This is a genomic window from Burkholderia sp. COPS (genome assembly GCF_019425585.1).
Classification (GTDB): domain Bacteria; phylum Pseudomonadota; class Gammaproteobacteria; order Burkholderiales; family Burkholderiaceae; genus Burkholderia; species Burkholderia cepacia.
This window is the reverse complement of record NZ_WIXR01000012.1, coordinates 56303-113973: the sequence shown is the minus strand read 5'-3', so window position 1 is coordinate 113973 and position 57671 is coordinate 56303. Positions and strand designations below refer to the sequence as shown.

General features: G+C 63.5%; 53 protein-coding genes and 1 riboswitch (1 of these 54 cut by a window edge). Of the genes, 19 read left to right on the top strand and 34 right to left on the bottom strand.

Features of this window, described 5'->3' with window-relative positions; translation table 11 throughout:
* The first annotated feature begins 355 nt into the window (after positions 1-355).
* Positions 356-889: a methylated-DNA--[protein]-cysteine S-methyltransferase gene (locus FOZ70_RS10020; RefSeq protein WP_219705744.1), complete on the top strand. Its 534-nt coding sequence runs from the start codon at positions 356-358 to the stop codon at positions 887-889.
* Between the two features lie 19 nt (positions 890-908).
* On the opposite strand, the gene FOZ70_RS10015 is transcribed toward FOZ70_RS10020, so the two are convergent.
* Entirely contained in the window at positions 909-1727 is an 819-nt protein-coding gene (locus tag FOZ70_RS10015) for a helix-turn-helix transcriptional regulator (RefSeq protein ID WP_021160047.1), read from the bottom strand.
* Between the two features lie 77 nt (positions 1728-1804).
* Here FOZ70_RS10015 and panB point away from each other — a divergent pair, with 77 nt between their 5' ends.
* Positions 1805-2662, top strand: coding sequence for a 3-methyl-2-oxobutanoate hydroxymethyltransferase (panB, locus tag FOZ70_RS10010; RefSeq protein ID WP_059654107.1), 858 nt, complete (start codon positions 1805-1807; stop codon positions 2660-2662).
* Positions 2663-2709: 47 nt separating this feature from the next.
* On the opposite strand, the gene FOZ70_RS10005 is transcribed toward panB, so the two are convergent.
* Entirely contained in the window at positions 2710-3201 is a 492-nt protein-coding gene (locus FOZ70_RS10005) for an Lrp/AsnC family transcriptional regulator (RefSeq protein ID WP_021160045.1), read from the bottom strand.
* Positions 3202-3357: 156 nt separating this feature from the next.
* Between FOZ70_RS10005 and glmS the strand changes: the two genes are divergently transcribed.
* Together glmS and FOZ70_RS09995 are read left to right on the top strand one after the other, a co-directional pair.
* The gene (gene glmS / locus FOZ70_RS10000; protein ID WP_219705742.1) at positions 3358-5187 is read left to right on the top strand and encodes a glutamine--fructose-6-phosphate transaminase (isomerizing); all 1830 of its coding nucleotides are present in this window, start codon (positions 3358-3360) and stop codon (positions 5185-5187) included.
* A 232-nt stretch (positions 5188-5419) separates the two neighbouring features.
* Positions 5420-5626 (top strand): BPSL0761 family protein, encoded by a 207-nt coding sequence (locus FOZ70_RS09995; RefSeq protein WP_346656398.1) that lies wholly within the window; start codon positions 5420-5422, stop codon positions 5624-5626.
* Between the two features lie 94 nt (positions 5627-5720).
* On the opposite strand, the gene FOZ70_RS09990 is transcribed toward FOZ70_RS09995, so the two are convergent.
* From FOZ70_RS09990 to FOZ70_RS09970, 5 genes are all read right to left on the bottom strand, one after another.
* A complete protein-coding gene (locus tag FOZ70_RS09990) occupies positions 5721-10040 on the bottom strand; it encodes a hypothetical protein (protein ID WP_219705740.1) in 4320 nt (1439 codons plus the stop codon).
* A 113-nt stretch (positions 10041-10153) separates the two neighbouring features.
* Positions 10154-10996, bottom strand: a complete 843-nt coding sequence (locus FOZ70_RS09985) for a DUF4238 domain-containing protein (RefSeq protein WP_219705738.1) — start codon at positions 10994-10996, stop codon at positions 10154-10156.
* A gap of 259 nt (positions 10997-11255) precedes the next feature.
* Entirely contained in the window at positions 11256-11912 is a 657-nt protein-coding gene (locus FOZ70_RS09980; RefSeq protein ID WP_219705736.1) for a hypothetical protein, read from the bottom strand.
* A gap of 186 nt (positions 11913-12098) precedes the next feature.
* Positions 12099-12656: a hypothetical protein gene (locus FOZ70_RS09975; protein ID WP_219705734.1), complete on the bottom strand. Its 558-nt coding sequence runs from the start codon at positions 12654-12656 to the stop codon at positions 12099-12101.
* A 73-nt stretch (positions 12657-12729) separates the two neighbouring features.
* Positions 12730-13857 (bottom strand): hypothetical protein, encoded by a 1128-nt coding sequence (locus tag FOZ70_RS09970; protein WP_219705732.1) that lies wholly within the window; start codon positions 13855-13857, stop codon positions 12730-12732.
* Positions 13858-14074: 217 nt separating this feature from the next.
* Here FOZ70_RS09970 and FOZ70_RS09965 point away from each other — a divergent pair, with 217 nt between their 5' ends.
* A complete protein-coding gene (locus FOZ70_RS09965) occupies positions 14075-14254 on the top strand; it encodes an acetoacetate decarboxylase family protein (RefSeq protein ID WP_219705730.1) in 180 nt (59 codons plus the stop codon).
* Positions 14255-14843: 589 nt separating this feature from the next.
* Here FOZ70_RS09965 and FOZ70_RS09960 read toward each other — a convergent pair.
* The 5 genes from FOZ70_RS09960 to FOZ70_RS09940 form a co-directional block, all read right to left on the bottom strand.
* The gene (locus FOZ70_RS09960; protein WP_148668956.1) at positions 14844-15182 is read right to left on the bottom strand and encodes a hypothetical protein; all 339 of its coding nucleotides are present in this window, start codon (positions 15180-15182) and stop codon (positions 14844-14846) included.
* Between the two features lie 42 nt (positions 15183-15224).
* Positions 15225-15328, bottom strand: a riboswitch (SAM-I-IV-variant riboswitch).
* 198 nt (positions 15329-15526) lie between these two features.
* Positions 15527-17017 carry a hypothetical protein gene (locus tag FOZ70_RS38025; protein ID WP_021160037.1) on the bottom strand — a complete coding sequence of 497 codons (1491 nt, stop codon included), beginning with the start codon at positions 17015-17017 and terminating at the stop codon, positions 15527-15529.
* Positions 17014-18036 (bottom strand): hypothetical protein, encoded by a 1023-nt coding sequence (locus FOZ70_RS09950; protein WP_219705728.1) that lies wholly within the window; start codon positions 18034-18036, stop codon positions 17014-17016. Before FOZ70_RS09950 ends, FOZ70_RS38025 begins: the two co-directional genes overlap by 4 nt.
* A 276-nt stretch (positions 18037-18312) precedes the next feature.
* Positions 18313-19158: a hypothetical protein gene (locus FOZ70_RS09945; protein WP_258025587.1), complete on the bottom strand. Its 846-nt coding sequence runs from the start codon at positions 19156-19158 to the stop codon at positions 18313-18315.
* A gap of 182 nt (positions 19159-19340) precedes the next feature.
* A complete protein-coding gene (locus FOZ70_RS09940) occupies positions 19341-20156 on the bottom strand; it encodes a helix-turn-helix domain-containing protein (protein ID WP_021160034.1) in 816 nt (271 codons plus the stop codon).
* Positions 20157-20279: 123 nt separating this feature from the next.
* Here FOZ70_RS09940 and FOZ70_RS09935 point away from each other — a divergent pair, with 123 nt between their 5' ends.
* A complete protein-coding gene (locus FOZ70_RS09935; protein ID WP_059654144.1) occupies positions 20280-20939 on the top strand; it encodes a glutathione S-transferase family protein in 660 nt (219 codons plus the stop codon).
* Positions 20940-20984: 45 nt separating this feature from the next.
* Here FOZ70_RS09935 and FOZ70_RS09930 read toward each other — a convergent pair whose 3' ends face one another.
* The 10 genes from FOZ70_RS09930 to FOZ70_RS09885 all read right to left on the bottom strand — a co-directional run bounded on the left by FOZ70_RS09930 (position 20985) and on the right by FOZ70_RS09885 (position 29686).
* Positions 20985-22073, bottom strand: coding sequence for a porin (locus tag FOZ70_RS09930; protein WP_059488826.1), 1089 nt, complete (start codon positions 22071-22073; stop codon positions 20985-20987).
* A gap of 195 nt (positions 22074-22268) precedes the next feature.
* Complete coding sequence (locus FOZ70_RS09925; protein ID WP_021160031.1) at positions 22269-22604, bottom strand: Rieske 2Fe-2S domain-containing protein; 336 nt, start codon at positions 22602-22604, stop codon at positions 22269-22271.
* A 3-nt stretch (positions 22605-22607) separates the two neighbouring features.
* The gene (locus FOZ70_RS09920; RefSeq protein WP_021160030.1) at positions 22608-22919 is read right to left on the bottom strand and encodes a YciI family protein; all 312 of its coding nucleotides are present in this window, start codon (positions 22917-22919) and stop codon (positions 22608-22610) included.
* Positions 22920-22924: 5 nt separating this feature from the next.
* On the bottom strand, positions 22925-23062 hold the full coding sequence (locus tag FOZ70_RS09915) for a hypothetical protein (protein WP_219705726.1): 138 nt from the start codon (positions 23060-23062) through the stop codon (positions 22925-22927).
* 27 nt (positions 23063-23089) lie between these two features.
* On the bottom strand, positions 23090-24157 hold the full coding sequence (locus FOZ70_RS09910) for a maleylacetate reductase (protein WP_219705724.1): 1068 nt from the start codon (positions 24155-24157) through the stop codon (positions 23090-23092).
* A gap of 8 nt (positions 24158-24165) precedes the next feature.
* The gene (locus FOZ70_RS09905) at positions 24166-25632 is read right to left on the bottom strand and encodes an aldehyde dehydrogenase family protein (RefSeq protein WP_021160028.1); all 1467 of its coding nucleotides are present in this window, start codon (positions 25630-25632) and stop codon (positions 24166-24168) included.
* A 44-nt stretch (positions 25633-25676) separates the two neighbouring features.
* Positions 25677-26696: a hydroxyquinol 1,2-dioxygenase gene (locus FOZ70_RS09900; protein ID WP_219705722.1), complete on the bottom strand. Its 1020-nt coding sequence runs from the start codon at positions 26694-26696 to the stop codon at positions 25677-25679.
* 38 nt (positions 26697-26734) lie between these two features.
* Entirely contained in the window at positions 26735-27229 is a 495-nt protein-coding gene (locus FOZ70_RS09895; RefSeq protein WP_059488817.1) for a hypothetical protein, read from the bottom strand.
* Positions 27230-27344: 115 nt separating this feature from the next.
* Complete coding sequence (locus FOZ70_RS09890; RefSeq protein WP_021160025.1) at positions 27345-28274, bottom strand: LysR family transcriptional regulator; 930 nt, start codon at positions 28272-28274, stop codon at positions 27345-27347.
* Between the two features lie 158 nt (positions 28275-28432).
* The gene (locus FOZ70_RS09885; RefSeq protein WP_219705720.1) at positions 28433-29686 is read right to left on the bottom strand and encodes an MFS transporter; all 1254 of its coding nucleotides are present in this window, start codon (positions 29684-29686) and stop codon (positions 28433-28435) included.
* Positions 29687-30627: 941 nt separating this feature from the next.
* Here FOZ70_RS09885 and FOZ70_RS09880 point away from each other — a divergent pair.
* The 7 genes from FOZ70_RS09880 to FOZ70_RS09850 all read left to right on the top strand — a co-directional run bounded on the left by FOZ70_RS09880 (position 30628) and on the right by FOZ70_RS09850 (position 41210).
* On the top strand, positions 30628-33396 hold the full coding sequence (locus tag FOZ70_RS09880; RefSeq protein ID WP_219705850.1) for a type VI secretion system Vgr family protein: 2769 nt from the start codon (positions 30628-30630) through the stop codon (positions 33394-33396).
* A gap of 4 nt (positions 33397-33400) precedes the next feature.
* On the top strand, positions 33401-35713 hold the full coding sequence (locus FOZ70_RS09875; RefSeq protein WP_219705719.1) for a hypothetical protein: 2313 nt from the start codon (positions 33401-33403) through the stop codon (positions 35711-35713).
* Positions 35710-37191, top strand: a complete 1482-nt coding sequence (locus tag FOZ70_RS09870; protein WP_196487228.1) for a virulence factor — start codon at positions 35710-35712, stop codon at positions 37189-37191. Before FOZ70_RS09875 ends, FOZ70_RS09870 begins: the two co-directional genes overlap by 4 nt.
* A 136-nt stretch (positions 37192-37327) precedes the next feature.
* The gene (locus FOZ70_RS09865) at positions 37328-38809 is read left to right on the top strand and encodes a virulence factor (protein WP_258025586.1); all 1482 of its coding nucleotides are present in this window, start codon (positions 37328-37330) and stop codon (positions 38807-38809) included.
* Positions 38810-38879: 70 nt separating this feature from the next.
* Positions 38880-39137, top strand: a complete 258-nt coding sequence (locus FOZ70_RS09860; protein WP_081062874.1) for a PAAR domain-containing protein — start codon at positions 38880-38882, stop codon at positions 39135-39137.
* 18 nt (positions 39138-39155) lie between these two features.
* A complete protein-coding gene (locus tag FOZ70_RS09855; protein ID WP_048024517.1) occupies positions 39156-39461 on the top strand; it encodes a TrfB-related DNA-binding protein in 306 nt (101 codons plus the stop codon).
* 270 nt (positions 39462-39731) lie between these two features.
* Positions 39732-41210: an aminotransferase class V-fold PLP-dependent enzyme gene (locus FOZ70_RS09850; RefSeq protein ID WP_219705717.1), complete on the top strand. Its 1479-nt coding sequence runs from the start codon at positions 39732-39734 to the stop codon at positions 41208-41210.
* Positions 41211-41307: 97 nt separating this feature from the next.
* Here FOZ70_RS09850 and FOZ70_RS09845 read toward each other — a convergent pair whose 3' ends face one another.
* Positions 41308-42099 (bottom strand): helix-turn-helix transcriptional regulator, encoded by a 792-nt coding sequence (locus tag FOZ70_RS09845; RefSeq protein WP_059488804.1) that lies wholly within the window; start codon positions 42097-42099, stop codon positions 41308-41310.
* Positions 42100-42208: 109 nt separating this feature from the next.
* Between FOZ70_RS09845 and FOZ70_RS09840 the strand changes: the two genes are divergently transcribed.
* Both FOZ70_RS09840 and FOZ70_RS09835 read left to right on the top strand, forming a co-directional pair.
* Positions 42209-43288 carry a zinc-binding alcohol dehydrogenase family protein gene (locus FOZ70_RS09840; protein ID WP_219705715.1) on the top strand — a complete coding sequence of 360 codons (1080 nt, stop codon included), beginning with the start codon at positions 42209-42211 and terminating at the stop codon, positions 43286-43288.
* A gap of 138 nt (positions 43289-43426) precedes the next feature.
* A complete protein-coding gene (locus tag FOZ70_RS09835; RefSeq protein ID WP_219705713.1) occupies positions 43427-43846 on the top strand; it encodes a hypothetical protein in 420 nt (139 codons plus the stop codon).
* 17 nt (positions 43847-43863) lie between these two features.
* Here FOZ70_RS09835 and FOZ70_RS09830 read toward each other — a convergent pair whose 3' ends face one another.
* Positions 43864-44964, bottom strand: coding sequence for a DJ-1/PfpI family protein (locus FOZ70_RS09830; RefSeq protein WP_219705711.1), 1101 nt, complete (start codon positions 44962-44964; stop codon positions 43864-43866).
* 88 nt (positions 44965-45052) lie between these two features.
* Here FOZ70_RS09830 and FOZ70_RS09825 point away from each other — a divergent pair, with 88 nt between their 5' ends.
* Complete coding sequence (locus FOZ70_RS09825) at positions 45053-46063, top strand: helix-turn-helix domain-containing protein (protein ID WP_021160012.1); 1011 nt, start codon at positions 45053-45055, stop codon at positions 46061-46063.
* Positions 45952-46299, top strand: coding sequence for a helix-turn-helix domain-containing protein (locus tag FOZ70_RS38525; protein WP_346656397.1), 348 nt, complete (start codon positions 45952-45954; stop codon positions 46297-46299). The genes FOZ70_RS09825 and FOZ70_RS38525 overlap by 112 nt, the downstream gene beginning before the upstream one ends.
* Positions 46300-46364: 65 nt before the next feature.
* On the opposite strand, the gene FOZ70_RS09815 is transcribed toward FOZ70_RS38525, so the two are convergent.
* The 10 genes from FOZ70_RS09815 to FOZ70_RS09770 all read right to left on the bottom strand — a co-directional run bounded on the left by FOZ70_RS09815 (position 46365) and on the right by FOZ70_RS09770 (position 56708).
* Entirely contained in the window at positions 46365-46796 is a 432-nt protein-coding gene (locus FOZ70_RS09815) for a hypothetical protein (protein ID WP_048024532.1), read from the bottom strand.
* A gap of 43 nt (positions 46797-46839) precedes the next feature.
* A complete protein-coding gene (locus FOZ70_RS09810) occupies positions 46840-48687 on the bottom strand; it encodes a peptidase S10 (protein ID WP_219705709.1) in 1848 nt (615 codons plus the stop codon).
* 732 nt (positions 48688-49419) lie between these two features.
* A complete protein-coding gene (locus FOZ70_RS09805) occupies positions 49420-51234 on the bottom strand; it encodes an ExeM/NucH family extracellular endonuclease (RefSeq protein ID WP_219705707.1) in 1815 nt (604 codons plus the stop codon).
* Positions 51235-51449: 215 nt separating this feature from the next.
* Complete coding sequence (locus FOZ70_RS09800) at positions 51450-52391, bottom strand: CopD family protein (protein ID WP_219705705.1); 942 nt, start codon at positions 52389-52391, stop codon at positions 51450-51452.
* Positions 52388-52768, bottom strand: a complete 381-nt coding sequence (gene copC / locus FOZ70_RS09795; RefSeq protein ID WP_219705703.1) for a copper homeostasis periplasmic binding protein CopC — start codon at positions 52766-52768, stop codon at positions 52388-52390. Before copC ends, FOZ70_RS09800 begins: the two co-directional genes overlap by 4 nt.
* A 14-nt stretch (positions 52769-52782) precedes the next feature.
* Positions 52783-53130 (bottom strand): copper-binding protein, encoded by a 348-nt coding sequence (locus tag FOZ70_RS09790; protein WP_060160184.1) that lies wholly within the window; start codon positions 53128-53130, stop codon positions 52783-52785.
* A gap of 68 nt (positions 53131-53198) precedes the next feature.
* Positions 53199-54494: a copper oxidase gene (locus FOZ70_RS09785; RefSeq protein WP_219705701.1), complete on the bottom strand. Its 1296-nt coding sequence runs from the start codon at positions 54492-54494 to the stop codon at positions 53199-53201.
* A 1-nt stretch (position 54495) separates the two neighbouring features.
* On the bottom strand, positions 54496-55986 hold the full coding sequence (locus FOZ70_RS09780; protein ID WP_219705699.1) for a TolC family protein: 1491 nt from the start codon (positions 55984-55986) through the stop codon (positions 54496-54498).
* Positions 55983-56261 carry a hypothetical protein gene (locus FOZ70_RS09775; RefSeq protein WP_104765714.1) on the bottom strand — a complete coding sequence of 93 codons (279 nt, stop codon included), beginning with the start codon at positions 56259-56261 and terminating at the stop codon, positions 55983-55985. Before FOZ70_RS09775 ends, FOZ70_RS09780 begins: the two co-directional genes overlap by 4 nt.
* A 90-nt stretch (positions 56262-56351) precedes the next feature.
* A complete protein-coding gene (locus FOZ70_RS09770; RefSeq protein WP_219705697.1) occupies positions 56352-56708 on the bottom strand; it encodes a hypothetical protein in 357 nt (118 codons plus the stop codon).
* A 266-nt stretch (positions 56709-56974) separates the two neighbouring features.
* Between FOZ70_RS09770 and FOZ70_RS09765 the strand changes: the two genes are divergently transcribed.
* A complete protein-coding gene (locus tag FOZ70_RS09765) occupies positions 56975-57646 on the top strand; it encodes a heavy metal response regulator transcription factor (protein WP_027789830.1) in 672 nt (223 codons plus the stop codon).
* Positions 57643-57671: the 5' portion of a heavy metal sensor histidine kinase gene (locus tag FOZ70_RS09760; protein ID WP_060305861.1), read on the top strand. The gene runs 1384 nt beyond the window's last position; 29 of the gene's 1413 nt are visible here — the first part of the coding sequence; it begins with the start codon at positions 57643-57645; its stop codon lies beyond the right edge, outside the window. Before FOZ70_RS09765 ends, FOZ70_RS09760 begins: the two co-directional genes overlap by 4 nt.

The following is a 57671-nucleotide window of genomic DNA, read 5'->3' as shown; positions in this document are numbered from 1 at the left end:
GCTGTCGCGCACGGCCGAATCCGCCGATCAATCTGGAAAACGTTTTTCAAAGGATAGGTCGTCAGCCGGCGCCCTGTCAGTCGGGGATTTCGATGAGTCATCTCAAATTGGTCGCGGCAAAAGAGACGACTGTTTTGCAATGTGGCATTAACCGTTTTTCCGGGATTTTCCCGCCACCAGGGCGAGCGCACGGTCACGGATGCACATGTCCGAATCCGGCCAGGATCGGGGCCGGGATGGTTTACAGTCGCCCCATGCGCGTCGATTCCCCTCGCCTGCCGCGACGCATGCGGCGCGCCGGGCGCCGTGGTGCGCGTATGCCGCTCGTGCGGCCCCTTCACGGAGAAATGTTGCGTTGACTCCTGCTCACCTGATTCCGAGCCCGCTGGGCGACATCGCGGTACGTATCGAGCACGATGCGCTGACGGGCCTCTACTTCGTCGGCCAGAAATACTTCCCGCCGGTTGCGATCGTGACCGAAGCGGACGCGCTCGCGACGCCACCGATCGCGCGCAAGGTCGCGGAAGAAATCGCCGAGTACTTCACCGGCACGCGCGAAACGTTCTCGGTGCCGATTCAACTGCGCGGCACCGCGTTTCAGCGACGTGTATGGAAGGAACTGCTCGCGATTCCGTTCGGCGAACTCGTGACGTACGGCGACATCACCGAGCGCGTCGGGTTGCCGATGAGCGGCGCGCGCGCCGTGGGCGGTGCAGTCGGCCGGAACCCCGTATCGATCATGGTGCCGTGCCATCGCGTGGTCGGCGCATCGGGCAGCCTGACCGGTTATGCGGGCGGCATCGACCGCAAGCGTGCGCTGCTGTCGCTCGAAGGCGCGGGGTTCGAGCGCGGCACCGGCCGTCCGGCGCAGCAGACGCTCGCGTTCTGAGCGAGGGCGGGCCGCCGCGTCACGCGCTCAGCACGGGCCGGCGCGCTTCACGCTTCGCATACGCGCCGGGCGTCACGCGGAATTTCGCCTGGAACAGCGCGATGAACGACGACGTCGAGTCGTAGCCCAGTTGCGCGGCCACCGCGCCGATCGGCTCGCCCGCCTCGAGCAGCGGCAGCGACGCCAGCAGCCGCACCGCCTGCCGCCATTCGGTGAACGACAGCCCCGTGTCCTGCCGGAACAGCCGCGACAGCGTCCGTCGCGTCGCACCGACCTGATGCCCCCATTCGTCGAGATTGCGCGTATCGCCCGGATACGCATGCAACGCACGCGCGATTTTCAGCAGACGCGGATCGCGCGGCAGCGGCACCGTCAGCGGCGCCGCCCGCATCCGTGCGATCCGGTCGGCGATCAGGCAGACGAGCGCACCGTCCGGCCCCGTCTCGTCGTAGTTCACCGGCAATTCGGCCGTGGCGATCACCAGCTCGCGCAGCAGCGGCGTCATGCAGAGGATCGCGCAATCGTCGTGCACGTCGTCGCGCGCGATCGCCGCATCGAGATACAGGCTGTGGAACGCGACACAATCGCGCGTCGACACCGCATGCGGCACGTGCGGCGGTATCCACATCGCATAGTGCGGCGGCAGCAGCTGCCGGCCCGACGGCGTCGATACCTCGAGCACGCCGCTCGTCGCATACATCAGCTGCGCCCACGGATGACTGTGCGCGTCGACGCTCGCGTTGCCGGGAATCTCGAACGCACGCACATACAGCGGCCTCGGCAGGCGCGCCATCGGCGGCACCGCGTAAGGGTCACCCGATTGTCCCGCCAGCAACATAAGACGTCCTCCGAAGGTCATTGCACGAACGAGCGCGATGCTACCGTGGCGGCTCTTCTTTCACACGGCTTCAGCCCATGAGCGCTCATACCCGCACCACCCGCAAGACCGTCACCGCGATCCGTTCGACCAAAGGCGTCGGCAGCCTCGTCTCGCTGACCGCCTACTCCGCGCCGATGGCGAAACTCGTCGACGAAGTGGCCGACGTGATCATCGTCGGCGACTCCGTCGGCATGGTGCTGTACGGGATGCCCGATACGCTACGCGTCACGCTCGACATGATGATTGCACACGGCGCGGCCGTCGTACGCGGCGCCGCGCAGGCATGCGTCGTCGTCGACCTGCCGTTCTCGACTTATCAGGAATCGCCGGCGCAAGCGTATCGCTCCGCCGCGCGCCTGCTCGCCGAAACCGGTGCACAGGCCGTGAAGCTCGAAGGCGGCAGCGAGATGGCCGACACGATCCGCTTCCTGACCGAGCGCGGCATCCCGGTGATGGCGCACGTCGGCCTCATGCCGCAGCAGGCCAACGCGACGGGCGGCTTCCGCGCGCAGGGGATGGACCCGCGCTCGGCCGCGCAGGTGTTCGACGCCGCGTGCTCGGCCGAACGGGCCGGCGCGTTCAGCGTCGTCATCGAAGGCACCGCCGAAGCGCTCGCGCGCCACCTGACCGAAACGCTGACGATCCCGACGATCGGCATCGGCGCATCGCCGGCGTGCGACGGGCAGGTGCTCGTGACCGAGGACATGATCGGCGCTTTCGATGCGTACACGCCGCGCTTCGTGAAGCGTTACGCCGATGCGAACACCGTGATGCGCGACGCGATCCGCCAGTATGCGCACGACGTGCGGCAACACGTGTTTCCGGAGCCCGCGCATTGCTTCGGATATGGCAAGCCGCTGCAGCTGATCGAAGCGGCCGACGCGGCCGCGTAATCGAATCGCGAGCGCATCGCGCACGCCTCGCGAACCGTGCTATCGCTTCACGCGCGCTTGCGCATCGCATGCGTGACCCGCGCGTTCGCCTCGAATTTCGCGCGATGCGTCGAGAAGAACGTCCGCACGTTGCGGACGTTCGATGCGCCGGTGAACAGCCGGCGCGCGAATTCGTCGTATTCGGCGACGTCGGCCAGATCGGCCACCACGACGAAATCGGGCCCCGGCGACACGCGGTAGCACTGCGTGACCGCCGGCTCCGCGCACACGTACGCTTCGAACGCGTCGTAGTCTTCCGCCGTCTGCCGGTCGAGACTGATCTCGATCAGCGCGGTGACGGCCGTGCCGATCGCCACCGGGTCGAGCACCGCGACCTGCCGGCGGATCACGCCCGCCTCCGTCAGCCGCCGCACGCGGCGCATGCAGGTGGGCGGCGACGACAGCGCGCGCTCGGCGAGTTGCAGGTTCGACACCGACGCGTCGTCTTGCAGGATCGCGAGAATGCGCAGGTCGAGATCGTCGAGGGTGATGCCGGCCATCGGCGGCTCCTTTCGGTCAGGGCGTGAAATTTAATTTCAACATGATAGACGATCAGCTATCCATTTCATTTATTCGTATATTTTGAAATTTAATTCCATCCGACGCCCTCTACCATCGCTCTCACTGATCCAGACAGGACATTTACGGAGCGCGATATGTGTGGAATTGTCGGGGCGGTCGCCCAGCGGGACATCCTGCCGAACCTGGTCGACGGCCTGAAGCGGCTCGAATACCGCGGTTACGATTCATGCGGCGTGGTGGTCTACCGCGACCGGGCGCTGGCGCGCGCCCGCAGCGTCGACCGCGTCGCAAACCTGCAGCGCGAGATCGCCGGGCAAGCGCTGTCGGGCTACACCGGCATCGCGCACACGCGCTGGGCCACGCATGGCGCACCCGTCACGCTCAACGCGCATCCTCACTTTTCGCCGAGCGACGCGAACGCGCGCATCGCGCTGTCGCATAACGGGATCATCGAGAACTGCGATCAACTGCGCGCCGAACTGCAGGCGCAAGGCTACGTGTTCGCGAGCCAGACCGACAGCGAGGCGATCGCGCACCTGGTAGACCACCTGTATGACGGCGATCTGTTCGAGGCGGTACGGCGCGCGGTCGCGCGACTGCGCGGCAGCTATGCGATCGCGGTGATGTGCCGCGACGAGCCGCACCGGATCGTCGGCGCGCGTGACGGGATGCCGCTCGTCGTCGGTGTCGGCGAGGGCGAGAATTTTCTGGCGTCCGATGCAATTGCGCTGTCGGGGATCACCGATCGGATCGCGTACCTCGAGAACGGCGACGTTGCCGATATCCAGCTGCATCGCTACTGGATCGTCGATGCGAACGGCCAGCGCGTCGAGCGCGCGGTGCAGCGGGTCGCCGCACATAGCGGCGCGGCCGATCTCGGGTCGTATCGCTACTACATGCAGAAGGAGATCTTCGAGCAGCCGCAGGCGGTGGCCGATACGCTGCTCGATGTGTCTTCGATCATGCCGGAGCTGTTCGGCGATGGTGCGTGGCGGGTGTTCAACGACGTCGATTCGGTGCTGTTGCTCGCATGCGGCGGGAGTTATCACGCGGCGCTCACGGCGAAGTACTGGATCGAGAGCATCGCGAAGCTGCCGGCCAGCGTGGAAATTGCAAGCGAGTTTCGTTATCGCGACAGTGTGCCGAATCCGCGCACGCTCGTCGTCGCAGTATCGCAAAGCGGCGAGACGGCCGACGTGCTCGGCGCCGTGCATGTCGCGAAGCAAAGCGGGATGATGCATACGCTCGCGATCTGCAACGTTGCGACGAGCGCGTTGATGCGGGAATGTGCGCTGCAGTTCGTCACGCGCGCGGGGGTCGAGATCGGGGTGGCTTCGACGAAGGCCTTTACGACGCAGCTCGTCGCGCTGTTTCTGCTCACGCTATCGCTTGCGCAAGTGCGTGGACGGCTAAGCGACGACGCGGAGAAGGAACATCTGCGGGCGCTGCGGCATCTGCCCGATGCAATGTCGAAAGTGCTCGCGCTGGAACCGCAGATCATGGCGTGGTCGGAACTGCTCGCGAGGCGCGACAACATGCTGTTTCTCGGGCGCGGGATGCATTATCCGATCGCGCTCGAGGGCGCGCTGAAGATGAAGGAGATTTCTTATATTCATGCGGAGGCTTATCCGGCCGGGGAGCTGAAGCACGGGCCGCTGGCGCTCGTCAGTAACGAGATGCCGGTGATCGCGGTGGCGCCGAATGACATGCTGCTCGAGAAACTCAGGTCGAACATGCATGAGGTCAGTGCGCGGAATGGCCGGCTTTTTGTGTTCGCGGATGTGGACTGCGGGTTGGTGCCGGGGGATGGGATCGAAGTCATTCGGCTCAACGAATACTACGGGCCGCTTTCGCCGATTCTGCATACGGTGCCGATGCAACTGCTGGCGTATCACGCGGCGTTGGCGCGGGGGACGGATATCGATAAGCCGAGGAATCTGGCGAAGTCGGTGACGGTGGAGTGAGGGGGGGCGACAAGGCGGGGAGCGTGCTCAGGTGCATTAATTTCGGTTACGAAGCCCCGATTCAGTTTTGGTTACGCGGCTCTTTCCGGCCGCTGAGCCACACCTGGCAAGCGGTAACCAAAACTAATGTCTCAGGTCAGTTCGTCTTTGAATGCTGAGTACGTCTGGAAGAGATGGTGCGAACTGAACGAGGTCACGTCATACACCGACGTGACCAAACGTCTGCTTGACGGTGCTGACGATGACGCCCCCACGTGAGCGCACGAAAGCCGTTGTCGACACGCGAGAATTCTTGCTGATGCTCGCTTCTGCCGACGAGGTAACCGTCCGAGGCGTTCAAACGATGGCGATGCGCCTACTCAGGCACTATCCGCTGGACATCGACCTCGACGTTTCGGCCGCTGCATTGCCGGGTGTCTGGGCGATTCCCGAACGCTGAAGACGTATCGGGACCGTAGCGGTATTGCGTCGTCAAGGCGGGCGATTTATCAGAAGGATTCCGCTGCGATACCATTCCGTCATGACCACCTGACTCATCCTTGTCGGTGTCGAGGGTCAGAAAAGTCGATGCCGACGACTGTCAATCCAAGGACGTTGTCCGGGAACAGTGAAAGCAACTCGCTCGCCCTTGCCTGAAGAAGCGAGATAAGTTCTGGGAAGCGGATAAGCGCGTTATCACTTGGACGTCTCCATTTTCGCGTCGGTTCAGTGTTGCCAACAGCATAGATGCCATAGTTGACACCTTCGGCCCGCAAATACTGGCCAACGAGCTGTATCTCCAAACGTTCCAGCAGCTGCTCGACCGTCCAACCAAGGTTCGCTAACTTCACTTCAACTGGAACAGCATTAAGCCCAGGAACCTCGATGCGAAGGTCTGGTCGCTGGTTCAGGTCTACCGTGGATTCTTGGGTAACCGCAAACCAGCTCAGGGACCGGTCGTCGAGTTGCCGTTTGAGGAATCCCTGAAAGTGCGCTTCTTTGTCGTCGGCGCGTACCTGCAGTCGGTCAGTCGCATTCTCAGAAATCTCTACATTGGCCTTAATCTCGACGAGGAGACGAGTCGCCAGCTCGTATAGCTGGTAGTTCGAGCGAGGCTTGTGCCGATAGTGGGTGCCGAATGACCGTACGTCTTCTGGGAACCAGGCCGTGGGGTCAGCTTGCTTACCGTTTCTCTCGTCCTGTATGCTCCAAATCCATTCAATGTCATCTGGCAGAGTTCTGTTCTCAAGGAAACCTCGCAATACTGAGTCGCATTCCGGCGAATCCGATGTGCGCAGCACTTCCCACAGCCTCGCTCGAAAGTCCTGTGCGTCGTCGCGAGCGACAGGCGAATACGCTCCCTGGTTTGTCCGGTCAATATCATCTTCTCGACGAACATGCCGGCAGACCAAAGGAAGCAGGCGGGCCAAGGACGCTGGCGACAGATACGAAGCGCGCCCCACCGGTACCTCTCCGCCGAAGCGGCCACCTAGACTCGCACAGAGCGAAATGACCAGGTCGTCGGCTTCCCCCTGAGCGGGGCAGCCCGCCACAACGGATTCGAGATGCGCAATCGCCGGCAAGGCGTCCAATTTGAGCCACACACTCATCCATGTCCGCCAGCGGCCGTGGGAGGGTACATATTGCTTCACTCGGGTTTGCGCGAGGCTCGCAAGGTCGTCATAGTATGCATCACTCGTTCGCAGCAGCGCTGTTGTAGCCTGCTTGAGAACGTCATTGTGCAGTGGGTCAACACTCGACAAGGTGCGCCAGACGGCAATAGCAGACGCTCTAGTTGGCGATTTCGCTGCGGCCAGCTTGGAGGTCACCTCATAGACGTGCGGCAGGTCAGCAGCATATTTGAATTCGGTATCTATAGCAGGAGACAGAGCGTCCGCCACCTCGTCTGGAAACGCTTGCGCGAGAGCTTCGAACCATTCCGGCAGGCCGTTGAGTTCACAACAAGCAAACCTCACCGCACGCGTCACATCGGCTTCTCTAAAGTCGGCAAACGTTAGACGGCCGGCCTTCCATTCCGATTGAAGCGCAATCAGACCAAAGGTCGACCGAACATCGACAGAATTTTTTTCTTTCCGTTCGTGTGGTAGCTCTGGAGAATAGGTCAGCCAGAAATTGAGGCACCCCGCTTCAGCAGCCGCAGCCGGCGCGCGCCCCCACTTGGCGCGAACTTTCTCCCAAGCCACCACGCCGTATTTCGTCGCACTGCTATCGTGCATTACTTCAACCAGGTAGCGAATAGCACGTGGGTACTGGCCCGAACGAATTCCTGAAAGATGAGTCCACAACCACAGCTTCCATCGAATTTCGTTTCGTCGACGCTCCCACGTCATTTTCCTCATTGTCCACCAGTGGGCATCGAGGAAGCGTTGACGCACATACTTGTCATATCGCCTATGAAATGGCGCTATCACTCGGTTCTTAAGATGCGAGAGGACAAATGGACGAAGGTCCTCGCGAGTCAATGTCCGACGTAGCCGCCATACAACAGCTGATAGGGACTTATGCGTCCTCCATGACAGTAAGAGAGCCGCCTCGATAGCGACCTGCCTGTCACCTGCGTCTGTGCAATTGAGACTATCAGAAATCATCCACTCCAAATCCGCGCGACTCCATGGGAGCACGCTGTGATAAGGGTCGAGCCTATGCGCTGGTGGCTCCTTTTTTTCAGTTGCTCGAAAGTGAGCAACACGTCGCCAAAAAATAGCTCGATGCATCCCAAGATTGCTTTCCAGTGCACCCCGAATTTTCTCCAGCTCCAGCTTCTCGTCGGAATCGCCTGCGCCCTCAAACATAGTCCTATGTTCGACTTGCAAGATGGCCTTGAATATCGCGTCGATTTCTGTATCGGAGTATGAAAATTTTTCTAAAGCAGCGGCCAGTGCTGGCGCGATAAGCTCTGAGACCCAGTAGTAATGTTCGGATATGCGGCGCGACGTACTAAGTGGCTCCCGCGCCAACATAGCGACGACGCCTTCCAGAAATGGCATCGCGTTGCTGTTGTCGAGAGACTCCGCCAGCTTAGACTTAATCGAATCCCGGAACTCTATTTCGCGGCGGCTTACGGACGTAGCCCTTTGAAGAAGCTCGAGAGCGCCATCGACGGATATGCAAGTCGGGAAAAGCGTCTCAAAGAGATAACCAAGAGTCTTATTGTCAATGTTCTCGACGAGCCGATAACCGTCTGCGAGCCGAAGTCTATGGGCTTCCGTCCCCGCATCGCGAACCGTTAGAACCGCATAGCGGCGTATATCCTCCGAAGTTGTAGCGCCTTCGAATAGCGCGACGACGCTTTCGACGCATTCCGTGAGCTTGCCCTCCATGACTATCATCAACAATCGGGCCTTCAAACCATCTGAGACTTCGTTGTCAAGAAGGTGGGTGGAAATATCTGCTGCAAGCCCGGAGTCTGCAATTCGAGCAAGAGATTCGAGGTCTACTTCGATTGGAACGTACTCGCGGCTTCGGTACTTTTTTACAATGGCCGCAAGAACTCGTTTGCGATAGTGAATCGGCAGCGCCGCCGGGTCCCCCCATTGAAGATGAATTTCCGGCGCCGTCTCTAACAATAGGTTTTCAAGCCGACCACGCCATGCAGAGGCATCAGGCTTCACCAGCCAAGCAGCAACGGGCTTCATCGAAGCGCGCAGCGTCGTTGTACCGTTAGACTGAGCGAACAGTAGTTCCCGCAGAGATTCAAACGGACAGTTATGTTCCATCAGGCGCTCAAACCAGGACGCAGCGAGGTACTCTACGTGTGACCGATGGTGGAAAGAAAGTGCACCGCGGCTTTCCGAATCGAATAACGCTCGGTCGAGCAACGCTCGCCTTTCCTGTGATGTCCAATCGCTCGGAAGAACAAGGTCGGCCGCGATGTGCCTTTGACCAGAAATATGAGCGTCGTCAGGGACAGCGAACTTTAGGTTCTTGCAAAGTACTGCCGCCGCCGCGAGATATTCGGCGCCTGCCCTCGCACGCTCGGGCGTCAAAGGGTCACTCCGCTCTTTGTTGGATACTTCGGCAAGTAGCTTCCGAACCATGTATTCCGTCAATGCCGTCAGACCGCTCAGCTGCCGATTTTCCTTCCAATAGCTGTACAGGCTTGCGACATCGAGCGGACGACCAGCAAAAGGCCAAGCATTGTGCTTACTCAACGCTTCCAGAAATTCCTGTGCATTCAGAATGCCTTTGCTCTGGGCGTAAATGCGAACCTGGTCCGGTGTGAGCGGAAGGATTGTGGTAACGAGAACCTCTTCCGGCGTCGCTTCCGGCTTTTCGGGCGGAGCTACGAACCGCTCTCTTATGGCGTTGCGGTCTGTCTGCGGGCGCCATTCACTAATTCTCGAGCTCACTACCAGCTGCGCCCGAAATCGAGCAGGACCGAGCGCTTTTCCAAGCCGGTCAAGCGCGGCGATGAAATCATCGTCGCGCTTTAACTTTGACTCATCGACTGAGTCAAGCAGGAAGAGCGCCGTACCGGTCGACTTCTTCCATCGCTCGAGTCTGGCTAACTCCTCGTCAGACAGGATAGCGTTGATGTCTTCGGTCACTAATTGTTCGAGACGCAAGAAAAAACCATCGGGACGACGGTGTTGTTGAGCGCGCAACTCCTCCGACTTCCCGCTGCCCGGTTCACCAAGTATAACGATTAAGCGGTGGCACAAAAGTTCCTGCCAGTCCAGTGTTGAATAATGGCTAGCGTATGCCGAAACATAGCTTTGATTCGCGATGTCAGCAATCGACTCTTCATCGCGATAACGCTGAAATCTTCGGCCGAGTTCAACGAAACCGACGTGCTTCTCGATAGACTCCGGTAAAGCTGCGTCTGCCGAAAAAAAAGTTGTCTTTGCGTCCACAGTTGCCCCCGGGCAATTTCGGTTGTTTTTTGCAATTTACGGTAACCCAGAGCGTCCCAATCAACCGCGCTCGTTCGCCGCGCGATAAGCATAGGGCGCAACTATCGGGAGCGCTAGCCGACGCGCAACGGGGGCTGCCATTGACGCCTGTTGATTCCCGTTCGGCGGACGAGGTTCTCGACAAGCATCGAATCTCTACCGAAAACGTAGTGCTGTGCTTGGTTGACCACCGCGAGGTTTACGCGTCGCACCTGGTCACGGGTAAGCGGCCTCTGCGCCATCTGGTCACCGATGCCAGACATTGCCAGCGCTGACGCTTGCGACAATGGAAGAATGGTTATCACCTCCGGCGAGAGGAAGCCTGCGCCAGCATATACGTCCTCTTCCGGCTGGTCCCGCCAAACCCTGCAAACTGGACTATCGCTAGTAACAAAGGAGATGCGCTCCGATTCGCGACGCCAGATAGTCCAGTTCAGTTGCAGGAAAACGTGAGCAAATCTCGGCGCATGTCGTAGCATCACGTCAATGGCCTCGACCCGCCCAACTGCTGCGTCCGGTGGTTCTGGGAGTGCCTCCACCTCCTCACGTCCGGCTCCATGCGCGCGAAAAGCCTCCAGCCAGGCTGCGTACGCGGGTGTTCGCGTGTGCTGAAACGCCACATATGTTGCGAGCACCATCCGGTCTTCGTCACTCAAGTCACCGCCGTTGTCGACACGCTGAATCGAGCGGCTGGCTGCCGTCTCGACCTCGCTGAGCGCCACTTCAATGTCAAAGAATCGGTTGCCCTGTTCATCCTCGTAGGCGTAATAGTCGCGCCGGTGAGCGACTTCTGCAGGTCGCTGAGTGCGATATGCATTCCGAACGCGGTCATAGACAGCAAGCCCTTGGGCGTCCTCGGCGCAAAAACCTTCGAGGTAAAAACGCGGGACGAAATGGTGATGCCGAGGCTTGTTCATCTGCGCTCCTCCGCTTCCAGGCGAACGCCCGTCTATGCACGTCGACTATCCACGGCGCCGTGCCGACCAGGGCATCATAATGGCTTGTATTGTGGGTTTCGTGAGCATCTCGGTCCCCGCTTCGTCGCTTATGCTTACGCTTTCGCGCTCCGGCCGCCTTTCCCGCGCCAGCGTGTCTGTGACTGGTTTGATACGGAGTCTATAGTCGCTGGCGGGCCGGGGTCGGGAGAGGCGGAAACTTTACTCGGGCTACCTGTTCTCAGCGCACGAACAATTCGTTTGCCGGATGTCTTAAGTCGCGATTCATTGCCTCAGAGGCTTGACGATGACGGTAGCTGAACCGTCGAAGAGAACGCTCGAGCACTTCGCTCGCGTAGGATGACAGTTCATAACGTTGCAGCATCTCATTCGCCACTTCGATATGTCCAAAAAATAGCAATGAGTTCAGTACGTGCTCCAACGCCAGTGGCTTATCCATGAGGTAGAAGGCGGATTGCCGCAATCTCGCTTCTCCAGCATCACCGTCGGCCACGAGGTCGCGAGTACATAGCTCTCGCTCTCTTTCAAATTCCTCGGTATGTCTAGAGTTGTTCCTTGAGAAGTAGTACAAAGCCCTGATTTCACCGAGCGCTTCTAGAGATATATTAGCCATGAGACTCGGCCAAATTTCGGCTCGCAACGCGGCGTGCGCACGTATTTCCTCCAGCAAACCTGAATCGTCGTTGCCGACTTCTGCATCGAGTAAGGCATCATTCCCGTCAGGCAAGGGAGCATGTCGTTTCTTCAAATCGTCAAGGTCAATAAATTTGCACCACGAATCGAAATAGAGAGTAAGCTGCGTTGTCTTCACATGAGCGAGCGCCCGAGGAGCCTCAATAATGGCAGCCATTTCGATGTTCGCCTCGATGACTTTCACCGCTCGAGAAAACTCGTTGGAACTGATATTAAAGTGCTTTCGAATCTCGGCCTTTGCTACATCGAACTCCCGTGTACCCCATGCGGCTCTCGGAGGTAGTTGATAGGCGATGCATACAAGGTCGAATCGCGAGAGCCGCGCAGTGTAAGTCCTGTGTCGATACTCATCACCAAGAAAATTTCCTTGTTAGTTCAACGCTTTCAAGCCCTCAATCAGTGCGGGAAATTTTCTCCAGAGAACTCCAAGGTTGATTATCGCAAGCTCCGTCAGGTGTTTTTGATTCTCCCGTCCAAACGGATAGCGAAAAACTTGCCCCGTGGCATCTACTTTTGCAAAATCCGATATAGCCGTGTCCAACGGCTCTATGACTGTCTTATAGCGCGAATCGAGCGTGACTGCGTGCTCCTTAAAATAACGCCATAATTTCCCGATATCGTGTGATGTCTGGACGTCGATGTCCGGCAGGCGATAATCATGATGAACCAGTGGGCGCAACGATTCGATAGCCGCCTTTATGTACAGTTCTATCGCGTGGCGCATGTTAAAGCAGATAGGGTAAACAAAGGTGTCTGTCGGATACTTCAGGCCTCGGTGACGCAGCACCTGCTCGAGCAGCACCTGCGCAGCGTTTGCAAAGCCTTCTGCATAATCCACGATGTCAGGCGAGCCGTTGTCCCCTACGCAAGCATTCGCCCACGACGGTTCGGCGTTTCTGAATGTTTCGTTGGCAAATTTCTGCGACATGTCGGATTGCAATAGCTAGCGGTCGGAGCATAATTTTACGCAACAGCTACGGCTTTGCCATGCCGAATGCGCATCAATACCCTTCCCCCTGCTCCCATAACCCACGAACGTCACGAGCGCCGAAGCGCAGTCGCGGGAACTCGCCGAGTTCGCGCGCGGCATCGAAGACCTGAAAATAGGCTCCAAGGAAACTGCCTTGATTTGGGCAGAAAGTCGTATATTTATGCAACTCGGCATAGTCGAGCGCGATACACGGCAGCTTCGTCTCGTCGAACGCACTAAATAAAGACTTGCTGTATTCGGCATAGGTATCGGTGAATAATTCTCGAACAATAACCAACGACAGAAGATGGTGCTTGCTGATGTCTACACGGACCTCGCGTTCACCAACCATCATGCGAAACGGCCGCGTGGCATCCGCGTAACCCACTGCGCCTACTACCTGCTTCAGGGCATCGTTTACCTGATGCACCGACATCAGCTTCTTCCTTTTCAAGGTGCGCTGTAGCGTTTTCTCTGTATTCGGTGAGTCCTTCGCCTGCACAATCAGACACAGGTCGTCGGTTATGACGATGACGTCCGCAATTTCTTCTTTGTCGTAGTGACGCCTCGGCGCGTGGTAAATCTGCTCGGGCTTGAAAACCCGCTGGAGCATCAAAATGATGTCAAGCTCCTGAAATGCTCCTGGCTCCTCCCGCTCCAGCGACGTGATTGCGTATCCCTGGCCGCCGTGAAACTGGTACATCTGTGGGCGTGTGTCGGTTATCGTCAAGTCCTCCGAAAACAATGGCTCCTCGAATCGCACGGAAATCGCGTCAGCGTCGTCGGCCACTGTTCTGAGGCCAAGCCACATGTTCGCCTGCTCATGTGCCTGACCGAAGCTTGAGTCACTTAGCGAGGTAAATCTCACGTGCTCCAAGCGCATCTGCGCCATCAGAGGAACATCGACCTCGGCTCTATAACCTAACAGCTCACGATTCTGCTCATCAAATATGTGAACCAGAATCTCACGCCGGCTCAACAGATACAGAAGGTCGAGGGATGGGCCGTCATCCGCCAAGAGACGCCATAACGTTAGCGGACAATCCTCGTCGTCAAAAAATGCGCTCATCAGCCCTACCGTTGACTGCCCGTTCAGTTCAACAGGGACGACGTAAATCTTGAATCCTCGATTCATCTTCGCCGGGAGGAGATAAGACACCGGCATCTTCAAGACGAGCCGCAACGTGCCCTCTTCCGGCGCACGTACACAATGGATACCCCCGGGATAGCCAAGGACCTCTCGATAAAGTTCTGGTCGTTCTATCGAAAGCACTGTCCAGTACCTCGCAGTTCAGAATCTAACCTCCGTAGCCGGATGCACCGCGCACGCCTGCGTCGGAGCTTACCGCAACGAAGGCGCCACCAGCCGCTTGTACATGTGGGATAAGCAATATGAAGGCACGACGATGCTTTACATCCAGGTCAGTGGCGACATGCCTGTTTCCATTGGACGCGAGATGTGGGAAGAGCCGAAGAAGACTGGTTTCGCGCAACTCTACGTCGACGGTCATCCGATGCATGGCTACGGCGAACGAAAGCGGACACTGAAGCAATAACTCAGAAATCAGACGCGCACAGCGTTCCACCTGCACATCAGTAAGGGAGGCGCCAGTGCGGGTCCCACTGGCAACGTACGTAACCGAAACTGTTGGAAAAGCGAGTGTTTGGATGTTGATGATGGACACGCAAACATCCGTCGGATTCGACGATATCGGGGCGGTCACCCAAGTCATTGATTTGCCGAGAGAGTTCCGGGCATAACCGAAACCAGCGGTGACGCGTAACCAGAATTAAAGTACCTCGGCACGTGGCAACTTCGAATAGTTTCACTTAAAGCGATTCGCGAAGTTTCACCTTACGCCCCATGAAATCCCCACAAACGTCTGCGGGGTGAGGCTTAAGCGAAACTGTTCCAACAGCAATTGCGCGTGGTCGAGGCGCGGAATGCCGCGGAAAATCGACGTCCCGCCGCGCGGCCGAGGGGCCGTCTGCAGGCCGCCGTTATTCGTGGCGGGGGGTTAACCAGGCCGCGGGCAAAAATACCGGTGACGTCCAATGTGCACGCGACGCAGAGCGCTTTCATTTGGCACCAACATCAGCCGAACGGCGACAACAATCAGGCATCGCCTGACGGCCACCCTCCGGTCAATTCCCGGAGGCGGCCGAACCGGCCCGGACGAAATGATGTTCCATCCTCGTGCGCAGCACGCCATCGAGCGCGGCAAGTCGATCGCGCAGTCGAACCGCTTGCCCTTCCGTCATTTCCCCGAGAACGATCTTCTGCTCGAGAACGTCGCCACAACGGGCGATGGCCCATCGGTCGACCGTGGCGGTTTCACCTTCAAGTACGGCAGCCGCTGTCGACACGATGCCCGGATTCAATCCCGAAACGAGATGAACCGTATGCGTGAGCGTGAAACCGGGAAGGAGGTGCGACCAGTCTTCACAAACGGTCTGGCGGGAAGCAGCGGTATCCTGGCGCATGATTGCTCCGGTTGAGTGGTTATCGAACCGGTGCCAGCCATGCTGCTCCCGTTTCGTTGCCGTAAATCGGCCGCATCGCCTCAAGGGCGTCCACCTTGCCCGGGAGGGCAGGTTGGCGTCGGATAACCCGACTCTGGATGCTTGGTTTCTCTCGTTCGACATTCCGAACGATGGTTCATTATATCGAAAAGCTCGCGTAGCGCAAGAAGTGTCGGGAGAGCGGCACTTTAGCCGGATGACCTCACCGATCCAGCCCTTGTAAGCGACGCGAAAGGAAGATCTGTGTCAGTCCTCCTCACCGCCCTCCAACCACACGCGCCCCAAACACCCCGACACCTACGCCCTCACGCGATATACCTGTTCTTGATCCGAATATCCCGCCCCTTGAACGGCCCCGTATCGTGCTCATGCACATGCACGACCACCTGTTTCGGATCGAACAACCTCGACACCTCACGAAAATCCTGATTCACGCGCTTCATGCCCTCGACCATCTCGCCATGTAGCGCCGCATCGTCGAGCGGCATCGGCGCACTGCCCAACGCCCGTTCGAGATGGAGGTGCAGGAAACTCGTCAACTGCGCATCCTCGGTCGTCGCGAGCTGGAACGTGCTGATCGCGTCATGCAGCACCGGCGAAGCGGACAGAACCTGCTCGATGTCGGACGGGAACACTTTCGCGCCATAGAACGGCACGCTCGAATCGTTGCGGCCGTACACGAACAGGAACGGGAAATGGCTGGTCCGCGCGGCAAAATCCTGCAGGCGCATGCCATGTGCCGACAGACGCCTGTTCAGCTCGCGGAATCGATACGTCCCACCCGAATCGCGAATGTTGTACCGGATCTTCGGCGCGGCGCCCGACTGCCTTCCGATAGTCACCAGCAGTTCGCCATCGTCATTCGTTTCGATCACGTAATCGAGCGCGTTGTACTGGAAGATCATCGGCGGCGTATCGCGGCCGAACAGCTCGCGGCACAACTCGGGCCGCGTGAGCAACGCACGCCGCAGGCCGATCGTCGTCGGCGTCTCGACGCCGATGTTGATCTCGAGGTCCGACGCGCCATACGACGAGATCACCGTGCTCGCCTTGCGTAGCAGATGGTCGCGCAACGCTTCCGACAACCCTTCCCCGCCGACGATGAAATCGATGTGGTACGCGCTCAGGTCGAGATCGCATTCGTCGACCACCGAGCGGATGAACGGCGGGTAGCCGAATATCAGGTACTGGTATTTCGGCCCGAACAGCTTCAGCGTGTTGATCAGCTTGGCCTTGTCGGGGCCGATCGACTTCATGATGCCGACGTCGACGAGCGACATCGACACGTTCATGCCGGTCGCCCACGGCCCGAGCGCAAAGCAGTTCAGCAGCATCTTGCCGGAGTCGCGGAACACCAGCTGATAGTTCAGTTGCAGGATGCGCTTGACGTCGCTGCGTTCGGCCGCGCTGCGCACCCAGTTGTTCGGCTGCCCCGTAGACCCCGACGATTCGTCGATGACGACGCCCGACTTCGGAATGGCGCCACCGTAGCAGCGCTGCTCGATCGAATAGCGCTTGATGTAATTCTCCTTGGTCATGGCGGGCAGGTCCGACAGCCGCCATTTGCCGCCGGCCTTGTAGCCTTCGGCCTTCAGGAACTCGATGTAGGCCGGGCACGACGTGCTCGCCTTGAGGAACGCGACGCGGGCGCGCATGCGGCCGACATAAGCCAGATAGGGCTGAAAAATCGGCGCGTTGAGGAACACATAGAGACGTCCGTCGACGCTGATCACGCGGCGAAGGAACCAGAGCGTCCAGAGAACGGCTTCGAGAAAGAGGCGAATGAGCGTGTTCATGCGGATTGCGGCGAATGGGATGGAACCGGCGCATCGACGAGGATGTCGGCAAGCGCCCTGCGTTGGCTTTGCGGCGGCGTACGCGAGTAGCCGACCTTGAACACGAGCCATGCGCGGTCGACTCCGGTATGCGCGCTGAACCACGCGGCGGCGTCGGGGTTCGTGACCAGGTTGCCGTACGGATGCAGGTACAGGCCGAGGCTCGTCAGCGCCAGCCAGAAGCGCAGCAGGAAGCGGCCCGACTCGATCGCCTTCTCCGGATTGAAGAAGTCGCCGCTCAACACGCCGATCGCCGGCACATGGCCGAGCTGCGACCGGTACCGGCGCTTGAAATAGAAGCGCGTCGGCTTGAACGTCAGAATCTTCGACAGACGCGCGGACATCCAGAACTCGGCGCGCGACAGGTTCATGCAGCGCCAGTCGAGACCGTCGCGATGTCGGGCAGTCGAGCGTTCCGTGAACCGAAACCAGGCCGTGATTTCATCGTGGTAGTCTGCGACGTTCATGTCATGAAACACGGCGTCGATGTTGGCCGCGATGATCGGCTCGATCAGTTCCGCACCCGACAGGTGCGTATATCGATGCCCCCATTCGTCGGCCAGCGCCGCCAGTTGCGTGACGGCGGCATCCGGCACCGGTGTCGGGTCCATCGAAATGCGCGACGTGCGGCGCGCCAGCATCAGCGCAGACGGATCGTCGCGCGACGCATCCGCGTGGGTGTTGGCAACGAGCCGCAACGCAGCGAACGGAATCAGCCCCGGCGGCGTCGGCCGGGACAGGATGGCCGCGAACTCCCGCACCGGGCGATGCAGTTGCCATTCGATGCGCAAGCCATGCGGTGCCGCGAGCAGATCGATCGCGTCGATGAACATGCCCATCGCGGACAGCAGGAACGCGCCGGTCGTGTCTTCTTTCGGCAGCGTGCGCGCGCCGTCGACGAACAGCTCGGCGCAATCGTCCGAGATCAGTTGCACCCGCCATGGCTGAACGTTGTGCGGCGACGGTGCGTGTCGGGCCACGGACAGGATCGTGTGCCAGACGGTAAAGCTTTCTGTGGGAATCCCCGGCATATCTCGTGGCTTCCTTGTTGTTGTGCGGCTGATTGCCGTTGTGGCGCGAGAACCGGCCCCTCTCAAGACCGGGTGAAGCTGTGCGCATCTTACATGAGGGCCGAGGCAGCCTCATGGATGCACGGGCGGCAGATCGGCGGCGATGCAACTGTCCGCGCCCCGCAGCATCGTCCTTCGTCGCATGCGGGGCCTCGTCGCCGGTCGAAGCTCCGCTCGAGAAACCCGCTACTTCGACAAATGCAGCTTCTTCGACACGACGATGCCGCTCGACTGACTCACCAGCGAGATGTCACGGATATCCATGTGCAACGTGGAGATCCTCGTCGTGATGTCGGTCGGCTCGTCGATACTCGGATCGACATGCTCGGTTTGTTCCGTCAGGTAAGGCCGAACCAGCCGCCCGGAGAAAACAAGTGCGAATTCGCCACCCGCTCGTGCGTGCTCGGCGGGCGATAGCCGCATGCGGCTACGAATCGCGGTCTTTTTGCCTTGGCCGGAATCGAGTTCGATGATGTCGACGTGCTGGATGTACCCTTTCGCCTTCGCTTCGGGTGCAATCACGAGCCCGCGCCCTCGCGGCCCCGTCGTGACTTTTCCGAGCAGGATGCCCGCGCGGTCGTTGCGCTCTGCGTCGAACAGGTCGACGTCCAGCGTCAACAGGTGCCGGCGTGACGAGTACCTCAGCCCGTACCGCACCGGCACCACGAACGTCACGTCACGATCCAGATCGACGGATGCCAGGTCGGGATTCGGGCCATGCCGGTCGACCGCGCTGGAGACCAGGCCGCGAACCCGATCGGGCAACGAAGGTGAGTGGGTATTGACGTGCAGCTTCTTCAGCGCATCCCGGATTGCAACCGGGTCGTCGCCGGCTATCGGTCGTGCCGGCGACGTGTCGGAACGGACAGCCGACGCGATGCGCGCCGTGCCGTCCGCAGCCTCCGGCGCTGCATGCGCCGCGACCGGCGCGAGCATCATCGTCAGGGCGACGATGCACGCGAAGTTCGAGCGACCCAATGTGGATTTCCGGTAAAACACGACGAACTCCCGAGTTTCTTGCAGATCGATCAACGACGTGCACTATAGGGTGGAATGATCGGCAACGCACCCGCCGTTCGACATTCACGGATGGGCGGCGCGCCCATCATAGGTTCGTCGTCGGTACGGCGGCAGGTCAACGGACACACTACCGTGTTGCCTGGGCGACAACAACTGGCGGAAAACGCGCAGCGCCCCGTCAGGAATCCGCCCACTCATCCCCGCCCGTCCTCGCGCCGATACTCCGCCGGCGCCTTCCCCACCAGCTTCCGGAAGTCGCGCGTGAAGTGCGCCTGATCGAAATACCCCAACGCCTGGGCCAGCTCCGCGAGATCGACCGCCTCGCCGCCCGCGAGCTTGTCCGCGGCTTCGTGCAGGCGATAACGACGGATCACCCATTTGGGCGTCACCCCGACATGGCTGGAAAAGAGCTGCTGCAACGTGCGTTCGCTCAACCCCGCACGCCCGGCCAGGTCCCGCACCTGCGTGAGCCCGATGTCCTGCTGCAGCATCTGCAAGATGGCATGAATACGCTCGACCTGCGGATCGGGCGGCGGCAGCACCCGCAACAGCAGCGCCTCGGCCGCCGCCACCATTCCAGCATCGTCCCCGGCGCCGAGCACGGCCGCTTCGGCTTCCGCATCGCCGCAGTCGAACAGCGTCGACACCGGCAGCACCTTGTCGGTCGTCAAATGCACCGGCTTGCCGAAAAACGCCCGGAACGCGCCCGGCCGGAACCGCATGCCGATCACCCTGCCGGCGCCCGCGAGCGTCGTCTCGAACGCCCCCGACACCACGCCGAAGATCCCCGTCTGCCGCCGGTCGAACACCACATTCACGCACGGATATGGCAGTGTGCGCTGCACGTAAGGCGGCTGGCCGCGCAGATCCCATTCGACGATCCAGTGGTGATCCAGCACCCCGGCCAGTTCGGCTCGCGGGTAATAGCGATTGAGACGGAAGCGCTGATTGATCGCCTTCGGGCCGACCACGCCCTTGGGCGTGTCGGTCACGTTACGCAGGTCGGCCATGGTCGGGGAACCGGTGAGGTGAAGGCGCAATGATGCACCGCCACAGCGGGTTTTTCCAAGACGAGGGGGCGCAACCGTCCTACATTCGAGTCCCTGCCGACGAACGCACCACCGGAGCCCGCCATGCCGCAAGACCGTCACCTGATCCTGTTCCACTCTCCGCGCAGCCGCTCGGCCGGCGTGCGGATGCTCCTCGAGGAACTGGGCGCCGCCTATGAATTACACGCGTTCGATCTCTCCACCGGAAAACACCGCGACGCCGAATACCTGCGCATCAATCCGCTGGGCAAGGTTCCCGCGCTGCGTCACGGCGACGTGATCGTCACCGAGCAGGCGGCCGTCTACATGTACGCGGCGGAACTGTATCCGGAAGCCGGCCTGTCGCCGGCGCCGGGCGATTCGTTGCGCGGCCCCTATCTGCGCTGGATGACGTTTTATGGTTCGTGTTTCGAGCCGGCCGTCGTCGACCGATCGATGAATCGCCCGCCCGCGGCCTACTCGACGTCGCCCTACGGCGACTTCGATACCGTCGTCGACGCAATCGATGCGCAACTGGCGAAGGGGCCTTACCTGCTGGGCGAGCGCTTTACCGCCGTCGACGTGCTGTGGGGCTCGGCGCTGAACTGGACCACGATGTTCAAGCTGGTGCCCGAGACGCCGCGCATTCGCGCCTACATCGACCGCGTGCTAACACGCCCGGCCATCCAGCGCGCGCAGGCGGCGGATGCCGCGCTGGCGGCGGAGCAGGACAAGGCCAAAGAGGCGGCCGCAGCGGCGGGGTAATCCATTGGCGGGCCGACCTTGGCACCGGATCTGCCCGCCGCCCCGTCAGAACACCGTATGCAGCCCCACCCGCGCCACCGTCTGGTTCGCCGAACCTGAAGCCCCGTTCGGATCGAGCACGCCATTGACCTGTGCATTCGCGCCGCTGTTCGCGCGTTGGTAGTCGGCCGACACATAAACCATCGTCCGTTTCGAAAACAGGTACTGAAGCGCCACACTGACCTGATGCGCGTGGTTGTCGTTCACCGCTTCGTTGCCCTTCATGTACATGTACTTCGCGCCCAGCACGACATCGGGCCTGATGTGCCACAGCCCGCCGGTCTCCGCCATCCACACGCCGGCATCGTTGAACGCGTTGCGCACGGTCGTCACCAGCGCACTCGCGGTCACGGCGCCGAAGTCGTAATGCATCCCGACACCCCAGTTGCGCACGCTGGTGGACGGCACGCCAGGCGCGGGACCGTACTTCTCGTTCGTGTAGGCCGCACCGACCCCGAACGCCCCCATCTCGTAGTTCACCCCGGCGCTGACTGCATTGTCCGCGCCGACCGAGCCGGCCACCCCGCCGAACGCGTACATCACGCCGCCGGAAAAACCCGCGACCGTCGGCGAGCTGTACTTGACGGAATTCGCGATCGGCTTGCTGCCAGCCGTGCGATCCCAATCGAACGCACCGGTCGGATTGCCCGGCAGCGCCAGACGCTGGAACGGGCCGTTGCGAAAGCCGTACAGCCCCGAGATATCCCGAGCGATCGCATTCCCCTTCGAAAAGAGCGAATCCACCATGAAGTCGTACTGGTTGCCCAGCGTGATGCTGCCGAACCGGTTGCTTTCGAGGCCCACATACGCGTTGCGTCCGAAAATCCCCGTCCCGACGATGCTGCCGTTCGCCATCGAGAACTGGTTCACGAGCGCGAACGTCGCGCGATACCCGCCACCGAGGTCTTCAGTTCCGCGAAAGCCGAAGAGATTGGGCGCGAATATGCCGTCGTCGAACTTGACGTTCTTTCCGCCGCCCTCGTTGCTGACATAAGAAATGCCCGCGTCGATCAGACCGAACATCGTCACGCTGCTCTGCGCCGATGCACCGTGCGCCACGGCAAGCATCATCACTGCTCCAAACCTGAGTTTCATGTCGTCTCCGTCTTTTTTATGAAAATGCGAGGCCGCCACCCGCTACGTGGCGGGTGCTCGCTCGGTGCTTCAAAGGAACTTGCGCTCATTCAGGCGGAACCGAATAGCGCCTGAACCATGGTTAGCTTTACTGATTGATCAACTCGATGACCACCACATTAATCGTCCCCGCCCGTGCTCATCGAAACGCGTGAATCAGGCGCCCCGATGGATGATCCACGCGGTGGAATCCACCTCGACCGTCACGGCCTCCAGCGCCGAACCCGAGCAAGGCCCGTCGATACATACGCCATCGTCGAACCGGAACAGCGCGCTGTGATGGGCGCACATCAATACCTGCGACCGGTAACAGGAAACGCTACCCGGAACGAAATCGAGCGGCACCGAGAAGTGCGGGCAGCGATTCACATACGCCCACACCTGCCCGCCGCGTCTCACGACGATCACGGGGCGTCCGATGCAGGCCTCGTCGACGACCCGCGCGCCGCCGTCGGGCACATCGGAAAAACGGCAGAGTTGTCGGGCTTCCATGTCTCACACCCGCTGCTCGGGATTGCCGAGGCTCCAGTCCCACGGCCGCACTTCGACGTGCGAAAACAGCCCTTCCTTCACGTACGGATCGTTGCCGACGAACTGCATCACCGCGTGAATGTCGTCCGCCTCCACGACGAGCAGCGTGCCGTTCATCGCGTCGCCGTGCGGGTCCAGCGTCGGCCCGCCGAGCCGCACGACCACGCCGTGCTGGTCGGCCGAGCGCAGGTAGGTTCGATGAATCGGCCGCATGCGGTCGCGCACGTCGCGCATGCCCGGCTGGTCCGTCGCAAACACCGCAAAAAATCGCGCCATGTCGATCAACTCCGGTCGAGGACGAACGCGCGAAGTGGCCATACGACGCACCGCACGCGCAGGTGCGCGCATGGCGTGCCGTCGAAGCCGGCGGCGACCTGCCCGGTCAACCCGGCATCGCCGTCATGGTGGTCATCGCTCATGTTTGTCTCCATTGACGCGCGAGCCGCTCACCGCGGCGCGCGTCCTTCCCATGCATCCTGAAGCAGCGCGCGAATCGCCGCGCGTTCGATCGGCCGCGGGTTCGCGTACGGATTGCGACAGGCGAGGTCGGCCGCTTCGTCGAGACCGCTCTCCGGCATCCCGAGATCGGCGAGCGCGGGTGCGATGCCGAGCCGCGCGTTCAGCGCGAACAGCAGCGGGCCGGCTTCGGCTGCGTCGTTCCCGCCCAGGGCGCGCGCCACGCGGCGCAGCGCATCGGGCGCGGCGGCATGGTTGTAGTGCGCGGTATGCGGCAGCATCGCCGCATGCGTCTGCGCGTGCGGCAGGTTGAAGGTGCCGCCGAGCGTGTGACACAGCTTGTGGTGCAGCGCCATGCCGACCGCGCCCAGGCAGGTTCCGGCGAGCCACGCGCCGTACAACGCGCGGCTGCGCATCGCGCGATGTTCAGGATCGCGCACGATCACGGGCAACGCTTCACCGAGCGCGCGGATCGACTCTTCCGCCATCAGGCTGATCACCGGGTTCGCGTCTTCCGCATAGAGCGCCTCGACGGCGTGCGCCATCGCATTGATGCCCGATGCCGCGGAAATGTCCGGTGGCAGCGACACCGTCAGCGACGGGTCGTAGATCACCGTACGCGGCAGCACCCGTGCGTCGCGCCCGGTGCGCTTCAGCCGGCCCTCCGTGAGCCCGAAGATCGGCGTCATTTCCGAGCCGGCGTACGTCGTCGGCACGGCGAGGATCGGCAACACCGACTCGAGCGCAATGGCCTTGCCGAGCCCGATCGTCGAGCCGCCGCCGATCGCGACGCAGCAGTCCGCGTCCAGCTCGGCGGCCATCTCGCGGGCGGCATGCGCGACCTCGACCGGCACGTGCATGACCGCCTGCGCACAGATGCCGGCCGCCGGCTCGCCCAGGATCGCCTCCACGCGCTCGGCGAGCGGCCGCTGCTCGGGCGTGGACAAGACAAGCGCGCGGCGCGCGCCGAGCGTCGACAGCTCGTCCGGCAGCCTCGCGAGTGCGCCCCATTCGAACACCACGCGGGAAGGCGTGCCCTGATAGACGAAGCGATCCATGGAAAACCTCAGCGCTTGAAGTGCGGCGGCACGTTGCCGTCGACGTTGACCCACACCGATCGCGCTTCCGTGTAGTCGTGCATGGCCTCGAAGCCCATCTCGCGGCCATAACCCGACTTGCCGACGCCGCCGAACGGGCTGCCCGGATTGACACGCTTGTAGCAGTTGATCCAGCACATGCCTGCGTTGATCCGCGATGCCATCCGGTGCGCGCGCGAGAGGTCCTTCGTCCAGAGGCCGCTGCCCAGCCCGTATTCCGTCGCGTTGGCGATGGCCAGCGCTTCGTCGTCGCTGCCGAAGCGCAGCACCGTGACGAACGGGCCGAACACTTCCTCCTGCGCGACGCGATCGGCCGCGCTCCTCGCTTCGATGACCGTCGGGCGCACGTAGTAGCCGCCGGCGAGCGCCGGGTCCTGCGGCGCGCTGCCGCCGGTGAGCACGCGGCCGCCCTGCTCGCGCGCGACGTCGACGTATGACAGCACGCGATCGAGGTGCTGCTTCGAGGTCAGCGGCCCCATCTCGGTATCGGCGTCGAGCGGGTTGCCGATGCGGATCGACGACGCGAGCGCGACGAATCGCTCGAGGAATTCATCCGCGATGCGTTCGTGCAGCACGAGACGCGAACCGGCGATGCACGCCTGCCCCTGGTTATGGAAGATCGCCCATGCGGCGCCGTTGATGGCCGCGTCGAGGTCGGCATCGTCGAAAACGAGGTTGGCGCCCTTGCCGCCCAGTTCGAGCTGCACGCGCTTCAGGTTGCCCTGCGAAGCTTCGACGATCCGGCGGCCGGTGGCCGTCGATCCCGTGAACGCAATCTTGCCGACCCCCGGATGTTCGGCGAGCCGCTGGCCGGCCGTATGCCCGTAGCCGGGGACGATATTGACGACACCGGCGGGGAACCCGACCTCGGCCATCAGCTCGACGATGCGCAACGTCGACAGCGGCGTGATCTCCGACGGCTTGAGCACGACGGTGTTGCCGGCGGCAAGTGCCGGGCCCATCTTCCAGCTCGTGAACATCAGCGGAAAATTCCACGGCACGATCTGGCCGACCACGCCGATCGGCGCGCGCTGCACGTAGTTCAGGAAGCCGGTTTCGACCGGAATCACCGAGCCTTGCAGCTTGTCGGCCATGCCGCCGAAGTAGCGGAAGCAGGCCGCGGTGCGCGGCACGTCGAGCGCACGCGAATCGCGGATCGGGTGGCCGGTGTCCAGCGATTCGAGCTGCGCCAGCTCCTCCGCGTTGGCCTCGATGGCGTCGGCGAGGCGCAGCAGCAACCGGCCGCGTTCGGCGGCCGGCAGGGCCGACCATTTGGGAAACGCGCGTGTGGCGGCTTCGACGGCGAGATCGACATCCGCCGCGTCGGCTGCGGCGATCTTCGTGATGACGGAGCCGTCGTGCGGGTTCAGCACGTCGATCGTGGCGCGGTCGACGGCGTCAACGAAACGGCCGTCGATGAAGAGTTGGGTTTGCATGAATCGTCCTCGGTACAGGGCTGAAGCGGAAGCGGCTGCGTTGCTCAGAACTCGATCGGATACGGCGCGAGCTCACCGCTCTCGTAGCGTTGCGGCAGGTCCGGCGTCGCGTTCTCCCAGACGAGCAGCATCGAGCGCTTCGTCGAATAGCCTTGATGCCGGATGTCGGCGGGCATCGCGCAGATGTCGCCGGCGCGCATCGTGACGCGTGCGCGCGGTGCGCCGGTGTTCTTGTCGCCGATGTCCCACACGATTTCGTCGGACAGTTGCAGGAACCATTCGACGCGGTCGTTGCCATGGAACACCGGCAGGATGAATTCCTCGGTGGTCGGGCAGAACAGGCTGCGCCCGCAGACCGACGTGACCGACGGATTCCACGTGACGTCCGAACGCGACAGATACTTGAACAGGTTGAACGCGTGCAGTTCGCCTTCGAAGCCCGGCTCGACATGCACCTCCGGTTCGTCCTGCGCGACGTCGAGGAACGCGCGGTTGACCGGCAGGTCGTCGCGCAGCGGCGAGTCGCCTTCGAGGCCCGGCATGCGGCGCGTCGCGATGCGCGTGCGCTCGATCGCCGCGCCGTTCTCGCCGTGCTTGCGCCCGAACGCCGTGCCCGTTTCCTCGGGCGCCGCGAACGGATCGAAGCCTTCGTTCGTCCAGTCGTGCAGCATCGCCTTGAAGGTCGCCATGATCGTGGGCGTTTCGAAGGTCTCGGTGTAGTCGACCCCGGCGTCCTTCAGGATGCCGTTGAACGTGCCCGCATACATGTCCACCTTGCCGTAGTGATTGCGCGTGCCGAACACGTGGTCGAAATTCACCCAGCCGTAGAAGAAGCCCCACGCCACGTCGCGCATCATCGCGCGCAGGAACGCGTCCGCCGGCATCGCATGCGTGCGGGTCCGGCCTTTCGCGGGCCAGCTGATCTTCACGAAGTATTCGTCGCGCTGGAACGCGAATTCGCCGAGCTGGAAGCGGCGGTAGCCGGTGACGGGATCGGCTTCGGTCGATCGCACCAGATCGGCGGCAAAGCCCGTGGAAAGGTCGAGGGTGTCGAGGGTGGCCATAGCGTGTCTCCTGGGAATGTCGAATGAGGTCGGACGAATCAGTGCAGGCAGATCTCGGCCCACTTCTCCACGGACAGCTCGCCAAGGACGGTCTGCACCAGCGCGACGCCCGGCCGGCTCGCGGTGAAGCGGTATGCACAACCGGCCGGCAGCAGCGCCTGATGGCCCTTGCGCAGCACGACATACCCCATCTTGCGGCCGGCCGGCTGGGCGCCGGCGCTCACGGTGCCGCGCCCCGGTTTCGGCGGCGAATCGAGCTTGATGAAGTCGATCCGTACCTCGCCGTCCATCTGGATCACGAACTCGTCGTGCGAGCACGCGAACCACGGCGACTGGCCGTCGGTCCGCAGCACTTCGATCACGTATTCGAGGTTCTTGCCGGCGACGACCTTTTCATACGGCGCCGATTTCGATGCGACCTCGAACACGTTCGAGAACGCGTAGTGCCGGGCGCTGCCGCTGGTGATTTCGATCTCGCCCTTCCGGTAATGGTCGAGCGAGCCAAAGACGGTGTGGAATGCCGTGTCGGTCATTGCTGTCTCCTGAGTTGAACTGCTTGTTGGATTCAACTCTAGGGGCAACGCACAGCAGCAACAAGGCAACGGACGGCGATTACGGCATTTGCGTTTCGCGAATAATCCGGGCGGTTCAACGCACCCAGCCGCGCTCCACGAGGGGACGATCCCACGGGGATTCGTCGCCGATATATTCCGCGAGGAATTCGACCAGCGCCTTCACCTTCAGCGCCTGTCGCTGCGTTGCGGGATAAACGGCGGCAAAGTTCAGCGGCGCGAGCTGATAGTCGGTCAGGATCGGTACCAGGCGGCCCGCGACGAGCGCATCGCTCGCCACCAGAGTGGGCAGGCACACGACGCCACCGCCGGTCAGCGCGTATTCGCGCAACAGGTGGACGGAGTTCGAGCGGATCATGCCCGGCAGCTCCATTTCGACAACCTCGTCGCCGCGCGTCATCGTCCAGCGGTTGCGCGACGGGTAGCCGGAATACAGCGCGGTCGTGTGCTGCAGCAGGTCGCGCGGATGTTGTGGTGCACCATGCGCGTCGAGGTAAGCGGGCGACGCGCAAAAGAGGCGCCTGACGGTGAACAGGCGCCGTTCGATCAGCGACTCGGAGATCGGCGGAAAGATCTGGAATGCGATGTCGAACCCTTCTTCGACGGGGTCCACCACACGGTCGTTGACGATGACGTCGATCTGGATGCCCGGGTAGCGCCGGTTGAATTCCATCAGCGGCGCGCCGAAGTGATCGAGCGCGAAACCGGGCAGCATCTGGATGCGCAGCCGCCCGGTGGGCGTGGCGCGCAGCTCGCGCATCTGGTCCGTCAGCTCGTTGACGCGCCCCACGACCTCCGCGCACTCCCGATAAAACGCCTCGCCCACTTCCGACAGGCGCACGTGGCGAGTGCTGCGATGAAACAGCGGCGCGTTGACGAACTTCTCGAGCTGCTGGATGCGGTTCGTCACGACCGAGCTGGTCACGCCGAGCTGCCGCGCCGCCTCGGCGAAGCTGCTCGCCTCCGCCACCCTGACGAATGCCTCGATGCTCAGAAACCGGTCCATGTCGCGCCCTTTTTCGACAGCGAAACCGGCAGTCTACCCGTGCGGATATCGGGTTGTGTCATGCGGGAGGCGTCACTGTGTCACCCAATCGATGTCAATCGCCGGCGGCGGCACCCGCCGCATGCCGCATGCCCTGCCCTGCCTTGTTCGCGCGGGCCTTACCGCGACTGCTCGCCGGCCGCCAGTTCGGGCTGCACGGCCACGCGGCGCTGCAGCACGGCAGGCGCGGTTTCCTTCAGCAGCAGGCTGACCAGGATGCCCAGCACGACCGCGCACATCGGCAGCCACAGAATGTTCTGGATACCAAAGTATGCGGCGACGTAGCCGCCCAGCGCCGGCGCGATGCCGCCGCCGAAGATCTCGCCGACGCCCACCACCACGCCGATCGACGTCGACACGAGCCCGACGGGCGCGGCCTCCGTCGCCACCGGGCCGGACAGCAGCGACACCAGGCCGAGCGTGAAGAACGACGCGACGAACAGCACCCCGAACAATGCGAGCGGCTCCGGGCCGAGGCCGCGGAACAGATAGAGCATCACGGCCGTTCCCGCGAAGCCGACGATGCTCGCGAGACGGCGGCCGACCAGGTCGGACAGGCCCGGCAGCCCGAACTGCCCGAGAAAGCCGCCGAAGCCGATCGCCGACACGACGAGGCCCATCTTCTGCGTGCCGAGCGCCAGGTAGTCGGTCAGGTACAGCGGCAGCAGCGCACCGAGCACGAATACGCCCGTCATCGCGCAGCACAGTGCGGCCATCGCCACGAGGATGTTGCGGCTCCTGAGCACATGGCCGAGCGATGCCGGCGCATGTTCCGATGCGACTTCCTTCGCGACTTTCGGCTCGCGGATCACGAAGAACATGATCGCGCCGAGGATCAGGCCGGGAATGGCCACGAGCGCAAACACCCAGCGCCACGACACGAAACCGAGCAGCTGCGTCGCGATGATCGGCGACAGCGCGAGCCCGAACAGTGCGAAGCCGCTTTGCTGCAGGCCGAGGTTCAGCCCGCGCCGCCGCGGATGCGACGCGTCGGCGGTCGCGGCAAAGCTCGTCGGGCAGAACGAGCCCTCCGCGACACCCATCAGGCCGCGAATCGCCATCAGCCCGAGCAGCCCGCCCGCGAGCCCCGAGAAACCCGACAGCAGCGAGAACGCGATGATGGCAGGAATCAGCACCTTCCTGCGGCCGACCTTGTCGGAGACGCCGCCCATCAGCGCCGCGAAGATGCCCCACGACAGGCCGAGCACGCCGATGCAGTTGCCGACGTCCTGCGCGTTCAGGTTGAGGTCCTTCATGATCGAAGGGAACAGCGGCGCGATCAGCCAGCGGTCGAGGCCGACCAGCCCGAAGCCGAGCGCCAGCAGCGTGACCGCCTTCCACTCATAGGAGGTATCCCACTCGTTTGCTTTCATTTCCGTCTCCGTGGACACAGGTTCGCCTGCGCGCGACGGAGCGCCTGCGCATCAGCCAGGTCCGATGGTTTTTGTGTGCGATGTGAATCGCCGGGAAGCGCCGGCTTCCGCTCCGGTTCGACGTATCGAATCCGGCGAGCCGACGGCACAACGATAGGTGCAACGCCAGGGATCGGGTATCGAACGGGCGGCGAACGCGCCATTCGCGATATGCAAATAATCGGCGGCGGTGGGCGGAAGTGACGGTGGGAAGGCGCGCAAGGAACGGCCGTGGGGGTGACGTGACGCGCGATTGTGCGTCACGGGGGAAATCCCTCATGGACATCCGGATGACCGGGGGCTGGTTCGCTCACGCCCGGCATGCACCCGATCCGGCGAGGCCGGACGAAACGTGCGGGCAACACATTTCGTATGACAAAAGATGCGTTTCGATCGTCGCGCTTACGCAGTTGCGCCATGGCGAGCCGTGACGGAAACCGCCTTCCACACTATCAAACCGAAAACGGCAAAACTGCTGTCAAGCAGATAGCGCATACCGAATGCACGAGCACGATCCTGCACACATCGATTTTTATATTTCAAATCCGCCTTATCCATACTCGAATTAAGACAAATCTAATTTCCAGTTAAAAACACCCAATCCGGTTCGGCATAGTTGCCCGCAACCTTCACCTCCGAACCTTCCGGAAATGGATAGCGACAAATACCACCCCTGACGAACCGATATAAGACTTTTCCAATTAAAACAAATGACTCAACCAAGTCATAAAAATGTCGAACACCGTTTCAGTGCGAATTGATTTTCATCTCAAAATACCAATAAACCTTTAAAAGCCCCATTGTTTGATATTCTGCGCAGCGAAATCACGATTACCGCTTCTTTACCGCACCGAGAATTCGACTCAAAAAGATCAAGCCTGAAAAGCAACGAGATTGCCGTTATGTCGATAGCAACAGCATTACGAAACTTTGCGTCCGGTCTGGTCGACTGGAACACCCGGCCCGTCGCGCTGCACTTCGGGCAGGCGCAACACGCGGTCGGCCATCTGCTGGCGCTTCATCACGCCGATATTCGCGAAGGACTGATGTCGGGAATCGACGGGCAGCTGACCTGCATCTCCACCCATGCTCATCTGGCGCCCACGCTGTTTCTCGGCCTGCCGGTGTCGGTCCGGCTGACGACCGACCGGGGCGACGTGCGGGCGATCAACGCGATCGTGCACGACGTGCAGGCCGGCCAATCCGACGGCGAGTTGACCGTGTACCAGTTGCGCATCTGCGATGCGCTGTCGTTGATGGACCGCCGCATCAATTCCCGCGTCTTCCGGTCGCGAAACGTCATCGACATCCTCGGCACGCTGCTGAACGAATGGCGGCAACGCAGCGCCGCACTCGCGCGCGCGTTCGATTTCGACCTGTCGGGATTGCGAGCCGAACGTTATCCGGCGCGCGAACTGACGCGGCAGGTCAACGAGTCGGACGCCCGTTTCGTGCGCCGGCTGTTGCGACGCGAAGGCATCACCGTCTTTGCCAAGGCGTGGGCGGTCGACAACGCGCGTGGCTCCACCGACGAGCGGCCGATCCACACGCTCGTGTTCTGCGACGACCCGCTGCGATTGCCGGAATCACCTGCCGGTACCGTACGCCTGCATCCGCGCGATTCGGGAACCGCACAACGCGATACGGTGACGTTGTTTGCGCATCGTCAGCGCCTGTCCCCCGGCAAAGCCAGCCGTCCGTCGTGGGACTACAAGAAGGCGCGCATGGACGATTCCGCGATCGCGACGAGCATCGATCAGGGCGACGCCGGCAATGACCTGGCCCGGCTGCTGACCGATGTCGCGATCGACATTCCGCACGTCGGCGATTCCTGGAACGATCACGACCGCATCACGCACGACCGGATACTCGCCCACCAGTTCGCGGCGGAGCGCTACGACGGTATCGGCCACGTTCGCGACATGCCGGTCGGTTGCTGGTTCACGCTGACGGGCGACCCCGAACTCGACATGAAGCCGGCCGAGCAGCGGCAGTTCGTCGTGACGTCGGTACGGCACAATGTCCGGAACAACCTTCCCAAAGACCTGACGAGCCGCGTGACCATGCTGTACGCGGCCAGCCGGAACCTCGCGCAAGCCGACCCAACCACGCCGGGCGATGCGCCGGAACAGTCGGACACACGCTATGAGAACCATTTCACGTGCGTGCGTCGCGGCGTGCCGCTCACGCCGTCCTACGATCCGAGAATCGACCTCCCACCAGCTCACCTGCTGACCGGCACGATCGTCGGCACGCAGGGTGAGGAAGTATTCTGCGACGCGGCCGGCCGCGTGCGCGTGCGGATTCATGGCTTCGATCCCGCCGATCACGAACACGCGCAAGGCGCCGGAACGAACGGATCGGCCGGCGACAGCGCACCGATACGCATCGGCGCGAGTCTCGCGGGCGGAAACTTCGGCACGCTCTTTCTGCCCCGCGTCGGGATGGAAGTCTTGCTGGGCTGCCTGTCGGGCGATCCGGACCGTCTGGTCATCATCGGAGTGCTAAGCAACGGCGCGAACCCGGCCGCGACGTTCACGCATACCGGCGCGCTGCCGGGCAACCGCTACGTGTCCGGGATCAAGACGAAGGAAATCAAGGGCCATCGGTACAACCAGCTTCGCCTGGACGATACGCCGTCGCAAATATCCGCGCAGCTGGCGAGCGAGCATGCGCATACCCAGTTGAACCTGGGTTATCTGACGCAGCCCCGCAAGGATGGACACGGTGCCGATCGGGGCGAAGGCGCGGAGTTGCGCACCGATGCCGCGGCGGCCTTGCGCGCGGCCCAGGGCATCCTGTTCTCGACCTATGCGCGCACACGTGCGACCGGTAGTCAGCTCGATCGTGACGAACTGATTCAGTTGCTCGACCAGTGCATGATGCTGTTCAACTCGCTCGGCGACTATGCCGGTCAGCACGGCGGACGGGCTGCGGATACCGCCGGGCAGGAGAAGATCGTCGAGGCGTTCCGCCACTGGAAGCCCGACCTTGCGGAAGCCGGTTCGGCCGGCGACACGTCCGCCTTGATGGCGTTCGGCGCACAGGCAGGATCGCTGCACGTCACGCCCAGGACGCATGTCATGTATGCGGGCGAGAACATCGACCAGATTGCCCAGCGGCACGTGCAGGTCGCGAGCGGCGAACGCATCAATCTGCACGCCGGCCATGGCGTCGCGATGTTCGCGCACAGCGGCGGCGTGTCGGCCATCGCGAATCGCGGGAAGGTGACGATCCAGTCGCAGGACGACGACACGCAGGTGGATTCCGCGAAAAACATCCAGCTGACCGCGGCCGGCGGCAAGCTTGCCGGCATGGCGAACGATCAGGTCGTGTTCGTCACGTCGGGCGGGGCGTACCTGAAGCTGAACGGCGGCGACATCGAACTCGGGTGCCCCGGCACGTTCACGGTGAAGTCGGCAGGCCATGCGTGGGGCGGCCCGGCCAGCATGAGCACCGATATGCCGGCGTTCGACCACGCCCCGCTCGGCCGTGTACCGAAACTCGTTCGCTCGACCGACGGCGATGCGGTGGCAGGGTTCGACGGGCAAACGCAGAGGGGGGCCGGTGCGCCGTCGAACCTGACCACCGACGCGGCCGGTGAGCTGCCGGCGGTGCATGGCGATCGGTTCGACACGCTGTCGGTGCGGTTCATCAAGAAGGATGGTTGAGATCATGACCGATTCGATTCTCGATCCTCGGCCGGTAGCGAGTGCGCACGTCCATGCGCCGGTCACGAAGACTGATGCTCCCGACGCGACGGCATCGCGCTCTTCCCCACCGCCTATCGTCGTCGGCCGAACCCAAGGGCCGATGCTGTTCGACAAGGACAAGCGGCTCATCTGCGTCAAGCAACTGCCGTTGCCCGGCGTCGTCATCTTCGTCCACGGCGTCAACTCCGAGGGCGAATGGTACAAGGCGTCCGAAGAGGGACTGTGCAAAGGCCTGAATCGTCGGCTGGGACGGCTGGACGACCAGATGAAGTATCACGGGGTCGACGCCGGGCAGTTGACGCCTGCGAAGTACACCGAGAGCGTGACGCCGGAGGGGTTTCTGAATCCGGAGCTTTGGGCGGGAAACTACGTCAAGCCCGATCCATCGTTTTCTCCGGTCATCCATTTTCGGTGGGGCTACCGCGCGACTCTGAAAGAGCTGAAGGAATACGGCGACAAGATCTTTCTCAACGAAAAGGATTATTGGGGAGGTGGCCCGTTCACCAACGGCTGTTCGAGCCTGCCCGATCTCTGGCACGGCGGCCTCGACGACCGCGCCATGGGCTGGATAACCGTGCAGGGAATCAACCCGACCAACCGGCCCCTGTATCGCGCGCCGCCGCGTGCGTATGGCGTGCTTGCCGCGTTGCGGCTTGCCAAACTGATCGAGTCGATCCGGAAGATGCGCGCCGACGTGCCGATCACCGTCGTGTGTCACAGCCAGGGGAATATCGTCGGCCTCACGGGTGCGTTCTTCGGTGACGCGTTCCCGGAAGTGGAAGATCCGTGGGGACGCAAGGGGCGCTGCGTCGCGGATGCCTATGTGTTGGCGAATGCACCGTACAGCCTGGCAAACAGCGAAGGCCCGCACAAATCCGACACGTTCATGGACGCGTGGTCGCAACGTCTGACGAAGGACGCCACGGGCCGTCGCGGCCGGCAGACCTACGCGTCGCGCACTCAAACGCTTCGCACGTTCTTGTCCATGATTGGCGACCGCGCCGACCATGAACCGTCGCCCGACACAGTCGATGCCGACATGGCAAACAACCGGGTATCGCCGACGAGCGACAAGTCGTTTACCGCACAGGCCGACCGTGCACGCCACGGTCTGAACGGATCGACGTATGGGCGCGTCACGGCGTATTGCTGTCCGCACGATCAAGTGATCTCGGCGATCACCGTGCAGGGTATCGGCTGGCGCGGCATCGACAGGCACGAACTGGCGGATATCGGCGTACACGGTGTCCTGACGCAACGCGTGTTCGCGTCCGGCTTCGATGTCGGTGTGCAGAAGCGCTATCGCTATTGGGAAGACGACTGGCGTTACGGCAAGAAAGGCACGAAGCGGGGCTTCTGGTATCCGCCCTCGCCGCCGGCGAAGTTCAATCTGGTTGGTGCGCTCAAGGGAAACGAGTCGATCTGGGGGATGGCGGCAACGCTGTTCTCGGCGCCGATCATGTTCGTCGCGACCGGGTTCAGTTCGGCAATGAACATGTTTCGCGTGAATGCCGATCCGCCGAAGGGTTGGGAGATATTGGCGGACGCACCGGCGCTGGACGAGACGTTTCCGCCGCAGGCGTTGAGGTTCGACAAGCCGATTCTGACCGAGGACGGCGAAGCAACCAGTACCTTCAACGAAGGCAACGATCCGCCCTCCGCATGGCGCGATGCGAGCAAGGCCGACGCGGACAAACAGGCCGACGATCCTTACGACCAGTACAAGGCAAAGAACAAGGACGGTGACGCGCACGGTACGGCCACGAGTGAAGCCGGGCAGCGTTACGAGGACCGCGCCCTGATGCGGATGGAGGCGCGCCGCACGTTGAACACGGAGTGGGTCAACAGCGATGGTCACGTCATTGGTGAAGACGGCAAAAGCGCTCTACCTGAAGGCTACAAGGAATGGCGAGACAAGCAGATCGTGGATTGGCTTGATCGCGGTACGACGAACAGCCCGACGAACCACTCGACGACGATGACCAATCCGGAGCATGCGGAAAAGGCGCTGGCGTATGACGTGGCGATCGGTCCTTGTTACCTGACGCCAGAACAGATGGAAGCGCTGCGGATTGAGGCAGATTGGCGGATGGGGGAGGGGATCCCGCGCAGCAACTCCGTCGGGAAGTATTACACGTACTTCCTGGACGGCTCGATTGACCAACTACCTATGCACGAGTGGATACATGTCAATGACGGCGAAGGCAATATGCCCGGCAAGATAGCGGACGAACGCGAGGGCCAACTCTTTCTGAAGGCGGGGGGGCCGCTATGAAGACGCTGATCGCCACATGGCCGAGACGCATCATCGTGACGAGCGTGGTGTGGTTGATCTCGGTCTTGCTAATGCTTGTGCTGAAAGAGTATCCAGCACATTCGAGCTTGGTCGTACGTGAAACAGGAGATTGGATGAAACGACTAGTCATTTTGCCCGGACTGACGGCGCTCGTGGTGTTCGTATTCACTACGGCGATGACTCGTCCTGCGCAAGCCGAGCCACACGCCAGTCAAGACGCGAGTATGGCTGTTCCGGCTGAAGAATCTGCCAAGCCATTCGTTGCGCAGGTCGTTGGTCTTATTTGGATGAACCCCTTGCAGCGCCGGGACTACCCGACAGAATGGCAAACGTTATGGGCGCAAGGCCTTGTCTTGCCGAACAGGAACGACGATATGGTGCGCACCAAACCGAAGTCGTTCCAGACGCTGCAATCGGTCGCTGGAATTGCCTACGGAAACCAAGGTGCCGAAACGTTCAGGGGCTTCTATCGCAAGTATATGCAAAAGTTCCCTCGGTTTATGCGTTCGCGCTATGCGATGAGCGCGAAGTACTTCTACACGGTGAAACCGGATAACCGCAAGGATTGGCACGAACTTGCCGGAATTCATGTCGAACTGGCGATTCCACCGAGACTCGATATTGCCGAGTCGGAAGCGGACCTGGCGAGCGAAATCAGCCAAACGTTCTTTATCGGCAATCCGTATTTTCCGGAGGTATGGAGTCGCGATACCCCACCCGATGTTCGGGGCACGCAAGGCGGCCCGAATGCTGGCTTCACATCGCTGAACAACGCGCTGGACTACCTGCAGGCGAACCCCGACAAGAGCGTGTGGGTGATGAATTGGGATGCGCCGAATTTCCCGCCCGCCGACGCCCAGATCAACGAAAACCTAGTCGTACTGTTCCTCGCCGGTCCCACCTTCAACACCGAGCGCGAACCGCTCGCGTGGATCGGCAAGGCAGCGACCGGCAACACCGACGCGTTTTCGAAAAAGGCCGGTACGACGCGAACGGTGCAAGCCTGGAAGGCAACCATCGACCAGGCGGCGCGCAACGCCGGAATAGGGGTGTCGGACATCGAGTACATCGTTCACGATGCCGGTGCCGGCAGCGATGCCGCAACGGTTCGTCTCGTCGGACTGTCGCAGACATTGACTGAAGTCTTGCCCGAATACGACCACAAGAATCAGACGTTCAACACGGCAGCATTGCTCGGCGACATGGGAACCGGTAGCGCATTGACGGACGTCGTGCTGGCGATCGGCCGGATCAATCACTTCGGCGGTAACGCGTTGGTTGCCGGCACAACGGACCCGAAACATCCAGTTGCCGTCGTCGTGACGCCCCCGTCGAAACTCACACCGATCGATCCGGACAAGGACTGGTTTCGCGCACGCGGCGAAAACAACGCTTACCTGCCGTGGTGGGGGCGTCGTCACGATACCAATTACGGGATGCAGGGCTATTCGTGGTGATGCATGCCGACGCGCAGCGCGTTGAGCACGAACGCGCTCGCCACACCGAATTCCGTCGAGGATGACACTCCACAAAGCCATCCGAATAGCAAGACGAGCGCGGAGGCCAACTCTATCCGACGGCTCGACGGGCGCTATGAAGGCTCTGATCGCTGCTCGATCCCAACGCGTCGCCATCGCCGTTCTGGTCTGGTTAATCACAATTCCGCTGATGGCCACGCTAATGGCACATGTCGAACAACCGGACCCGGCACACTTGGAAATGGGAGATTGGATGAAACGATTCGTAGCTGTGCCCGGCTTGCTGGCGCTCATGATCTTTCTATTCACTACGGCCATGACGCGGCCGGCCCAAGCAGTGACGCCTCCCGATCAAGCCACTCGCTCAGCCGCCCATACGGAAGAACCTGCCAAGCCGTTCGTTGCACAGGTCGTCGGCATGATTTGGTTGAATCCACTGCAACGTATGGACTATCCGACAGAATGGCAACTATTGTGGGCGCAAGGACTTGCAACGCCCAACAAGAACGACGATATGGTACGCACGGACCCGGAGTCATTCTCGACGCTCAAATCAATTGGCGCACTGGTCTACGGCAACGAAGGGAAAGAGACGTTCAAGGGCTTCTATGCCAAGTACATTGATAAATCCATACTGCTGCTTCGAACGCGCTACGGGATGAATTCAAAGTACTTCTACACAGTGGGCTCCAAGAATCAGAAGGACTGGCGCGAACTCGCGGGCATACGCGTTGAAATTGCCATTCCTTCTCGTCTCGACGCAACGTTCGCTCGATCGCGCCTGGTCGATCGAATGATGACATTCTATGAAATCGGCCCGCCGTCCCCCAAAACTCTGTGGAGCCGCGACACACCCCCTGATGTGCAGATCACGCAAGGCGGTGCAAACGCCGGCTTCACATCACTGAACAACGCGCTGGACTATCTGCAAGCGAACCCCGACAAGAGCGTGTGGGTGATGAATTGGGACGCGCCGAATTTCCCGCCCACCGACGCCCAGATCAACGAGAACCTCGTCGTGCTGTTCCTCGCCGGCCCGACCTTCAACACCGAGCGCGAACCGCTCGCGTGGATCGGCAAGGCCGCGACCGGCAACGCCGACGCGTTTTCGAAAAAGTCCGGCACGACACGAACAGTGCAAGCGTGGAAGGCAACCATCGACCAGGCATCGCGCAACGCAGGGATCGCGATTCCGGATATCAGATACGTCGTTCACGACGCCGGCACCGGTAGCGACGCCGCATCGGCGCGACTTGTCGGCCTATCGCAGACACTCACCGAAATCCTGCCGGAGTACGACCACAAGAATCAGGCGTTCAACACTGCAGCCTTGCTCGGCGACATGGGAACCGGCAGTGCGTTGACCGACGTTGCACTGGCGATCGGCCGGATCAATCACTACGGCGGCAACGCGCTCGTCGCGGGCACGACCGACCCGAAACACCCCGCAGCCGTGGTGGTCATGCCACCGGCCAATCTCACGCCAATCGATCCGAACGAGGACTGGTTCCGTGCACGTGGCGGGAACAACGCCTACCTGCCGTGGTGGGGGCGTCGTCACGACACCAACTACGGGATGCAGGGCTATTCATGGTGATGCCAGCCGACGCGCAGCGCGTTGAGCACGAACGCGCCCGCCACACCAAATCACACTGGGAATGGGTTATATGCGAGGAATCATTCGAGTAGGCGACCAGCACACTCACGGCGGCAAGGTCGAATCCGGAGCGGCGACGAGCAAGGTGATGGGACGCGCGGTCGCCCGTGTCGGCGATGCATGTTCGTGCCCGCTTCACGGCGCCTGCGTGATTGCTGAAGGAGACGAGGCGTTCAATGTCGAAGGTCGCCCCGCGGCATTCCACAATCACAAAACGTCCTGTGGCGCGGCCTTGATATCTACCCTGCAAACTTCCGGGCGCATCTGAATGGCACCGATTCGACGCATGACGGCCGAACAGTTTCAGTTGTTGAGGCTGCACGATACGCGGATCAAGCCGGTGAACCGGTGGGCGTTGTTTGAAATCTTCGTCAAGGGCCGGTCGCAGCGCAAGCTCGCCGCCGAACTCGGCATCACCAATTCCGCCATGTCGCAGCTGGTACGGAGAGCGTGGCAGCGATATCTGGCATTGCCGGGCAACGACACGCGCCTGACCACCCTGACGATCACGATCCCTGCCCGGTACGAAAGCGCCTTGCGTGCATGGGTGCGCGACACTCACCGACGGGCCACGCTACTCGATCCGCTGTGACCACCCGGTCGAGCCGAGGGAAACGCCGCGCCCCCTTCCCCGTTTCGCAGACATCGCGGGACGGTGCCATGTATCCATCGTTTCCACCGCAACCCTGAGACGGGGCCATCTCGCGCGGCGTCATTGATCAAGAAATAAATTCCCCCAATCTTCACAAAAACAAAACCACATTCCACGATAAGCCCAAACACCAACCCATTTTGGATCCTTTTTCCCTTCTGTCCCTCGTATCATTTCTCCCATTCTGAAAGAACAGAGCAAGAGACGGACATGAGCGAACCCACCACGCTGCACTACCTCGACTACGCAGCCACGACGCCCGCCGATCCCCGCGTGATCGAAGCGATGACGGCCTGCCTCGGCTTCGACGGCATCTTCGGCAACCCCGCATCGAGCTCGCACGCCGCCGGCCGGCTCGCGAAAGACAAGGTCGAGCAGGCCCGCGCGCAAGTCGCCGCGTTGATCGGCGCGGATGCCGACGAGATCGTCTGGACGTCCGGCGCCACCGAATCGAACAACCTCGCGCTGAAGGGTTACGCGGAAAACGCGACCGACAAGCGCCACCTGATCACGAGCCGCATCGAGCACAAGGCGATCCTCGACACGATGGCGAACCTGTCGAAGCACGGCATGTCGGTCACGTTCGTCGCGCCGACGCGCGACGGCGAAATCACCGCCGACGCCGTCGCTGCCGCCATCGGCCCCGATACGGGCCTCGTGTCGCTGATGCTGGTGAACAACGAACTCGGCACGCTGACCGACATTGCCGCGATCTCCCGCATCGTGCACGCCGCCGGCGCGCTGCTCCACGTCGACGCCGCGCAGGCGCTCGGCAAGACGCCGATCGACGTGCGCACGCTCGGCATCGACATGCTGTCGATGTCCGCGCACAAGGTGTACGGCCCGAAGGGTATCGGCGCGCTGTTCGTGCGCCGCGACATCGCCAACCGAATCGCCCCGCAAATCCACGGCGGCGGGCACGAGCGCGGCCTGCGCTCGGGCACGCTCGCGACGCATCAGATCGTCGGCATGGGCGTCGCATGCGAACTGGCCGAGGAAAAACTCGACGGTGAAGCCGCGCGGATCGCGACGCTCGGCGCGCGCCTGACGAACGCACTGGCCGCGCTCGGCGACGTCACGCAGAACGCGGCCACGGCACGCCGCATCCCGCACACGCTGAGCCTGACGGTGAACGCGCCCGGCTTCTTCCCGTTCATGCTCGACGAAGCGCTTGCCGTGTCGTCGACCTCCGCGTGCAACTCGGCCAGCGGCGCACCGTCGCACGTGCTGACCGCGATCGGCCTCGACGCGGAGACGGCGGGCCGCACCGTGCGCGTGAGCTTCGGCCGCTTTACGACGGAGCTGGACGTCGATTTCGCGATCGCCTGTTTCCGCCGCGCGATCGAGCAGTGTCGTGCGACGGCCGCGAACGGGTTTTCCGCTTCGCGGCAGATCACGCCGGCCGACCTGAAGGCGATCCGCAACGCCGGCTTCCGCTCGGTGATCTGCAACCGGCCCGACGGCGAAGGCGTCGACCAGCCCGCATTCGACGAGATCGCCGCGGCGGCCCGCGAACTGGGCCTCGACGCGCGTTACCTGCCGGTCGAGCGCGACCGCATCGGCGAGGCGGACATCGACGCATTCGGCGCGCTGGTCGACACGCTGCCGAAACCGGTGCTCGCATACTGCGGAAGCGGCAACCGGGCCGGCATGCTGTGGAATCGCCTGTCGGCACGACGCACGGCCTGAGCCGGCACACTTCCGCCGTTACACCGCAACGTCCGCGTTCACGCACGAAGCCGACGCTTCGCTGCCTGAACGCGCGGTGACGCCGGCCTACTCGGCCTCACGTCCCTTCATCGCCGTCCATCGGCGTATAGATCGCCAGCTTCAGCGCGGGATCGTCGTTCGCCTGGAACGTCGCATACTCGTAGCGCTGCGTGCCGCGTTGCGCGTGGACGAGCACCTTCTCGCCCGACACGCCGCTGCGCACGTCGTGCTCGTCCCACCATTGCGCGAACTCGACGCTGCCGGCGCGCAGGCGTTCCACCAGCGCGACGAATGCCGGCTCGCTCGCGTAGAGATCGTGGTTCGTGCGAAACAGCGCGATCATCCGGCGCGCCTCGTCGGCCCAGCTCGCGGCGAAGAGCGCACGCGCGTGCGGCTCGACGAACATGTAGACAAGGATGTTGCGATCGGCTTCCGCCAGCCGGTCGAAGCCGAGCAGTTCGGCCGCGGCGGCATTCCACGCGAGGATGTCCCAGCGCCGCCCGGTCACGTATGCAGGCTGCTGAAGATGGGCAACGAGCCGCGCGATCGCGGGCGGCACACGCTCCGGCACGAATGCACGCGCCTCGTCGCGCCGTGCGAGCGTGCGCAGATGGGCAGCCTCGGCCTTGTCCAGCCGCAATGCGCGTGCCAGCGCGTCGAGCGTCGCATCCGACGGGCTGACGTCGCGCCCCTGCTCGAGCCGCACGTACCAGTCGACGCCGATGCCGGCCAGTTCCGCCACTTCCTCGCGCCGCAGGCCGGGCGTACGCCGGCGTGGGCCGCCGTGCAGGCCGACGGCATCCGGCCGCAGCTTCTTGCGCCGCGAGCGCAGGAAATCGCCGAACGGCGTTCGCGTGGTGACGGTCATCGGGTTCGCTCCATGCAGGGTGGTATTGGCCGATCCTGGGCTCGTGCCGAGCCTTGTTGCGGATTCTAAGCCTGCCAGAATCGATGGGCCCCCTCCATCAGGAACCCTCATGAAAGCTGCGATTCTGAAGTCGCTCGGCCTGCCGCTTGCTATCGAGACGATACCCGACCCCGTGCTCGGCACCGGCGAGGTCATCGTGGATGTCGTCGCGACACCGGTTCTGCCCTACGCGCGCGAAGTGTTCAACGGCGCGCGTCGTTATCCGCTCGAACTGCCGATGGTGCCCGGCTGCGGCGCGATCGGCCGGGTCCGTCAAACCGGCCCCGACGCGACGCAGTTGCAGCCGGGCGACTGGGTGTTCTGCGATCCGACCGTGCGCTCGCGCGACGATGCGCGGATGCCCGACATCGTGCTGCAGGGCTGGAGCGCGCGCGGCGAAGGCGGCAAGCAGTTGCAGCGCTACTTTCACGATGGCCCGTTCGCCGAGCGGCTGCGCGTGCCGACCGAGAACGCGGTACGCATCGGCGATATCGCCTCGGCCGACGCCGCGCGCTGGTGCGCGCTCAATAAGCTGCTCGTGCCGTACGGCGGGCTGCTCGCGTCCGACCTGCGCGCGGGCGAGATCCTGCTCGTCAGCGGTGCGACCGGCAACTTCGGCAGCGCATGCATCGCGGTGGCGCTGGCAATGGGCGCGCGGTGCGTGGTCGCACCCGGCCGCAATGCGCGCGTACTTGCCGACCTCGAACGCCGCTTCGGCGACCGCGTGCGCACGGTCGAGCTGACCGGCGATGAAACCGCTGATCGCGCCCGCATGCAGCAGGCAGCGCCGGGGCCGATCGACTGCGTGATCGACCTGATGCCGCCTTCGGTGCCGGCGACGACGGTGCGTGCCGCCGTGATGGCCGTGCGCCCCTACGGGCGCGTGGTGCTGATGGGCGGCGTCGGCATGCTCGGCGGGGCGGGGCTCGAGTTGCCGTATCCATGGATCATGCGCAACGACATCACGCTGCGCGGCAAGTGGATGTATCCAACGGAAGCGGTGACGCTGATGGCGGGGCTGGTTCACGGCGGGCTGCTCGATCTCGGGCATTTCGACGTGACGGCGTTCGCGCTCGACGACGCGAACGATGCGGTCGCGCATGCAGCCGCGAACGGCGGGCCGTTCAAGGTGACGGTGATCGCGCCCTGACCTCGGCACGCGGCGATCGTGGCGGAGCGCGATCCGGTGGAAAGCACGCGCGAAACACTGCGCGAGTGGCCACCGGCCAAGCCCGGGCACCAGTGAATTCCGGCACAATGCCCGTCGTGTCCGTCACCCGAAACCCGCATGCCCTGCCCGTCAAACTCCCGCGCGCGGAAGCGCGCCGACGCCGGCGCCCCTTCCTCCGACAGCCAGAGCAACCGGCGGCGTGCCGGCCGGGCCGCCGCGCTGCTGCTCGCCGTGAGCCTCGCCGCGTGCGACGCGACGCCCGTCCCTGACCGGCTCTCGGACTTCGATGCGACCTACGCGATGCAGGAGCGGTTCGGCCTCGGCGACGTATTGGTATTTCTCGGGTCCTGCATCGGCGCCAAAAACCCGACGTATCCGGGCCAGGCCGCCTGCACCGCTGTCATCTACTCGAATGGCCACGGGACGGAAACGCAGGCCGATTTCCACTGGAACGGGAAGAAATGGGCGGCCGAGCCCACCCAGTCGCAGGATCTCCTGCCTTACCCCGATCCCAGGCTCGCAAAGTGGGTGAAGTAAGCGCGCGCGACGCGCCGCTACTTCGGATACTCCAGTTGCAGCGCGACCCAGCCCGATGTCGCGTCTCCGTAGCGTGCCGCGATGTCTCCGAGCACTCCCGGAAGCACCGATTCGCCACGCCGTCCGCCCGGCATCGCCACGCGCGCGTGCCCGGCATTCGCCGGCTGCGCCAGCAACCGCAGCCCGTGCCTCGACTCGATCACACGCGCGCCCGCCGTCGCGACGACGTCGCTGCGCCAGGTCCGCGCCCACGCGTCGGCGGTCAATGCAACCGGAAGCTCGTCGAACCCGTCTTCGACCGGAAGATCGAACGTCTCGTGCCGCCAGAACGCGAGGCGGTTCGTCAACGCGACCGCTACCGCCGGCGCGGTCAACACGAACCGGCTGCCGTCATGAACGTCGCTCCATGCCTGCGCGCCGACGCGCCGCGCAGTCTCGCGCGCCGCGGCCGGCCCGGCCAGCGCACTCACCAATGCCAGCGAAGCGGGAATCGACGCCGACACGCCGGTCGTCGTCATGACGTTGCCGTCCATCACATAGCGGCGATCGTCGACCCACGTCGTCCCGGTAAAGCGGCGACGCAGGCGATCGCGCGAATACCAGTGCGACGTCGCCGTGCGCTGCTGGAGCAGGCCCGCGTTCGCGAGGACTTCCGCCCCATCGCAGATCGCCACCATCGTCGCGCCGCCAACGGCCTGCTTGCGCAACCACGCCAGCACCGCCGGCCGGTCGGCACCGTGCAGCGCGGGAACGATCACGACATCCGCCCCGGCCGGAACGGCCGCGTCGAACCGGTCGAACGTGGTGTCGGCCAGCATGCGCAACGCGGGCATCAGTTCGACCTCGCCTTCGTCGGCCGATACGGCGACGACATCGGCCGCACCGGACGTCTTCAGAATCGCGTACGGAACGATGAAATCGGTCGTCTCCGTTCCTGCATTGTCCGCAACGATCGCCACGAGCGGTCGCACGCGGCCCGCCTTCGGCGCGCCGACCGCCAGCGCTCGTGCGACCGGCGGTGTGTCCTCCGCCCTCACCGGTGCCGCCAGCCCCGCCGCACACGCGCCCAGCATCGCGCACACGAGCAGCACTGCCCCGCCTGTCTTCCCTGACCGCATCGTCCATCCGTATTCGTCGATTGCACGTCCGGAAAATTACAAGGATCATGCTCGCGGTCACAAGGACAACTCCACCGCACTTTCCGCCATGTCCCAGTCAACCTGTTCGGCACGCGACATCGTTGTCGTCGGCTTCGAAGGCGTCCAGTCGCTCGACATCACGGGCCCGATGGAAGTGTTCGCGGTCGCGAACCGTCATCTTCCCGACCATGCGCGGCCGTACCGGCTCACGCTCGCGTCGCAACACGGCGACGACATCGTCACGCACGCGGGCCTGCGCCTCGCCGGTACGGCCGCGCTGGCGGCACTGCCGGGGCAGATCGACACGATCGTCGTCGCCGGGGGCAATGAAGCGGCGCTGCGACACGCCGCGTCGGAAGCCGGCGTGCTGCCGTGGCTGCGCACGCGGATCGCGGACACGCGGCGGATCGCAAGCATCTGCACGGGTGCGTTCGTGCTCGCCGCGGGCGGATGGCTGGACGGCAAGCGCGCGACCACGCACTGGAACCAGTGTGCGACGCTGCAGGCGCTGTGCCCCGACGCGCGAATCGAACCGGACGCGATCTACGTGAGCGATCCGCCGTTTCATACGTCGGCCGGCGTGACGGCCGGCATCGATCTGTGTCTTGCACTCGTCGAGGCGGACTGCGGCGCGCCGACCGCCCTCGCGGTCGCGCGCGAACTCGTGCTGTTCGTGCATCGCCCCGGCGGGCAGGCGCAGTTCAGCGTCGGGCTCGACATCCAGGCCAACGCGACGCCGCGCATGCGGACGCTGCTCACCGGGATCGCCGACGATCCGACCGGCGATCTCGGCGTCGCCGCGCTGGCCGCACGGATGCACATGAGCGAACGCACGTTTGCGCGCAACTTCCTCAAGGAAACCGGGCAATCGCCCGCGCAGTTCGTCCTTGCGGCACGCGTCGAGCGCGCGAAGGCGCTGCTGGAGCGGGCCGACTGGCCGCTCGAACGGATCGCCGAGCAGTCGGGATTCGGCAGCGTCGACGCGTTGCAGCGCGCATTCGCGAAGCAGGTCGGCGTCTCGCCGCGCGACTATCGCGCCCGCTTCGGCGCGAGGCGCGACCGGCAGCGGATCGCTTAGGCCGGCGCATCGCACAATACGCGTTCCAGGATACGTTGAACCTGAACCCCACCATGTACCTGCGGGCCGTGAGGCTGATTCACGTACGCCGCGAGCTTCGGCTCGGAGATTCCGTAACGTCCACAGCCCCCAAATGGGGCTTCCGGCACCAGAGCAGTTTCGCGCGGGACCATCGCGCGATGTTCGGCGAGTTGCCGTCGGCCATCGCGAAGCGCCACGCGCGCCACGCAACCTGAACGCCTGTCACCTTCCGGCGGCCGGTGCGAACGATCCCGCACCGGCCGCCGCCCTGCCTGCTACGTCACTCGTCCTGCTGATCCTGCTGCGCCTGCACCTGCCGCTGCTGGATGAACTGCCGCACATCGCTCATCGTCACGCGGCCGGTGTGCTTCGCATCGATCTCGTCGAAGTGCTTCGACACGAAGCCGAGCCCGCTGCTCTGCGCCTGCGCCTTCGTCACGGCCGCGCCGTTGCTCAGCACCGTATTGGCGCCGAGCCGCGCATCGACACGCTGCTGCGCCTGCTGCTGCAACGTCGCGCCGGTCGACGGCAGCACCGGCGCCGCCCGCGTGGCAGGAAAGAACGGACCGTCGACACCGTGCCCGCCGTGCGGCAGCTTCACCGGCGCCACCGACTGCGGCGGCAACGCGTGGGCACTGCTCATCACGGCACCGAGGACGATCAACGGGGACATACGCCGCATCAAATTGATTAGGGACATGATCACTCGCATTCAATGGATGAATAGAGGGTTCCTTTGACAAGGAGTCCGTCGCTCAAGGGGCCGCCGCCAGCGTCGTCGCGGCCGTCGCGCCCGGGACGCTGCCGGTCGGCACGCTCGGCGGGTTTTCATCCGGCCACGGCGGCGGCAGCGTGTGCAGCGTCAGCGCCGTCGGAATCCGCGCGCCCTTGTAGAACGTCTTCAGGTCCCGCTTCATCTGCGGACGGGCGACGTCGTCCAGGTAGATCATGTGGCCGCCCTGGAAGAAGTTCACCTGCAGCTTCGGATTCAGGCCCTTCACCGTCTGCAGCCGCGCGAGCTGCTTCTCGGTGTTGAAGAACGGCGTCGCGAGATCGTGGAAACCGTTCTCCGCGAGCACGCGAAGCTTCGGGTTGAGCTGCAGCGCACCGAGCAGATCGGGGATCGTGTCGGGCATCGGCTGGCCGTCGTGCGAGAAGTCCCAGACGCCGATGATGTTGTCGTTCAGCGGCAGGTACGTCGCGTTCGGGGCGGTGTAGCCGAGGTAATCCGGCATCTGCGTCGCGAGCGCGTTCGTGAACGGCTGCGAAATCAGGATGTCGGACGGGTCGCCGTCGTTCTGCAGCCGCGGATCGGAGTTCGGCAACGACACGCGTCCGTCATACCGGCCGATCGTCGTCCCGGGCAGCAGGCTCGTGCCGAACGGATTCGCGTTGAAGTAACCGCGCAGCGCCTGTTGCGTGAGGCTCGACGGGATCGACCACAGCTTGAGCGTCGCGTCGCTCGGGAACACCGGCGTGCCGAGCGCATCCGGAATGCCCAGCTGGCTCAACACCCACGACTGCGAATACTTCTGCAGCTGGTTGTAGATCAGCGTCGTGAACAGTTCCGTCTGCAGTGCGTACAGATCCTGGTTCACCGGTGCCGGCGAAACCTGGTTGAAGTACGCCGCGACCGCCGCATAACCGGGCAGGTAACCGGCCACGGTATCGGTTTCGAGCAGCAGCCCCTCCGTCGACTGCGTGATCGCCACGGCTTCCACCGCATCCGCGAAGTAGTTCAGGATTGCCGACTGCAGCACGATACCCGTCAGGTGCACGCCGGCCGATTCGAGCGCCAGCGCGAGCATGTCGGTACGCGGCGTGCCGTACGATTCGCCGTACAGGTAGATCGGCGACGTACTGCGGCTGTTGACGTTCAGGTAGCGCTGGATGAAGTCGCGCATGATGTTCACGTCCGCATCGGAACCCCAGTACTTCTGGTTGGTGTTCGGCAACACGGCTTCCGACAGCCCGGTGCCGGGCGGGTCGATGAACACGAGGTCGGTGGTGTCGATCAGGCTGTCGGCGTTGTCGACGAGCGGATAGTTCGGCCAGTTGCTGCCGAACCCCGGATCGGGCGTGGCCACGCGGGTCGGCGCGAACGAGCCGAGACGCAGCCAGATCGACGACGAGCCGGGGCCGCCGTTATAGACGAACGTGACGGGGCGCGGCTTGCCGTTCTTGCTCGGCGCGGTGTACGCGACATACGACATCGACGCTTCCGCATTGCCGTTCGCGTCCTGCGCGGTCAGGTGGCCGGTGGTCGTCGTGTAGTTGACGGTCGTGCCGCCATTTTTCCACTGGTAATGCATGACGGCCGCTTTCTCGGACACCTGCGCGGGGGCGAGGCCGTCGGTCGCGTTCATCGAATAGGCGACCGGGTCGACGTAAGGCTGGTTGGCCGCAGGCGCCTGACTGCTGGCCGCTTGCGCGCTGGCCTGCTGGCTGGCCGTTGTCTGCGCGAGACTCGATGCGCCGACGGACGACGAATCGTCGCCGCCGCACGCCGCGAGCGCCAGTGTCATCGTGGTCAATGCGCCTAGCCCGGCCATCCGGCCGCGACGGCCATGGCGGCTGCCGGTACTGCTCCTGTCTGGTTTCATCTCGTTCCTTGTGGCTGGTTCGGATACCGCTTCACAAAGGCCGCCCTCACTGGCGAGACGCGCAGCAACACCCGCCACTCGCGCAAAGGCGGTTGGGATCGGACTGCTTCAAGAGACTGAACGTGATACAGACACAGCAAACTGCTGGCGAGAATCGTGCTTGAACCGCCCCCTGCAGTTTGGACTTCTTTTCTGATTACCGAAATTTACGACACCGACAAAATAGGCGGTGCTGCGCCGCGTTGTCAAAGATCATTCCGATATTAAAAATCCCGTAATGATGCGAAGGGCCGCCAGTGTCTGGCATTTGAAAGAAAACGGGATTATTCGTGCAAGGTGCGTCTTGTCGGCAATGCCGCGCCGAATATTTTACTTTTCGCGCACAACGACGAAGCCTTTACTGTATTGATGCAGCGCGCTCAATACCTTCAGATCGACAGGATTTTTCTTTCATTTTTATTATCGCCAACCGATTAATGCATTGCGGCGAAATGCAGGCTTGATTCGAAGATTCGATTCACTTCAATCATTCTTCAATCCGGGGCTTATGCATCTCCGCCATCCATAAAATACCGATTTCGCGGAATTGCATCGGTTCCAGTGGAATTATTTACCCGATATCCGGCCGGGTTCGTCGATGCGCGAGCGGCGTGCGATTCATCCGCCGCCGCCCGCGCGACGACGTGCGCACGTGCCGCACGTCGTCCATCGCGAAGCCGGTTCAACCCGCGCTCAATGCCCGCCGCCCGGCAGCGCGATATCGATCAGCACCGGGTCGTGATCCGACGAACGATACGCATCCGGCGCGTAGAACGTCTTCTGCTGCTCCGCCGATTTGTAGGCGAGCGTGTACTGCAGCGCGAGCGGCTCGTCCGCGTTGATGTGCCATTCGTGCACGGCCTTCACGTGCGACGCGAGCGGCAGTGTCGCGAGCGCGTGATCGAGATAACCGGCTTCGCCGTTGTACACGTAGCTGTACGCATTCGGGCCGATCCAGCGCGCGACGAGGTTGCGATAGCCGCGCGATTCGAGCGTGCGGATCGGGTCTTCGTACGTGTAGCTGTTGAAATCGCCGATCAGCAGCACGCCCTGGCCCGCGACGCCCGTCGGGTTGCCGGCGAGCCAGTCGGCCACCTTCGCCGCCGCGCGCGTGCGCGTCGGGTTCCAGCAACCCTGGCCGTCACCCTGGTCGAGATCGTCGTTCGCGGCGTCCGGGCAGTTCTTCGACTTCAGGTGGTTGACCGCGACCGTCAGCGACTGCTTGTTGCCGCCGACCAGCCGGAACGACTGCGCGAGCGGCTGGCGGTTCTTGTCGTCGATCGCGAGCGTGGCCGCGCGGCCGACCGGCTGGACCTTGCGGCTGTCGTAGATCATCGCGACCGTGATCGCATCGCCGCCGAGGCGCGACACGCCCGGATCGACCACGCGCCAGTGGTTGCCGAGCTTCGCCGCGAGCTGGCGCACCGCACTCAGTTCGCCGTAGCCGTTGTTCTGGATTTCCATCAGGCCGATCACGTCGGCATCGATCGCCTTCAGCGCGCTGACGATCTTCGCTTCCTGGCGCTGGAATTCCTGGAAGTTCTTCGCACCGCGGTTGTTCGGATCGTCGAAGCCGCCGCCGAGACCGTTGCCGTTGAAGTAGTTGAGGACGTTGAACGACGCGACGCGCAGGTTCGATTTCGGATCGCGCGCGGGCGCGTTGGTGCGCGGGTTCGTGCGCGCGTCGAATGCCGGCACGGCCGCGCCGGGCAGCGGCTGCACGCGCCATGCGCCGTAACGCACTTCGAGCACGCCTTCGACGTCGCGCACCGTGTAGCCCGCACGCAGCGTGTTCGCGGCCGACAGGCCCGGCGCCGGGTACGGCACGGTCGCGGGGTTCTGCTTGTTCGAGCCGTCGTCGAGGATCAGGCGGTTGCGTGCGTTCGCATCGATCTGCGTCTGTGCCTGCGCGGGCGGCACGACGCTCGTCGGCGTGCGCAGGCGACCGTTGCTGAGCATCACGCTGCCGTAACGGCCGAGTTCGTAGTTGTCGGTGACGTTCAGCGTCTGCGGCAGGCGCACCAGCATCCCTTCATACGCGGCGAACGCGTTCGGGCTGTCGACCGGCAGCGTGAGCGTCGCGGGCGTGACGGTCTGGCCGTTCGCGCACACCGCGATCGCGCCCGACTGCGTGAGCTGCGTCTGCCCGTACCTCTCCTCGACCTTGCCCGTCACATGCACGAGGTCGCCGGCCTTCGCGCGCACTTTCGGCGCATAGACGAACAGGCCCTCGGACACGCCCGGTTGGTTGCGGCGCTGCGCGTCGGCCTGCTGGACGAAGAAGCCGCCGAAGCCGTCCGTGCCGCCGAAATCGGCGGTGACGACGGCTTCGATCGACACGTTCTGGCCGGCGAGCGGCGACGGCGCGCCCGGCCCCTGGATATCGGCGATCGGCGTCGTGCTGCCGCCGCAGTTCGGGCTGACGGGCGCGGCGGTGGCGGCGAAAACCGGCGCGGCGAGCGTCGGGAGCAGCAATAGCGGGGTGAAGAGGCGGATTGTCGAGCGCATGACGGGGAATCCCGGTTGTGAGGGTGGCGAAAGCTTAGCGGCGCTCAATGACAGTTTTTGGTAATCGAAAGACAGGCCGATGTAATTGTCGTCATCACGCCGCGATCGCCGTCGCTCGCATGTCCGGGCCTGAAAATGCGGGGGAAATCGTCCGACAAAAAATTCGTCGTGCTCGCGACGACTCCCACGCGTGCCTTCGCTCATGATCCGCCGCGCTAAACCGTCCCCGGCAACGCACTCGACACCAGCACGGCCGCCACCATCAGCACGCCGCCGAGCACGACCGCCTCGATCCGCAGCACCGCACCGAACTGCCGCAGCGGGCCGGCCGGCATCGCGGCGGCCGGGTCCTTCAGCGCGGCCAACAGCTTCGGCATCCCGAAGAAGCGGTTGTGCCCGCCGAGCGCCGCGGCGATCAGCACCAGCGCGAGCTTCAGCAGCAGGATCTGCCCGTACGTCGACGCGAGCAGGTTGGCGGGCGTATCGACGCCGCGCCAGCCGTTGTACGCGCCGGTCGCGAACAACACGATCAGCGCATATGTCGATGCATCGGACAGCGACTGCACGAACGATGCGCCCGTCGTGCGTTCGCTCGCGGGCAGGCCGGTGAGCCGCGGCATCACGCCGAACGCCGTCACGAACACGAGCCCGACCCACGCGCTGATCGCCAGCAGATGCAGCCAGTCGATCCACACCGGTACGCTGAACAGCCCTGCGTCGACCGGATGCCCGCCGTTGCTGCGCGCGAGCGCGACACCGGCGAGCGCGGCCCAGACCGCGAACGGAAAGCGCGAATCGTGCGCTCGCCTGACGAACGACAGCAGCACGACGACGAGCATGAATACGGCGCCGGCCAGCCACGCATGACCGAACCCCGTGCCCGCAAGCATTGCGCGGACGGACGGTCCGGCGTCGAGTATCGATACGTCGCTCATCAGCGCGCAGTGCGCCCAGAACGCGGTGATGCTGGCAAGCAGCGATATGACGGACGCGATGCGCAGCGTCGCGACGAGCCGCCGCCCGATGCCGTGCTGCCACGCCGACGCGCCGCGCGCGAGCCAGTGGCTGCCCAGCAGCGCGCCGACGACGACGGCGAACCCGGCATTCTGGATCGCCACCGACACGAGCCGCAGGAGACCGACGAAGCCGTCGTTCACCCTTTCACCCGGAACGTATAGGCGCCCTTGGTGCGATGCGCATCGGCCGTCATCGCGACCCACTGCACCGTGTACGCGCCCGGCGCGAGCTTCGGCATCGCAATGGTCATCACGCGCGGGTTCGAGGCATCGACCCTCGCCTTTTCCTGCGTGACGGCGTTGCCGTTCGCGTCCGACACCTTCACTGAACTGAACGTCGGTTCGAGGTCTTCGTTGAAGGTGAGCCGCAACGTGTCGGGCGCCGTGTCGACCGTGCTGCCCGTCGCCGGTGCGGCGCTTTCCAGCTTGCCGTGCGCCGAGGCGGCGACCGGCGCGGCCGCGACGATCGTGCCGGCCGCGGCGAAGGCGGCCAACCGCCTGAGAGTCGTGATCTTCATGTTCATGCCTCGCATCACGGCTTCTTCAGCTCGACGACGGTCAGCGCGCCGTTCACGTCTTCCGCGACGAAGTCGATCTTGTCGCCCGCCTTCACCTGCGACAGCATCGCCGGGTCCTTCACCTTGAACACCATCGTCATCGCATCCATCCCGAGGTTCTCGAGCGGGCCGTGCTTGATCGTCAGCCTGCCCGCAGCCATGTCGACCTTGCGGATTTCGCCATGCGACATGCTCCGCTTTGCCGCGGCTTCCTGCTTCGCGCCACCGCTCATGTCCATGCCGGCCATGTCGCCTGCCGCGTACGACGCGGTGGAAAACGCCAACGCCCAACCCGTTGCCATCAAAACCAGTCCCTGCTTCATCATGTCGACTCCCGTGTGAGTGAATGGAAACCGGCGGCCGCATCGGTACGGCCGCCGCATGCTGCTGCTCAACCGTCCGGCAGTTCGCCGGTGTACTCGTACGCGACGGTGCCCTTCGGATGCCTGAACCAGCCCGGATCGCGATAGTCGTTGCGGCCGAGGCCCTGCCGCACCTTGCAGACCGTGAACATGCCGCCCATCTCCAGCGGCCCGAACGGGCCCGTGCCCGTCATCATCGGCAGCGTGTTGTCGGGCAACGGCATCTCCATGCCGCCCATCGCGCCGCCCGTGCTGCCCATCGCCATGTAGTCGGGCACGAGCTTGCCGATGCGCTTCGCGAGATCCCTCTGCGGCACGCCGATCAAATTCGGCACCTGGTGGCCCATCGCATTCATCGTGTGATGCGACTTGTGGCAATGGAACGCCCAGTCGCCCGGGCGATCGGCGGTGAACTCGATCGCGCGCATCTGCCCCACCGCGACATCGGCCGTCACTTCCGGCCAGCGCGCCGCCGGCGGAATCCAGCCGCCGTCGGTGCCCGCGACTTCGAAGCTGTAGCCGTGCAGGTGGATCGGATGATTCGTCATCGTCAGGTTGCCGAAACGAATCCGCACGCGGTCGCCCGCGCGCACCGGCAGCGGATCGATGCCCGGGAACACGCGCGAGTTGAAGGTCCACATGTTGAAGTCGGTCATCTCGTTCACGCGCGGCGTGTAGCTGCCCGGATCGATGTCGTACGCGGCGAGCAGGAACACGAAGTCGCGATCGACCGGCATCGTGCCGCGATCCTTCGGGTGCACGATGAACATGCCCATCATCCCCATCGCCATCTGCACCATCTCGTCGGCGTGCGGGTGATACATGAACGTGCCGTGCGCCTCGAGCTGGAACTCGTAGACGAAGGTCTTGCCGGGCGGGATATGCGGCTGCGTGAGGCCGCCGACGCCGTCCATCCCGTTCGGCAGCCGCAGCCCGTGCCAGTGGATCGTCGTGTGCTCCGGCAGCCGGTTGGTCACGAAGATGCGCACATTGTCGCCTTCGACGGCCTCGATCGTCGGGCCGGGCGACTGGCCGTTGTAACCCCACAGGTTCGCGTTCATGCCGGGCGCCATCTCGCGCACGACGGGCTCGGCCGTCAGGTGGAACTCCTTCCAGCCGTTCTTCATCCGCCACGGCAGCGTCCAGCCGTTCAGCGTCGCGACGGGCGTGTACGGCCGGCCGTTCGGCGGCACGAGCGGCGGCTGCGTGCCGGTTTTCGTCATCGTGGGCGCTTCGGGCAACGACGCAGCGCCGGCCTTGCTGACCATCGCCGCACCGAGCAGTGCGGCGCCCGAGTGGCTGAGAAATTGTCGACGGGACACCATGTCAATGACCTTCAGGATGCGTTTGCGTCGCGGGCGCCGGTTGCGCCGCGGGGGTGGAAGCCGGCTGCGGCGCAGCGTCGGCGCTGGAAGCGGGTTCCGGCCGGGCAGATGGCGTCGGACGCGGCACGTCGCCCGGCGTCGGCAGCCGGCCCCCGACGGCCATCTGCAGATCGGTTTCGGCGAGCCAGTAGTCCTTCAGCGCATCGATGTAGCCGTTCACCGCGCCGACCTGTTCGCGTGCATCGGCCAGCAGCTCGAACACGCTCGCGAGCATCCCGTTGTAGCGCAGCAGCAGCTCGTCCGAGATCGTCTTGCGCAGCGGCACGACTTCGTCGCGATAGTGGGTGGCGACGTCGTAGCTCGTCACGTAGGCCGCATACGATTCGCGCACTTCGGAACGCGCGTCGATGGCCGTTTTCGCGAGCCGGTTCGCCGACTGCATGTAGATGGCCTCGGCCCGCGCGACCTTCGCGCCGCCCCAGTCGAACAGCGGAATCTCGACGCTGATCTCGAAGCCGTGCTCGTGACCCTTGCCGGTCTCGTAGTCGTTCACGTAGCCGAGATCCACCGCATTGACGAAGCGCGTGGCCTTGCTCAGGCCGAGCGACGACGCGACACCCTGCGTCTGCAGCTTCGCGGCCTGGATGTCGAGGCGGTTGCTCATCGCGAAACGTTCGAGATCGGGCAGGTCCGGCCGCGCTTTCGGCAGGTCGGGCAGGCGCTCGGGCAACGCGTATCGCGTGCGTTCGCCCCACAGCCCCATCGCGCGCGTGAGCTTCTCGCGCGCGGCCACGGCCTGCTGGCGCGCCTTCGCGTGCTGCGCGACCGCATCGGCGTGGAACGCCTGTTCCCGCGCGTAATCGAGGCGGCTAAAGTTGCCGGCCTGCCGCATGCGCTGCGCCAGTTCGGCGGCCGCACTCGCGGCATCGCGCACCTGCCCTGCATAGTTCGCGGCCTGCTCGGCCGCGACGGCCTCGACATACGCGCGGCGCGCGTCGGCGGCCACCTTCAGCATCGCGTCGGCGGTGTCGAGCTTGGTCTGCTCGAAGCGGCGGCGTTCGATGTTCGTCGCGAGCGGCAGGGTCAGCAGCGCGAACACGTTCGCCGAGAACGTGCGGCCGAGCGTCAGCTCGCCGTCGCCGGCGCGGGTGCGGCTGAACGCGAAACGCGGGTTCGGCAGCCGGCCGGCCTGGACGAGATCGGCCTCCGACAGCCCCAGTTCCGCGTACGACGCCTGCAGGCCGCGGTTGTTCAGCAGCGCGACCTGCACCGCATCGTCGATCGACAGCGGCCTGGCGAGCAGTTCCTTCGTGCGCGTGTCGACGGCTTCACGGTCGGCGTCGGTCCTGACCACGACCGCGTCCTTGCCGATGCGTTCCGACGCGACGGACGTCACCGCGTCGAAACCGCCGTCCTTCGAAAACGTCGTGCAGCCGGCGAGGAAGGCCAGCGCGGCCGCGCCGATCCTCGGCGAGATCGACAGCATCGTCATCGCGCGGCCTCCTCGTGCATCGAACGGGTAGCGCCGCCAGCCGCACGACCGGTCGTGCGCCCCTTCGCGGGCCGTTCCGTCACGTCGCGGTTCAGCTGTTTCCAGCCCGGGCCTTCGTCGTCCCGATACGGCCGGTAGCCGTCGAATGCGGACGTCACAGTGACGTCGGGCACCGCCGCGGCGGCGTCCGCCGGATCGGGCAGCGGGGTGTGCGCAGGCGCGAGCGACGGCACGATGGCCGCCGCGCCAAGCAGCGCCGCAGTAATCAATCGCATGAATGGGTCTCGTCGTGTGTCGTGCGGCGGACGCGATGCCGCCGCCGGAGCGGATTGCGGAGCACGGCCGGTCTGGGCCGCGGGCATGGTCTAGACGAGAAGCCGGCGCGGCGGCCTGTCGATGCCGCCGGTCAGGAACGACACGACCCCGGCCGCGGGCGGTGGCGAGACGATCGCCGCGCGAACGCCGGCCGCGGCGGGGACGGCGGGCGCGCCCGACATGCCGGCGCCGACGCAGCAGGACACGCACGCGGAACACGCCGGCGCATGCCGGGCGTGGCTGTCGGCATCGTGATGGCCGTCCTGCGCGGCCGGCATCGTGTGCGACGCCGCTTCCATCGGCGCTATGGCAACGCGTTCGCACTGCATCGAAACAGTCGCGAACGACTGGATCGGCAGGCTCAGCGCCAGCAGCACGACGACGAGGAATTTGCGCCAGTACGACATGGATGCGGAATCAGGCAGGCAACGACCGGATGGGCCGGCGCGACGCCGTGACAGCGCGTGCCGGGGGACAAGACCGCCGCAGCTTAGCGCCGTCGCGGTGACGACGACATGGCCGAAACATGACCGGATTTTCATGAAACGCGGGCGACGCGGCGCAAGCGCTTCATGACCATTCCGTCATCCGGCGGTCATCCTTCGCGCACGCTCGGCGCCCTATGCTCACGCGTTACACTGACCGGCTGGAATCACGGACAGCCTGCCTCACCATGCGGATACTGATAGTCGAAGACGAACCCAAGATGGCGTCGTACCTCCGGAAAGGGCTGATGGAGGCGAGTTACACGGTCGACATTGCGGAAACCGGCAAGGACGGGCTGTTCCTTGCGCTGCACGAGGATTTCGATCTCGTCGTGCTCGACGTGATGCTGCCGGAAATGGATGGCTTCGAGGTGCTCCGGCGCCTGCGCGCGCAGAAGCAGACGCCGGTGCTGCTGCTCACGGCGCGCGAGGCGATCGAGGACAAGGTCGCCGGGCTCGAGCTGGGCGCCGACGACTACCTGCTCAAGCCGTTCGCGTATGCCGAGTTTCTCGCGCGCATCCGCTCGCTGCTGCGACGCGCGCCGCGCAACGTGCGCGACATCCTGCATGTCGCCGATCTCGAAGTCGACCTGATCCGCCGCCGCGTGCGGCGCGCCGACACGCGCATCGACCTGACCGCGCAGGAATTCGCGCTGCTGCAGTTGCTCGCCGAACGCGAAGGCGAAGTGCTGACGCGCACCTTCATCACGTCGCAGATCTGGGACATGAATTTCGACAGCGACACGAACGTCGTCGATGCCGCGATCAAGCGCCTGCGCGCGAAGATCGACAACGCCCATGAGAAGAAGCTGATCCACACGATCCGCGGGATGGGCTACGTGCTCGAGGATCGTTCGTGACGCGCAGCAGCCCGGCCTCGTATTC

Excerpts from the sequence above, each read along its gene's own strand:
- FOZ70_RS09920 (WP_021160030.1), bottom strand. The coding sequence starts at position 22,919 with ATGGCGCGATTTTTTGCGGTGTTTGCGACGGACCAGCCGGGCATGCGC.
- panB (WP_059654107.1), top strand. The coding sequence starts at position 1,805 with ATGAGCGCTCATACCCGCACCACCCGCAAGACCGTCACCGCGATCCGT.
- FOZ70_RS09850 (WP_219705717.1), top strand. The coding sequence starts at position 39,732 with ATGAGCGAACCCACCACGCTGCACTACCTCGACTACGCAGCCACGACG.
- FOZ70_RS09985 (WP_219705738.1), bottom strand. The coding sequence starts at position 10,996 with ATGAACAAGCCTCGGCATCACCATTTCGTCCCGCGTTTTTACCTCGAA.
- FOZ70_RS09905 (WP_021160028.1), bottom strand. The coding sequence starts at position 25,632 with ATGCAAACCCAACTCTTCATCGACGGCCGTTTCGTTGACGCCGTCGAC.
- FOZ70_RS09840 (WP_219705715.1), top strand. The coding sequence starts at position 42,209 with ATGAAAGCTGCGATTCTGAAGTCGCTCGGCCTGCCGCTTGCTATCGAG.
- FOZ70_RS09765 (WP_027789830.1), top strand. The coding sequence starts at position 56,975 with ATGCGGATACTGATAGTCGAAGACGAACCCAAGATGGCGTCGTACCTC.
- FOZ70_RS09935 (WP_059654144.1), top strand. The coding sequence starts at position 20,280 with ATGCCGCAAGACCGTCACCTGATCCTGTTCCACTCTCCGCGCAGCCGC.
- glmS (WP_219705742.1), top strand. The coding sequence starts at position 3,358 with ATGTGTGGAATTGTCGGGGCGGTCGCCCAGCGGGACATCCTGCCGAAC.
- FOZ70_RS09830 (WP_219705711.1), bottom strand. The coding sequence starts at position 44,964 with ATGCGGTCAGGGAAGACAGGCGGGGCAGTGCTGCTCGTGTGCGCGATG.
- FOZ70_RS09870 (WP_196487228.1), top strand. The coding sequence starts at position 35,710 with ATGAAGACGCTGATCGCCACATGGCCGAGACGCATCATCGTGACGAGC.
- FOZ70_RS09915 (WP_219705726.1), bottom strand. The coding sequence starts at position 23,062 with ATGAGCGATGACCACCATGACGGCGATGCCGGGTTGACCGGGCAGGTC.
- FOZ70_RS09900 (WP_219705722.1), bottom strand. The coding sequence starts at position 26,696 with ATGGCCACCCTCGACACCCTCGACCTTTCCACGGGCTTTGCCGCCGAT.
- FOZ70_RS09785 (WP_219705701.1), bottom strand. The coding sequence starts at position 54,494 with ATGGTGTCCCGTCGACAATTTCTCAGCCACTCGGGCGCCGCACTGCTC.
- FOZ70_RS09930 (WP_059488826.1), bottom strand. The coding sequence starts at position 22,073 with ATGAAACTCAGGTTTGGAGCAGTGATGATGCTTGCCGTGGCGCACGGT.
- FOZ70_RS09885 (WP_219705720.1), bottom strand. The coding sequence starts at position 29,686 with ATGAAAGCAAACGAGTGGGATACCTCCTATGAGTGGAAGGCGGTCACG.
- FOZ70_RS09770 (WP_219705697.1), bottom strand. The coding sequence starts at position 56,708 with ATGTCGTACTGGCGCAAATTCCTCGTCGTCGTGCTGCTGGCGCTGAGC.
- FOZ70_RS09815 (WP_048024532.1), bottom strand. The coding sequence starts at position 46,796 with ATGCGAGTGATCATGTCCCTAATCAATTTGATGCGGCGTATGTCCCCG.
- FOZ70_RS09810 (WP_219705709.1), bottom strand. The coding sequence starts at position 48,687 with ATGAAACCAGACAGGAGCAGTACCGGCAGCCGCCATGGCCGTCGCGGC.
- FOZ70_RS09880 (WP_219705850.1), top strand. The coding sequence starts at position 30,628 with ATGTCGATAGCAACAGCATTACGAAACTTTGCGTCCGGTCTGGTCGAC.
- FOZ70_RS09835 (WP_219705713.1), top strand. The coding sequence starts at position 43,427 with ATGCCCTGCCCGTCAAACTCCCGCGCGCGGAAGCGCGCCGACGCCGGC.
- FOZ70_RS09895 (WP_059488817.1), bottom strand. The coding sequence starts at position 27,229 with ATGACCGACACGGCATTCCACACCGTCTTTGGCTCGCTCGACCATTAC.
- FOZ70_RS09865 (WP_258025586.1), top strand. The coding sequence starts at position 37,328 with ATGAAGGCTCTGATCGCTGCTCGATCCCAACGCGTCGCCATCGCCGTT.
- FOZ70_RS09940 (WP_021160034.1), bottom strand. The coding sequence starts at position 20,156 with ATGGCCGACCTGCGTAACGTGACCGACACGCCCAAGGGCGTGGTCGGC.
- FOZ70_RS09975 (WP_219705734.1), bottom strand. The coding sequence starts at position 12,656 with ATGTCGCAGAAATTTGCCAACGAAACATTCAGAAACGCCGAACCGTCG.
- FOZ70_RS09825 (WP_021160012.1), top strand. The coding sequence starts at position 45,053 with ATGTCCCAGTCAACCTGTTCGGCACGCGACATCGTTGTCGTCGGCTTC.
- FOZ70_RS09965 (WP_219705730.1), top strand. The coding sequence starts at position 14,075 with ATGTGGGATAAGCAATATGAAGGCACGACGATGCTTTACATCCAGGTC.
- FOZ70_RS09790 (WP_060160184.1), bottom strand. The coding sequence starts at position 53,130 with ATGAAGCAGGGACTGGTTTTGATGGCAACGGGTTGGGCGTTGGCGTTT.
- FOZ70_RS38025 (WP_021160037.1), bottom strand. The coding sequence starts at position 17,017 with ATGAACACGCTCATTCGCCTCTTTCTCGAAGCCGTTCTCTGGACGCTC.
- FOZ70_RS09925 (WP_021160031.1), bottom strand. The coding sequence starts at position 22,604 with ATGGAAGCCCGACAACTCTGCCGTTTTTCCGATGTGCCCGACGGCGGC.
- FOZ70_RS09780 (WP_219705699.1), bottom strand. The coding sequence starts at position 55,986 with ATGACGATGCTGTCGATCTCGCCGAGGATCGGCGCGGCCGCGCTGGCC.
- FOZ70_RS10005 (WP_021160045.1), bottom strand. The coding sequence starts at position 3,201 with ATGGCCGGCATCACCCTCGACGATCTCGACCTGCGCATTCTCGCGATC.
- FOZ70_RS09855 (WP_048024517.1), top strand. The coding sequence starts at position 39,156 with ATGACGGCCGAACAGTTTCAGTTGTTGAGGCTGCACGATACGCGGATC.
- FOZ70_RS10015 (WP_021160047.1), bottom strand. The coding sequence starts at position 1,727 with ATGTTGCTGGCGGGACAATCGGGTGACCCTTACGCGGTGCCGCCGATG.
- FOZ70_RS09910 (WP_219705724.1), bottom strand. The coding sequence starts at position 24,157 with ATGGATCGCTTCGTCTATCAGGGCACGCCTTCCCGCGTGGTGTTCGAA.
- FOZ70_RS09890 (WP_021160025.1), bottom strand. The coding sequence starts at position 28,274 with ATGGACCGGTTTCTGAGCATCGAGGCATTCGTCAGGGTGGCGGAGGCG.
- copC (WP_219705703.1), bottom strand. The coding sequence starts at position 52,768 with ATGAAGATCACGACTCTCAGGCGGTTGGCCGCCTTCGCCGCGGCCGGC.
- FOZ70_RS09875 (WP_219705719.1), top strand. The coding sequence starts at position 33,401 with ATGACCGATTCGATTCTCGATCCTCGGCCGGTAGCGAGTGCGCACGTC.
- FOZ70_RS09860 (WP_081062874.1), top strand. The coding sequence starts at position 38,880 with ATGCGAGGAATCATTCGAGTAGGCGACCAGCACACTCACGGCGGCAAG.
- FOZ70_RS09845 (WP_059488804.1), bottom strand. The coding sequence starts at position 42,099 with ATGACCGTCACCACGCGAACGCCGTTCGGCGATTTCCTGCGCTCGCGG.
- FOZ70_RS09960 (WP_148668956.1), bottom strand. The coding sequence starts at position 15,182 with ATGCGCCAGGATACCGCTGCTTCCCGCCAGACCGTTTGTGAAGACTGG.
- FOZ70_RS09805 (WP_219705707.1), bottom strand. The coding sequence starts at position 51,234 with ATGCGCTCGACAATCCGCCTCTTCACCCCGCTATTGCTGCTCCCGACG.
- FOZ70_RS09775 (WP_104765714.1), bottom strand. The coding sequence starts at position 56,261 with ATGCGATTGATTACTGCGGCGCTGCTTGGCGCGGCGGCCATCGTGCCG.